Source organism: Streptomyces sp. NPDC001700, from assembly GCF_053596435.1.
This window is the reverse complement of the sequence record NZ_JBSFGE010000006.1, coordinates 285,071-342,741: the sequence shown is the minus strand read 5'-3', so window position 1 is coordinate 342,741 and position 57,671 is coordinate 285,071. Positions and strand designations below refer to the sequence as shown.

Sequence of the window (57,671 nt, the reverse complement as noted above, 5' to 3'; positions counted from 1 at the left end):
GTTCCCTGGTGGCGCTGGTCAAGGCGTGCCGCGATGTGCGCGCCGGGGTGTGCGACGCGGCGGTGGTGGGCGGGGTGAACCTCATCCTCGACGCCCAGATCAACGAGGGGCTGCAGGCGGCGCGGTTCCTGTCGCCCGACCACCGGTGCGCGGCCTTCGACGCCTCGGCCAATGGGTACGTACGCGGTGAGGGGTACGGAACCCTCCTGGTCAAGAGGCTGGACGACGCCCTCGCCGACGGCGACGCCATCCGCGCTGTGGTCGAGAGCGTGGCGGAGAACCACGGCGGCCGCGCCAACTCGCTCACCGCCCCCAACCCCAACGCCCAATACCACCTGCTGCTGGACGCCTACACCCCCGAACTCGCCGCCCGCACCGGCTACATCGAGACGCACGGAACCGGGACGGTGCTGGGCGACGCCATCGAGATCGACGCCCTCAAACGGGCGTGGGCGCACCTGGTGCCGCAGCCCGCCGGGCGCCGCGTACGGCTCGGCGCGGTCAAATCCCACATCGGCCATCTGGAGCCCGCCGCCGGAGTCGCCTCCGTGACCAAGGTGATCAAGGCCTTCGAGCACCGGACCCTGCCGGGCAACCTCCATGTGCAGGAACTCAACCCGGGCATCGCCCTGGAGGACACCCCCTTCGAGGTGCTGCAGAAGACGGTCCCCTGGGAAGACGGTGACCGGCTCACGGCCGGGATCAGCAGCTTCGGCTTCGGCGGCACCAACGCCCACGTCGTCCTCTCCTCGCCACCGAGCCGTCCTGCCCGGCCTACCCGTCCTGCCCGGCGCGGCACCCGCGCGCAGACCCTGCTGGTGCCGCTGTCGGCACGTACCCCACAGGCGCTGCGCAGGCTCACGGCCACGCTGCTGGACCACATCGAGCGAGCCGGGCGGCTGTCGGACGAGGACCTGCTCGACGTGGCGTACACCCTGTGCCGCCGTGAGCCCCTGGCGTACCGCCAGGCCTGGTGTGTCTCCTCCGGCGAGGAGCTGGTCCGCGCGCTGCGCACGGCGGGTGAGCCGGTCCACGCGCCACCGGCGGAGCGGGAACATACCGCGCACCCGGCGACTCCCGAGTCGGCCCGCGAGCGCTATCTGTCCGGTCAGCCCGTCGAGTGGCAGGCACTCTTCGCGAACGACGAGCCGCGCAGGCTGCGGCTCCCCGCCTATCCGTTCGACGAAACGGACCTCTGGTTCACGGACGGGGGACGCACACCATGACGACCGTGGACGACACGGTGGAGCCGGTGCCCCTCCTGCTAGCGGCCGGTGAACCGGGCGGCTTCCGGGCGCGGATCGGCCCCGACCACACGTACCTCCGGGAGCACCTGGTACGCGGGCGGCGCGTCCTGCCCGGTGTCGTCAGCCTGGAGATGGCGCTGCACGGCGCCGCCCGACTCCACCCCGACAGGCAGACGTTCGCCATCAGGGATGCCGCCTGGTTGCGGCCGATTCCCGGCGATGAGCCGCTGGATGACCTCTCCCTGGCCTTTCGCTCCGCACCCGACGGTATGTCGGTGGAATACACCGTCAGCAATGGCGGCGCGCATTGCGGTTTGGGCACGCTCCTGCTGGAAAGGCAGGACCGAGCGCCTGCGGTGGGCCTGGACGTACGGGACACGATCTGCGCGAACACCCGGTCCCATCTCACCCGGCGGGAAATCTACGCGGAGTTCTCGCACATGGGCATCGACTACGGCCCCTACTTCCGCCGCATCACCTATGTGCAGCGGCACGGGCAGTCGTCACTGGCCTGGCTGTCCCACAACGACGGCACCCGGATGGGCCTGGTCAACCTCCTCGACTGCTCCTTCCAGTCGGGCATGGCGATCTCCATCGGAGAGCATCGCGACAGCTTGATGCCATTCTCCATGGGGCATATGGTCTTTCACGCCCCTCTCCGCTTTCCTGCCGCTTCGGCTTTCGTCCTGACGAAAAAGCTCTCTCCCTTCAGAACGCATTTCACGGTATTCGATGAGGATTACGAACCGCTTCTCTCGGTCTTCGACCTCGGTGTGAAACCCGCCCTCTGACATCCCGCTGTGAATCCTAGGCATAGGGGACTTCGTTGAGTCACGATGAACGGCAAGGTGGAAATGCCGTGTCCGGCAGCGCGCTCCCCGATGTCTCGCTGGTCCATGGTGCTTCCGTGGACCGGATGGTGTTCGCCCCGCGGTGGACACACGGCCGACTGGACCGGTCACGCCCCGCCGCACGCCGAGCCGCCGACGATGGCCCGAAGACGTTTCTGACGCCGCCCGGACAGCACGGTCTCCACCGGGAACTGACGGAGGAGTTCCCGCGCGGCAGGGTCCTGCGGCTCGACGGCGCGGGGCTGGCCGAGCTGGCCGCCGCTCCGGTCCCCGCCGATGAACACGCCGCTGAACACGCTGCTGAACACCTAGTGTTCGTCAGCCGCACCTCATGGGCCGAAGGGGTGGCGGACGACGAGGTCACGGCCTTCCTCCGGCTCGTCCGCGTCCTCGACCGGCGGCCCCGGGTCCGGCTCGACGTGTTCACCGACAAGGCCGTGCCCAGCCCGCTGTTCACCGCCGCCACGCACCCCGTGGACGGGGTGTACGTCGGCCTGTCCCAGACCCTCGCCAAGGAGCGGCCCGAGTGGGCGGTGCGCACCTTCTGCCTCGCCGACCTCACCGCGTCATCGCTGTCCCGGGCCCTGGACCGGCCCCTGCCGACCGTGCCGGGCAAGCCCGTCTGCGTACGCGGCGACGAGTACGCCGTAGCGTCGATGGGACCGGCGTCCCTCGGCGGAACACCGCCCCGCACGGCGCTCCGGACGCACGGCACCTACGTCATCCTGGGCGGCACCGGCGGGCTCGGTGGCCTGCTCGCCGAGTACCTGGCCGCCACCTACCAGGCCGAGGTGGTCGTCGTCGGCCGCCGCCCGGCCGAACACTTCGCCGCGACCCGGGAGCGCCTGCGCGAGCTGGGCGCCCGCGATGTCCACTACCACCGGGCCGACCTGTCCGACGGCCCGGCCCTCCGGCGCGCCCTCGACGCCCACGAGGTCATTCACGGCGTCGTGCACTCCGCACTCGTCCTCCAGGACTCCACCCTCGCCACGATGAGCGAGGAGGTGCTGTGCGATGTACTGCGTCCGAAGCTGCACGGCACCCGCCACCTGGTGGACGCGCTGCGCGGCAGGGACCTCGACTTCTGCCTCTTCTTCTCCTCCGTACAGGCATATATCGCCAGCGCGGGGCAGGCCAACTACGCCGCCGCCTGCGTGGCCAAGGACGCCTACGCGGACCTTCTCCACCAGGCGCTGCTGATCGACGCCAAGGTCGTCAACTGGGGTTACTGGGGCGGGATCGGCGTCGTCGCGAAGCCGGAGTACCGGGAACGGATGGAGCGGCTGGGGATCGGCTCGATCGAACCGGCCGAGGGGCTGGCGGTCATCGAGCGGCTCCTCGCCGCCGACCACCGACAGATCACCTGTGTGAAAGGGACGGACGAGGCGTTGGAGCGCATGGGCATCACTCCGCATGACTGTGTAGAGGTGACGGAAGTCCTCGACGACGTGGTCCCGGCCTTCGCCGGAGACGACGCGGATGTGGCGCGCAACCGGGACCTCTCCGAGCGGCTGGAGGCGTACGCGCGGTGGCGGCTGCACCAGGTGCCACTGCCGACGACGACGATCGCCAAGTACGCGAAGCTGCGGCAAGCCATCGGCGCGATGCCCCCGGCGCCCTCCCTGCCCCGGTCCGAAATCCTGCGTGTGTACCCGGAGTTGGAAGGACACCTCGCGCTGCTCGACCGGTGTGTGGAGCACCTGCCCGACGTACTGAGCGGTGCCACCGACGCGCTCGACGTGCTCTTCCCCGACGGCGCCTTCGACCTCGTCGCGCCCGTGTACCAGAGCAACCCCATCGCCGACTACTTCAACCGGATCTGCGCGCGGGTGGTCGCCGCGTACCAGCGCCGCTCTCCGGGGCGCCCGCTGCGCGTCCTGGAAGTGGGCGCCGGGACCGGCAGCACCACCCGGTTCGTCCTGCCGGAGCTGGACCCGCGCGGGGTGAGCTACCACTTCACCGACCTGTCGTACGCGTTCCTGAACAAGGCCCGGGACGCCTTCGGCGACTACCCGTTCCTCACCTACGAGATCTGCGACATCGAGAACCCGCCCGCGCAGTACACCGGCTCCTTCGACGTGGTCGTGGCCACCAATGTCCTCCACGCGACGTCGAACGTGCCCGGCACGCTCCGGAACGTGCGCAGGGTGCTGCGGGAGGGCGGCATCCTCGTCCTCAACGAGATCACGGCCCGGCAGGACTACGCCACGCTGACCTTCGGGCTCACCGACGGCTGGTGGCTCAGCGACGACCCGTACCGGATCGAGCACAGCCCCCTGCTCGACGGCGACCAGTGGCGCACGCTGATGCACGAGGCGGGCTTCGGCGCCGTGCGGCCCCACGGCGGGGACGGACAGCAGGTCATGGTCGCCCTGGCGGGCGCGGCAGACGAGCCGGAGCCGGAGCCGGAATCGGCGGTGGTGGTCGGTGATGTGCGGGAGGAGGTGGAGAGGTTCGTCCGTGGAGTGATCGCGGAGACGATGCGCTTCGAGTTGGATGAGGTGGAGCGTGAGCGCCCGTTCCGGGACATGGGGATCGACTCGCTGATCTCCATGGAGTTGTTGAAGCCGTTGCGTGAGCGGGTGGGGTATGTGCCCGCCACGGTGTGGTTCGAGTTTCCGACGGTGGCGCGGCTGGTGGAGTATCTGGTCACCGAAAACGCGGACGCGGTACACACGGCGTTCCCCACCACAGAGCCGCATCCGCAGCCGCAGACACAGCCCGAGCCGCAATCACACGACGAGTCCCCGGCCGCACCCAGGCGCCACGTCGAGCCACGGCCCGGGGACATCGCCATCGTCGGCATCGCCGCACGGCTGCCGAAGGCACGCGACGCCACGGAGTTCTGGGACCACCTCTTCGAAGGCGTGGACTGCACCTCACCCATCCCCCCGGAGCGTTTCCACGAGCGCCTGGTGGACGGCCCCGAGCCTGTCTCGTACACCGAACGCGGCGCCTTCATCGACGACATCGACGCGTTCGACCACACCTTCTTCTCCATCACACCCCGCGACGCCGCGCGGATGGACCCGCAGGAACGCCTCGTGCTGGAGCAGACCTACCTGGCGATCCTGGACGCCGGATACAGCCAGGCCAGGCTCGCGGGCAGCGATACGGGTGTGTTCGTCGGGGTCATGAACGGCGGGTACGCCTGGCACACGGCCACCGAACGCGGCGCTGAACCGCCCACCTCGACGTTCTGGTCGATGGCCAACCGGGCCTCGTACCACTTCGACTGGCACGGGCCCAGCATGGCCGTCGACACCGCCTGCTCGGCATCGCTGACCGCGCTGCACCTCGCCTGCCAGTCCCTGCGCACGGGGGAGTGCGACCGTGCCGTCGTCAGCGGCGTCAACCTCATCACCCACCCACGCCAGTACCGGCTGCTGTGCGGCCTGGAGATGCTTTCGCGCACCGGGGAGTGCAGGCCGTTCGGCGCCGGGGCCGATGGTTTCGTGGACGGCGAGGGCGTCATCAGCCTGGTGCTCAGGCCCGCCGAGGAGGCCGTACGCGACGGGGACCGCGTCTACGCGCTCATCAGCGGCTCCGCGGTCAACGCGGGCGGCCGCGCTAACGGCTACACCGCGCCGAACCCCGAGGCGCAGCACGCACTCGTCACCAAGGCCCTCGCGGCGGCGGACACTTCCCCCGAGGAGGTCGGCTACGTCGAGGCCCACGGCACCGGCACCGCACTCGGTGACCCCATCGAGCTGCGGGCCCTCACCAAGGCCTACGCGGCGGCGGGGACGCGGCGCATCCGGCTGGGCTCGGTGAAGTCCAACGTCGGCCACCTCGAATCGGCGGCCGGTCTGAGCGGAGTGCTCAAGGCGGTGCTCCAGATGCGCCACGGCACCCTGGTGGCCTCGTTGCACGCGGAGCGCACCAACCCGCACCTGGACTTCGCGGACACCCCGTTCACGCTCAGCACGGAGCGCGAGAGCTGGCCCGAGGCGCTTCCGCTGGTGTCCGCCGTCAGCTCGTTCGGCGCGGGCGGCGCCAACGCCCATGTGGTGCTGCGCGGGGTGCCCGAGCAGGCCGCCACCACGGGCCCGGGAGGTGACACTTACGTCATCCCGCTGTCCCACCACACCAGCGCCGGGCTGCAGTTGGCCATGGACGAACTGCGGCAGTGGCTGGACGGGCGCCGGGTCGACATGGACGCCCTCGCCTACACCCTCGCCTGCTGCCGCGACACCTTCCCGCACCGCGTGGCCATCGTCTGCCGCACCCAGGACGAACTCGTCCGTGGCCTGGCGCAGGACCTGCGGCAGCGGCCGAAGCCCGTGGCCACCACGGCGGTACGGGTGGTGGAGGAGCTGTCGGCCCGTACCGCCCCGGACGTCGCGGCCCTGTACGAGTCGGGCGGCTCCCCGGCCTGGGACACCTACTACCCCCGGCGCACCCCCGTCGAGCTGCCCGCGTATCCGTTCCTGCGCCACCGCCACTGGATCGACTCCGTGGAGTCCGGCTTCCACGGTCTCTCCTCGCTGGTGTCCGCCCACCGGATCGACGGCGTGACCATGGCACCGGCGGCTTGGACGCTCGCGGTCCTCGCCGGGCAGGCGGCGGGCAGCGCCCTCGGAAACGTGCTGTGGCAGAAGCGGATCACCGACCCCGAGGCCGTCGAGGTCCGGGAGCACGGCCGCGAGCTGTCGCTCGTCGACCGCGCCACCGGCGCGGTGCACTGCACGGCCGAGGTGATGGCACCGGCGGCGGTGGGCGGCCCGCCCGACCTGCCCTCCGGCGCCCCCAGGCAGGACGGTCAGGAGGTCTACGCCACCTTCCGGCGACTCGGCTACGACTACGGCGAACCGCTGCGCTGCGTGCGCTGGGCCGAGGTCGGGGCGGGCGCGGTACGGGCCTTCCTGCACGCGGACCGCGACTGGGGATACGGCCTGTCGCCCGCGCTGCTGGACAGCGGCATGCAGCTGTCCCTCCTGCTCGCGGCCGAGGAGGCACCGGGCGGGTCCGTGTTCGTCCCGTACCACCTGGGTCGGCTGACCGTCGTACGGGCCCCACGGGACGAGGCGGTGTACTGCGTCTGCGTGGCCCGGCCGGGCGGCCACTCCCAGCGGTCCCGCGTCCATGACATCTTCTTCACCGACCGGCACGGCGATGTTCTGGTGGCCTTGGAGGAGGCGGTGTCCGTGGCCGTCGGGCGGCCGGAGCCCGGTCCGGCGCCTGGTCCGGCGCCCGCCTCCGCCCCCTTCACCGTCTTCGAGCTGAACTGACGGGCGGGGGCGGCCGTGGCCAGCGATGTCGTGATGTTCCCCGGGCAGGGCTCCCAGCACCTGGGCATGGGCAGGGAGGTGTTCGACGCGTATCCCCGGCTGTGCGAGAGGGCCGACGAGATCGTCGGATACTCCCTGCGCGAACTGTGCCTGGAGGATTCGCACGGGCGGCTCAACCAGACCGCCCACACCCAGCAGGCGGTCTACTTCGTCAGCTGTCTGATGTACCTGGCGTACACCGAACGCCACGGGGACGACCAGGTGCGGTGCGTGACGGGCCACAGCCTGGGGCTGTATCCGGCGCTCTTCGCGGCGAAGGTCTTCGACCTCTTCGAGGGGCTGGAGATCGTCTCCGCGCGCGGCGCGCTCATGCGGGAGGCGCGCGACGGGGCCATGGTGGCGGTCATCGGACCCCGGGCGAACGAGATCGACGAACACCTCGTCCAACTGGAGTTCTTCGACGTGGACGTGGCCAACTACAACAGCCCGGAGCAGGTCGTGCTGAGCGCGGCGAAGCCACGGCTGGACGAACTGGTGCCGCGCCTGCGCGAGGCGGGCCACCGGTGTGTGCCGCTGCCGGTCGGCGGCGCCTTCCACTCCCGCCACATGGAGCCGTCCCGGCGCGCGTTCGCCCGCTTCCTGCGGGACCGGGAGTTCGCCCCGCCCGCCAAGACCGTGATCTCCACGACCAGTGGCCGGGTCCTGGGGGCCGACCACCTGCTGGAGGAGCTGGTCTTCCAGCTGGTGAAGCCGGTGCGGTGGTGGCAGACCGTGGCGCATCTGGCCCGTACCGGACACAAGACGTTCGAGGAAGTCGGCCCCGGCACGGTGCTGACCACATTGAGCACGGAAATCCTCGGCGACGAACCCTCGCCGCAGCCCGAGCCCTGGAAGTGAGGACCGTGGACACCGTGGACACAGCAATCAGCAGGATCGCCGTCATCGGTGGCGGCGGCTCCGGCGCCGTCGCGGCCTGGCAGCTGGACCGGAAGCACGACGTCACGCTGTTCGAGGCGGGGGAGTACCTGGGCGGGCACGCGTACAGCCATCCGGTCGAGACGGAACAGGGCAGGTTCCACGTCGACATGGGCGTGGAACACTTCAACGAGAAGCTCTCACCCAACCTGTTCCGGCTGCTGACCGACTTCGGCATCGCCACGTACGTCGCCCCGTCCTCCGTCCACGTGGACTTCCCCGGCGAGCGGCGGATGTGGAGCAACCTCAACTTCCTCGGCGGGCTGCGCGAGGAGCTGCACGAGGAGTTCGACCGCTTCCACCGGGAGATGAACCACGTCGCCACCTCGGGCGACGACCGGTACAAGAGCATGAGCATCGGCGAGTACCTGGACGAGAACGGGTACTCCAAGAGCTTCAAGTACCAGGCGATGAACCCCATCCTGAGCATCTACTCGGGCTGCCACGCGCCCTCCCTGGACTACACTCTGATGTACGTGGCGCTGTCGTTCAGCACACATCTGCTCTCCTTCTTCTCCGCCGGGTACTGGCGCAAGGCGGACGGCGGCATCCACGGCTATCTGCGCCGGATCGGGGACGAGCTGGGCGACCGCGTCCGGCTGAACACCCCCGTCGAGGCCGTCGTTCCGGCGGACACCGGGGTGACGGTGGTGGCCGGGGGACAGGAGCACCGCTTCGACCAGGTCGTGTTCGCCACGCACGCGGACGTGACGCTGGGGCTGCTGCGGACCTCCGACGCCCGGTACGGGGAACTCCTCGGCGACTTCGCCTACGTACCGGTCGAAAGCGTGCTCCACCAGGACGAAAGCTGGCTCAGCCCGGTAGGCGGCGACGCCTACTGCCAGTTCCGGATGCCACCGGGGTTCGAGCTGGACCGCGCCGAGGAACTGATGGGGAGCCTCACCCGGAACTGCAACGCGCTCCACCCCTACCGGAAGGTCAAGTCGCCCATCCTGATCACCTTCGACCCTCAGGAGGAGATCGCCCCCGACCGCGTCATCGTCCGCCGCCAGTGGAAACTTCCCCAGCTCCGGCCGGTGGACGTACGCCGCAAGAAGCGGCTGAGCGAGATCCAGGGCCGGAACAACCTCTGGTTCTGCGGCACCGACACCAGCATCACCGGGCATGAGGGGGCCATCGTCTCCGGCATGGTGATCGCGGACCGGCTGGGCGTTCCGCACCCCTTCCCGGACGACACGCCTGCCGTGGGGCAGTTCCGGGGCGTCAAGGAATTCATGGGCGTATGAGCGAGCTTCACCTTCTCGGCTTCTCGGACGGGGACGATCTGTGACGACATCACTAGCACCTCGGTACCAGGACCTCGCCCCACTGGACGCGCCCGGCGGCCCGGTCGGCGACCCGCTCGTCATCACCGACCTGGAGGACATCGCGGCGGCGGCCGCTTCCCTCGGCACCGAGTGCTGGTACGCGGGGCCCGCCACGGAGGACGAGGCCGGGCTCGGGCAGGAGCTGCGGCGGCGCGTCGGCCGCCACGACACCGTGGTGGTGGCGTGGGGCGACGGGCCGTCCGGCGGCACGCCGGAGTACGGGCGGGCGACGCGGTTCGCGCGGGCGTGTCTTGCTCTGCTGCACGCCCTGCGGGAGTCGGGGCGCCGGATCCATCTCGTCACGCTGTCCCGTGCGGCGGATGTGCTCCCGTCGCTGCTCGACGGCATGGCCCTGTCGGCCGCGCTGGAATGTCCGCTCACCCACACGGCCGTCGAGTACGCCGACCCCGCGACGGCGGACCGGCTGCGCGCCTGGATCGCGGCCGGTGCCCGGTATCCGGGGGCGTGGCTTCGGGCCGCCGATGACCGCATAGCGCGCCTGGACCACGCACCGCTGCCACAGGAGGACCAGCGCCCACGTGAGGTGTTCGGCCGTGGCGACCGAGTGGTGCTCATCGGCGGGGCCGGGGGCATCGGACGGCATCTGTGCCGGTACCTGACCGAGCGCTGCGGCGCCCAGGTGTTCGTCCTCGGGCGCGGCACTCCCGGCCGAGAGGCGCTGGAGGCGCTGAAGGAGGCGGGCGCCAGAAGCTACGTCAGTGTCGCGGCGCACGAACCCGACGCGCTCGACGGGGCACTACGCTACCTCCACGAGCAGTCCGGCCCGCTCGCGGCGGTGTTCAACCTCGCCGGTGTGCTGGACGACTGTCTGCTGTACCACCTGACCCCGGACCGCCTGGAGAACGTCCTGCGGCCGAAGGCGGCCATCGGCCTCAACCTGGCGGCCCTCTCCGGCCCGCACCGGCCCGGCATGGTCGTGCACTTCAGCTCGCTGACGAGCGTCACGGGCAACGTCGGCCAGGTGGCGTACGGAGCGGCCAACGCGTTCCTCGACCGGCTCTCCGCACACCGGCCCGACTGGTACAGCATCAACTGGGGCCTGTGGGACACCGATGGCATGCGGATGCCGACGCCGGACGACGGGTCCGGGCTGCGGGCGATGCCCCCGAAGCAGGCGTGCGACGCGCTGATGTCGGCCCTCGGCGCCGGGGCGCGGCGCCTGGCCATCTACGACGGACACCTGCGCCTGGCCCCCGAGCCCCGTTCCCCCATCCCAGATCTCCTCACCGACACCACGCGCTGGCTGAGGGAACTCATCGCCCGCCACAGCGGCCTGCGACACCTGCGCGACGACGACAACCTGCTGGACCAGGGCGTGGACAGCGTCGGCAGCATCCGCATCAGCAGGGACATCGAAGCCCGGCTGGGCATAGCCGGGACATCCCGACTCAGCCGCGCGGTCCTCTTCGAGTACCCGACGGTGGCGGCCCTCGGCGAGCACTTGGCCGAGAACTTCCCGGCCGAGCTGGAATCCTCCCTCACCCGAGAGCCCCCGGAGGCGCGAGAGCCCACGCCGAAGGCAGCGGCACCCCACGTGGCACCCATCCCTACGGCACCAGCAGCGCCCGGGCCCGAGGCCCCTGCGGCCTCGGTGTCTGCGGCGCCCGAGGCCCCCGCGCCAGCGGGGCCTGCCGAATCCGCGGCATCCTCGGCCCCCGCCGCGCCCGAGGACCCCTCGGCCCCCGTCGAATCCGCCGCGCCCGCGACCCCCGTGGCGGCCCCGGCCGACGAAGGCAGCGTCCCCGACGGCGCCTATCGGCCCGGGGACATCGCCATCGTCGGCATGGCCGGGGAGTTTCCCGGGGGTGCCGACACCGGGGCGTTCTGGCGGGCGCTGTTGGACGGCGACGACGCGGTGCGGGTCATTCCCGGTGATCGTTGGGACTGGCGTGGCCAGCATTCCTTCTCGCCCGACGAAGCGGGCACCTCGTACGGCCGCCACGGCGGATTCCTCGACCACGCCCTGGACTTCGACCCCGTCTTCTTCAACATTACGCCCATCGAGGCGCAGTACATGGACCCGCAGGAGCGCCGCTTTCTGCAGTGTGTCCACCACGCCCTGGAGGACTCGGGGTACTTCGCCCGGCCCACCGACGACGTGGGCGTGTTCGTGGCCGCCATGTTCGGCCACTACCAGGACCTCACCGCCCCCGACCGGGTGATCGGCAGTTCGTTCGCCGCCATCGCCAACCGCGTCTCCTACGCCTTCGATCTGCACGGCCCCAGCGTCGCCCTGGACACCATGTGCTCCGGCGGGCTCACGGCCCTGCACCTCGCCGTGCGCAGCATCCGCGCCGGGGACTGCGCGCTGGCCGTGGCGGGCGGTGTGAACCTCATGACGCACCCGGGTAAGTACCGCCTGCTGTCCGAGGGCACGTTCCTCAGCCCCACCGGCCACTGCCAGGCCTTCGGCGTGGAGGCGGACGGCTACGTGCCCGGTGAGGGAACCGTGGCCGTGGTCCTCAAGCCGCTGTCCGAGGCGCTGCGGGACGGGGACCGGGTGCACGCCGTCATCCGGGCGACGGCGGTGAACGCGGGCGGCAGGACGGCCGGGTTCACCGTGCCGTCCGAGCGCGCCCAGCACCGCGTGATCGCCTCGGCGCTGGCCGCCGCCGACATCGAACCGTCCGCCGTGACCTACGTCGAGGCGCACGGCACAGGCACGCGCCTCGGCGATCCGATCGAGGTACGCGCGCTGAACCGCGCATACGGCGGGCCCGAGCAGGGCCGCGCCTACCTGGGCTCGGTGAAGAGCAACATCGGGCACCTGGAGTCCGCCGCCGCCATGGCCGGGCTCGTCAAGGTCGTCAAGCAGCTCACCCACCGCACCCTGGCGCCCACGCTCCACTGCGAACTCGAGAACCCCGACCTGCACCTCGACGACTCGCGTTTCGCCCTGGTCAAGGAGGCTCGGCCCTGGCCCAGGGGCAGTGCTCCCACGCGCTTCGCCGGACTCAGCTCGTTCGGCGCGGGCGGCGCCAACGGCCACGCGATCATCCAGGAGTTCGTGGCACCGCGCGAGAGCCGCCCCACCCCCGCGTTCCCGCGCTACTTCATCCCGCTCTCCGGGCGGGACGAGGCCGCCGTACGACGCCGCGCGGACGACCTGCTCACCGCGCTGCGGAACGCGCCCGACACGTCCCTGTACGGACTGAGCTACACCCTGTGCTGCGCCAGGCAGCACTTCCGCGTCCGGCGCGGCTACTGGGCCGAGAGCGTCGAGCAGCTGACCACTCTGCTCCAGTCCACCGCCGGAACCTCCCCGGCCGCGCCACCGGACGACGACGCCTGGGCCCGTACGGCATCGGCGTACCTCGACGGCGAGAACCCCGGCTTCACGGAGCTGTTCCCGGTCCGCATGCTGGTGGACGCCCCGCTCTACCCCTTCGCCACCGACCGGTACGTGGCCGCCACGCTCGACCACACCAACCGGCCGACCGCACCGGCCACGGCCGACGACGCCCCCGCCGAACTGCTGCTCACCCCGGTGTGGCGGCAGCACACGGTGGACGGACCAGCGGCGGATTCCCCGGTGCGCCGCGTCTTCGTCCTCACCGACCACGGCCAGGAACACTCGCTTCCCCGCCCGCCCGAGCCGACCCGGCTGATCCGGGTGGTGCCCGGCGACACGCTGGCCATCGAGGCGGACCGTATCGAGCTGCCCGAAGACGACGACGCGGCCGCCGCGCACGTCCTGCGGCATCTGACGGATGAGCTGGGCCTTGACCACCTGTACTGGGTGGACCTCCGGCGTAAGACGACGGTGGCCTCGGCACTCTCCTTCGCCAGGGCTCTCCAGGCTTGCCGCACTCCGTCCACGATCCTCGGCGTGACCCGTGAGGCGGACACGGCCGAGGTACGCGCCCTGGCCGGATTCCTCCACGGACTCGCGGAGGAGAACCCCCACATCCGCACCATCCTCGCGCGCCGGACCGGCATCGACGCCGCGCTCGCCGATGGCTGGCTGCCCCTGCTGGACGAACTGAGCGCCGCACGGCAGCCGTTCACCGAGCTCAGGTGGTCGAACGGCACACGCGAGACACGGGAGCTGACGGAGATCCAGCGGGGCGACAGTGCCCGGCTGCGCACCGGGGGGACGTATCTCCTCACGGGCGGTCTGGGCGCGGTGGGCCGCGCCATCGCCGAGCGCTTGATCGAACGGTACGGCGCCACCGTGATCGCCGTCGGCCGCTCCGCGCCGGACGCCGGGCGGCAACGGTGGATCGCCGCGTCGCCGGGGCTGCACTACGAGCAGGCGGATATCACCTCGCCCGACCAAACCCGGGACCTGATCGCGGGCATCCGCGAGCGCTTCGGCGGGCTCGACGGAGTCATCCACTCCGCCGGTGTCATCCGCGATGCCCTGGTGCAGAACAAGTCCGCCGAGGACGCGGAAGCGGTGCTCGCCCCGAAGGTGCGGGGCACCCAGAACCTGGACCGGTACACCGCCGACCTGCGCCTGGACTTCTTCTGTGCCTTCTCCTCCATCTCCAGCGTGATGGGCAACACCGGGCAGAGCGACTACATCGCCGCCAACCGCTTCCTCGATGAGTTCGCCGCCGAGCGCGCCCGGCGCGTGACGGACGGCGAACGCAGCGGCCTCACCCTCTCGGTCAACTGGCCGCTGTGGCTGGACGCCGAGGACGAACGTCGCGAGCGGTACGAGCCGCTCGCTCAGTACCTGCGCGGCCAGTTCGGGATGGAACCGCTGTCCTCGCGGCGCGGCGCGGATCTCTTCGTCGACCTGCTGAACGGCCTACCGGAGGCATGCCACCAGGTCATCCCCTGCGTCGGCGATGTGGAGCGGATGCGGGAACGGCTACTCCCCGGCACGGCGCCGAAAGCAGACGGCGCGGACCCGGCACGCCCGGCCCCCGCCACAGCGGCGCTGGAGGACATCGGCGACCGGCTCGTGGAGCTGGTACGTACGCAGACCGGCCTGCGGCCCGCCGACATCGCCTTCGACAGCACCTGGGGCGACCTCGGCTACAGCTCGGTCATGCTCCAGGGACTGGCCCGGGAGCTTGGGCCGGAATTCGGCGTGGAGACACCGCCCAACGCCCTCTTCAAGTACAGCAGCATCACATCGCTGAGCGCCTATCTGAGGGACCAGGGCGTACCGGAGAAGGTCACGTCGACCGCAGCCGCGATCCCCGAGGCAAGGCATGATCGTGGCAAGTACGCCATCGTCGGCATGAGCGGCATCATGCCCGGAGGCGTCGACCTGACGGACTTCTGGCGGCTGCTGGTCGAGAACCGCAGCGCCATCCGCGCGGTCGACCGCTGGAAGGACCAAGCGAAGGACCCATCAAAGGACCAGGCGAACGAGTACTTCGCGGGCACCATCGACGGCTACGACACCTTCGACCACGGCTTCTTCGGGCTCTCCGCCCGGGAAGCGATGCTCATGGACCCGCAGCACCGGCTCTTCCTCCAGTGCGCCTACAACGCCCTGCTCGACTCCGGCCACGCGCCCGCGACCCTGCGGGACGTGGGTGTCTTCGCCGGGGTGCAGTTCAGCGAGTACCAGGCGGCGCTGCACAACGGCGTGGACTGGGCGCACCCGTACACCGTCACGGGCAACGCGCACACCATGCTCGCCAACCGCGTCTCCCATCTGCTCGACTTCACCGGGCCGAGCCAGACGGTCGACACCGCCTGTTCAAGCGGGCTGGTGGCGCTGAACCGGGGTGTGCTCTCGCTCGCGGCGGGGGAGTGCGACGTGGCCCTCGTGGGCGCCGTCAGCGTGCTCGTGGACCCGGCCGCCACCGACGCGGCGAGCGGGCTGGGGGTGCTCTCCCCCGACTTCCGCTGCGCCACCTTCGACCAGGAGGCCAACGGCTACGTGCGGGCCGAGGGCGTGGGCTGTGTGGTGGTCAAACGGCTCGACGACGCCCAGCGGGACGGCGACGCCGTCCTCGCGGTGGTCGAGGCGGTGGCCGAGAACCACGACGGCCGCTCCAACTCGCTGACCGCCCCCAACCCCGAGGCCCAGACCGCGCTGCTGCGAAAGGCCTACACACCGGAACTGGCCGCCCGGGTCACCCACATCGAGACCCACGGCACCGGGACGAACCTGGGCGACCCCATCGAGATCAGCGCCCTGCGGGCCGCGTTCGGCACACTGGCCCCGCACCGCGAGCCGGGCAGCATCACCCTGGGCGCGGTGAAGACGAACGTGGGCCATCTGGAACCGGCGGCGGGGATGGCCGGGCTGCTGAAGCTGCTGCTGTGCCTGCGCCACCGCCACCTTCCGGCGAACATCAACTTCAAGGAGCTGAATCCGCTGGTCGAGCTGGACGGTTCGCCCTTCCGGCTGCTGCTGGAGAACGAGCGGTGGGAGCGGGGCACACCGCTGGTGACCGGCGTCAGTTCCTTCGGCTTCGGCGGCTCGAACGCACACGTGGTCCTCTCCGAGGCGCCCGCCGCGCCACCACCCCGCAGGGCGTCGCGTCCGTACTGGCTCATCACGCTCAGCGCCCGCTCCACCGGATCGCTCTCGACGATGCGGGACACCCTCCTGGACTGGCTGCGCGGCCCCGAGGTGGAGAGGGAGGACCTCGCGGACATCGCCCACACCCTGACGGCCGGTCGCGACCACTTCGAGTACCGGATGGCCTGGATCGCCTCCAGCACCTCCGATCTGCTTCGGCAGCTGGAGGAGGCCCGACCGGAGGAGGTGGCGAAGTGCGGGCGGAATCGGCCGACCGCGCACCCGCTGGCCCTGCCGGACGCGGCGGATCCCGGTCACCGCGCCGCGCTGGAGGCCGTACGGGCCCGCTACCTGGAGGGGGAGGAGTTCGCATGGCCAACGATGTTCGACGGCGGGCAGTACCGGCGGCTGCGGCTGCCGGGCTACGCGTTCGCACAGAACCGGTTCTGGTTCGAATGACCGGGACCGGGACCACCACACCACGGCAGGGCAAGGAGGGTGGGCATGGACGAGCTGCTTGAGGACGACACCCCGGTCGTGGTCGGCATGGCCTGCCGGTTCGCGGGCAGCGACGGTCTGGAGGCGTACTGGGAGCGGCTGCGGCAGGGCCGCACCGCCCTGGGCACCACCGACCGCTGGCCGGGGGAGGCGGACGCCGCCACTTTCACCGGTGGCTTCCTGGACGGACACCAGGACTTCGACGCCCGGTTCTTCCGCATCTCGCCGAACGAGGCGCAGTGCATGGACCCGCAGCAGCGGGTCCTGTTGCAGACGGTGCAGCACGCGGTGGACGACGCGTACCTGACCCCCACCGACCTGCGCGCCCTGGACTGCGGGGTGTTCGTCGCCGGGCTGCCCGGCGACTACCGCAACCTGGTGGCGCGGCGCGGCGACGTCGTCTACGGAACCCACAGCTTCCTGGGCAACGCGCCCTCGACCCTGTCGGGCCGTATCTCCTACTTCTACGACATCAACGGCCCCTCCCTCACCCTGGACAGCGCGTGCTCCTCCTCGCTGGCCGCGCTGCATCAGGCGGTCCTCAACGTCCGTGCCGGACAGGGTCGTTGCGCGGTCGTCGGCGGTGTCTCGGTCTTCAGTACCCCGGAGGTGCTGCGGTTCGCGCGCAGTTCCCGGATGAGTTCCCCGAACGGCGGGTCGCTGCCCTTCACCGATGCCGCCGACGGGTTCGTACCGGCCGAAGGCGCCGCGTGCCTCGTGCTCATGCGCCATGACGAGGCCAGGGCCCGGGGGCTGCGGATCCATGGAGCGATCCAGGCCACCGGCACCAACCACAACGGCACCACCAACGGTCTGATGGCGCCGAGTTCCCAGGCGCAGTCACGGCTGATCGCGGACCTGTACGAGCGCGAGAGGATCGACCCCTCGCGGATCGCCTACCTGGAGACCCACGGCACCGGGACGCCACTGGGCGATCCCATCGAGCTGGAGGGGCTGAAGTCCGCCTTCCGACGGGCCGGTGGCGACGGCTGCCACCTCGGCGCGGTGAAGCCGCTCATCGGGCACACCCTGGTGTGCTCGGGCCTGGCCGGTGTCATCAAGGCGCTGCTCGGCTTCCACCACGGGACCATCCCGCCGGTGGCCGCCACCGACGAGGCGGTGTCCTACCTCGACGTCGCGCCGTTCCGGGTCAACCGGGAACCGCTGCCGTGGCCGGAGGACAAACCGCTGTGCGCCGTCAGCGCCTTCGGCTTCACCGGCTCCAACGGCCATGTGGTCCTGCGCAAGGTGGCGGGCGGTGGCGCGGGCGTGGACGCGGTGGACCGCCGTCCCGGGCGGGCGCTGCCGTTCTGCCTGTCGGCGGAGTCGCGGGAGAGCCTGACGGCGCTGGCGGAGCGCTGCCGGGCGCTGGTGGCCGATCTGCCCGAGGACCGGCTCTGGGACCTCTCCCAACTGCTGCTGCGGCGCCCGTGCTACGCCCATGAGCGGGTGGTCGTGGCACGCACCCGCGACGAACTCCTCACCGGTCTCGACAAGGTGGGAGAGGACACGGACACCCACCGCCTCGACGGCGACCTGCACGACCTCGTCGCACACTGGCGGGCCCACGACACCCCCGCACTGCTCCGGCGGCTCGACGCACCGGCCGACCTGGCGCGGATCACACTGCCCGGCTACCCCTTCGAGAAGCGGCGGCACTGGCTGACCGAGGACGCCGAGCAGGCCCCGCAGCCTCCCGTGGACGACGGGCTCGCCCGCCAACTGTGCGCGGAACTGGCGGCTCTGCTGGGCTTCGACAGGGCGACGGACCACATCACCCCCGGCACCCGCATCGCCTCGCTCGGGCTCGACTCCCTCTCGGCCGTCCAACTGCTCAGCCCCCACCAGCAGGCCGGAAGCCCCATCAAGTCGCACGACCTGTTCCGCCACGAGACGGTGGCCGACCTCGCGGCCGCCATCGCGGGACGGCCCCCCGAGCCGGAGGAGCGCCAGAAGCCCCGGGCACCCGGTACGCACGACGCCGTACCGCTGACCCGGTGGCTGGAGTACGGCCGTGGCGGGCGGCCCACCCTGCTGCTGCCCCCGCTCAACTGCGACCAGCGGGCGTGGACCCAGCAGATCCCGGCCCTGCTCCGGCAGGGGCGCACCGTATACGTTCCGGAGTACCCGGGACACGGGAACGCCCCCTTCGACCAGCGGCGCTTCTCCTTCGAGACGCTCGCGGACGAGGTGGCGGCCTTTCTGCGGGAGGCCGCCGACGGCCCGGCCGACCTGGTCGGCTGGTCCCTGGGAGGCTGTGTCTCGACCCTGACCGCCCTGCGGCACCCGGAGCGGGTCGGCTCGCTGACGCTCATCAGCTGCGCGCCCCGCTACGGCGACGACGCCTTCGACCGCACCCTGGAGCTGCGGGAGGAACTGCGCGCGCACGGCAGCCTGCTGGACGTGGTGTTCGAAGGGGGAGGCAACCCGGCCGAGCGGTTCACCGCAGCCGCCCCCATGGACACGCTGCGCTGCTACTACGCGGCCCTGACCGGCTTCGACATCGTCGACCGGCTCCCCGACGTCACCGCCCCCTGCCTGGTGGTGCGCGGCCGCGACGACCGCGTCATCGAAGCGGAAGCCACCGCGCTCTATTCCAGGATCCCCGGGGCGCGGGTGCGGGAGTTCGACGGCCACGGACACTACATGCCGCTCACCGCGGGCCGGGCCTTCAACCGGACGCTGACGGAGTTCTGGTCCGAGCGGCATCACCTCATGGGAAGGGAACGGTGACACGACATGCTGGTAGACGTGGACAGGGCGGCGGTCGTCCTCTTCGACATGCAGCTGGAACTCATCCCGCTGCTGCTGGACGGCACACAACTGCTGCACAACACCTGCTGGGTGGCGGAGGTGGCACGGGAATTCGACCTCCCGGTGCTGCTGACCGAGCACAAGAAGCTGGGCGGGCTCTCCCTCTCCCTGCATGAGGCGGCCGAGGGCGCGCCCCGGCTGGAGAAGGAGCACTTCGACTTCCTCCGCGAAGATCCCATCGAGAACCACGTGGTGTCATCGGACCGGGACCAGTACGTGCTGGCCGGTGCCGAGACCCACGTGGTCCTCTTCCAGTCGGCGATGAGCCTGATCGAGCGGGGCAAGACGGTGTTCGTACTGGCCGACACCTGCTCCGCCCGCAACCAGGCGGACCACGAGCTGGGGCTCGCCCGGCTGCGGCAGAACGGGGTGCACCTGATCACACGGGAGATGTTCTTCTTCGAGCTGATCAGGAACTCGGAAGACCCCCGCTACCTGGAACTGGCCAAGAAGTACCTCGACGGGCGCTACATCCGCTAGCGCAGCGGCCTCAGCCAGGCCGGACCAGCCGCCCGCCGGACAGCTCCAGCAGCCTGTCCCGGTGGCGCTCGCGCAGCGCGCGGTCATGGGTGACCATGACCACCGGCCCGGTGAAGCCCTCCACCGCCTCCAGCAGCTGCTCGACCAGCACCAGGCTGAGGTGGTTGGTGGGCTCGTCGAGCAGCAGCAGATGCGGTTGCCGGGCGAAGAGCAGCGCGAGTTCGAGACGGCGCCACTGGCCCACGGACAGCCGGTTCGCCGGGGTGTCGAAGTCGGCGGGTCCGAACAGTCCGAACCTGGTCAGCTCGGCCGCCGCGTCCTCGACATGGGCCGCGCGGCGAGCGGCGAAGGTGTCCAGCAGATTGCCGCGCTCCGCGCCGAAGTCGCTGTCCTGCGGCAGATATCCGATGTGCAGCCCCGGCGCGCGCTCCAGCACCCCGGCGTCGGGGGCCCGCTCGCCCGCCAGCACCGACAGGAGCGTCGACTTGCCCGCGCCGTTCGGGCCGGTGATCACATACCGGGCGCCGGGCGCCAACTCCAGGTCGGCGTCCCGCAGCACCTCACCGGCGGTCAGGCCCTCGGCCCGCAACAGCACCCCGTCGGCCGGTTCCGGGACCCCGTCCGCCGGGTCCGCCTCCGGCGGGGGAGTGAAGGTCAACGGCTCCGGCGGACGCGGCACTTTGTCGTCCAGCAGCCGCCGCAGCTGCTGCTGGGCGGAGCGGGCCGTACGGGCTACGGCCGCCTGGGCGGCGCTCCCGGCGGCGTTGTAGGACAGCTTGTCGTTGTCGCCCCGGCCCCCGAAGACACGGCCGCTCGTATGGGCCCGGTGCAGCCGCCGCCGCGCCTCGGCCAGCTCCTGGCTCCAGTCGCGGTACCGCTGCCGCCAGCGCTCCTGGGCCGCGGCGCGTTCGTCCAGGTAGTCCCGGTAGCCGCCGCCGTAGCGCACGGTGGAGCCGCGGGGGCCGTCCAGGTCGACGATGGCGGTGACGGCCGTGTCCAGCAGCACCCGGTCGTGCGAGGCGATCAGGCACGGGCCCTGGTACCGCGCGAGCCACTGGACGAGCCAGTCCACCGCCCGGTCGTCCAGGTGGTTGGTCGGCTCGTCCAGCAGGAGACCGGCCGGTTCGGTGAGCACCAGCGAGGCCAGCGCCAGCCGGGCCCGCTCGCCGCCCGAGAGGGTCCGGGTGTGGCGCCCTCGGTCCAGCCCGGCCAGGCCGAAGACGTCCAGCACCTCACCGACGCGGGCGCCGAGCTCCCAGCCGCCCCGGCGGCTGAACTCCTCCTGCAGACGGCCGTACTCCTCCAGTACGGCGTCGAGGTCGCCCTCGGCGGAGGCCATCCGCTCCTCGGCGGCCGTCATCCGCGCGGACAGCTCCCCGAACTCCGCGGTCGCCCGGCTGAGCACGTCCTCGATGGTGGCGTCGGCGGGGAAGTCCGGCCGCTGCGGAAGAAACCCCACCTGGCCGGTCACGGCGCGCACGACCTGGCCGCGCTGCGGTGTCAGCTCTCCGGCGAGCGCGCGCAGCAGGGTGGACTTTCCCCGGCCGTTCTCCCCGATCAGGCCCACCCGCTCGCCGTGGGACACCTTGAGGGAGACGTCGCGCAGCACCATGCGGTCCCCCAGCGCGCAGTGGAGGTTCTCGCCGAGGAGGTGCGCGGAGCGGTGGTCGGCGGAGAGGACGTCCTGCCCTCCGGTCTGTGGTGTGGATGCGTCAGTCACCGGCGGGCGCCCCGGTCTCGCGCAGACGGCCATCCGACATCCGCAGCCAGCGGTTCACCCCGATCTCCTTGAGGAACCGCTCATCGTGGCTGACCACGATGAACGCGCCCTCGTACGAGTTGAGCGCCCCCTCCAGCTGCTCGACGCTGTCGAGGTCGAGGTTGTTGGTCGGCTCGTCGAGCAGCAGGAGCTGTGGCGCGGGCTCGGCGCCCAGGACACAGGCCAGGGTGGCGCGCAGCCGCTCACCGCCCGACAGCGCCCCGACCGGGAGATGCGCCGCGGGACCCCGGAAGAGGAAGCGGGCCAGCAGATTCATCCGATCCGCCTCGGGCTTCTGCGGCGCGTAGGAGGCCAGACACTCCGCGACGCTGCGGTCCAGCGGCAGCGTGTCGAGGCGCTGGGAGAGGTAGGCGACCCGGCCGTCCGCCCGCTTGAACTCCCTCGCCCGCGCGTCGAGTTCACCGTTGATCACGCGCAGCAGCGTGGACTTGCCGACGCCGTTGGGGCCGGTCAGCGCGATGCGCTCGGGTCCCCGGATCGAGAGGTCGACGCCCTCGCCCGAGAACAGCTCCCGTTCGCCGTACCGGACGTGGATCCCCTCGCCGAGGAAGACGGTGCGCCCCGAGGGCACGTTGGTGTCGGGCAGCTCCAGGGTGATCCTGCGGTCATCCCGCAGCGCCCGGCTCGCCTCGTCCAGCTTGGCCTTCGCGTCGGCGAGGCGCTGGCCGTGCGTGTCGTTCGCCTTGCCCGCCGACTCCTGGGCGCGGCGCTTGAGCGTACCGGCGGCCATCTTGGGGATGCTGCCCTTCTTGGCGGCCTTGGCGCCGACTCCGGCCCGGCGCGCGGCCCGCTCACGGGCCTGCTGCATCTCCCGCTTCTCCCGCTTGACCTGCTGTTCGGCGGTGCGGATGTTCTTCTCGGCGGTTTCCTGCTCGGCCCGCACGGCCTCTTCGTAGTCGGTGTAGTTGCCGCCGTACAACCGCATGTCGCCCGTGTCGAGTTCGGCGATCCGGTCCATGCGGTCGAGCAGCTCCCGGTCGTGGCTGACCACCAGCAGAGCGCCGGGCCAGTTCTCCAGCACACCGTAGAGCTTGCGGCGGGCGTCGAGGTCGAGGTTGTTGGTCGGCTCGTCCAGGAGCAGCACATCGGGCTGCTTGATCAGCTGGGTCGCGAGACCGAGGGAGATGACCTGGCCGCCGCTGAGGGCGTGCAGCCGCTGGGTCAGCGGGATGTCGCCGAGGCCTAAGCGGTCGAGCTGGATACGGCTGCGCTCCTCGATGTCCCAGTCGTTGCCGACCGTCGTGAAGTGCTCCTCGCCCACATCCCCGGAGGCGATGGCGTCCAGCGCCTGGATGATGGGGGCGATGCCCAGCACCTCGGCCACGGTGAGGTCGAGGGTGAGGGGGAGGCTCTGGGGGAGATAGCCGAGCAGGCCCTTGACGGTCACGCCGCCGCGGTTCGGGCTGAGTTCGCCCGCGATCAGCCGGAGCAGGGTGGACTTCCCGGCGCCGTTCGGCGCGACCAGGCCGGTGCGGCCGTCACCCACGGACCAGGACAGATCCTGGAACACCGGAGTGCCGTCGGGCCAGGAGAAGGAGAGATTCGAGCAGACGATAGCGGCTTCGGACATGAAGGGAGGCCTCGCAGATGACGCGGGCGCACAAAAGCGGCCCGGAGGGTGCGGTGGTCAAGGCATGGGGATACGACCACAGACGGCTGACGCGCATCTGTGTCCGCTGACATCCGGATCATCCGGAGATGTCGTCGTCACCCGCCACAACCACGGTTGCCTCTCCTTTGTCGCACATCACTCGCACTTCACCCTACCAGAGGCGGTCGTTGCCGCCCCGCGTTGAACACCGGGCCGGATATTGCCGCCGTCTCGCGGGTGTCGTTAGCCTCACTCTCGCAACTCTCGCACATTCGACAAACACCGTTCTGTGAAAGGGAGTAGTCGTATGCGGACAGCCGACAAGGAACGCCGAGTCAAAAAGGCCTGGCACCGTCCCGATTTCGTTTCCTTCGACACCGCGCTGGAAGTCACCGCGTACTTCGCCCGCGACTGACGCACGGTCGCTGATAAGGGCGCAGTCATTTCGATGTCCGTGACGCATGAGGTCGGCGCCCCGTGGAGCGAGGCCGAATTCCGGAAGGCGCTCGTCGGACTCCTCCTCGGGCGGTGCGGAGAAATGGCTCAGGCTGGCCGAAGCGGTCGGGCTCGGTCAGGACGAGGTGCTCTCCGAGCGCCTCGTCCTGCCGGGTGTGCGCTTCGCGGTGGACATCGAGGTGGTGGGCCCCGGCTGAGCGCCGTCCTCGACGCGCTCGACTACCACTCGGGAAACGGAGGTACGCGCACATGACCGGCCTGCCAGAAACCACGGTGCCGCGGCTGCGGACCGGAGTCCGGCTGACCAGCGATCCGGTACGCGGCGAGCTGGCCCTGCTGCCCGAACGCGTCGTGGTGCTCAACGACACCGCGGCGGCGGTGCTCGCCCTCTGCGACGGCGCGTCCGACGTCGGCCGCATCGTGGAGCGCCTCGGCGAGGAGTACGAGGGCGTGAGCGCGGACGACGTCTTTGAGCTGCTGCGGCGGCTGGCGGAACGCCGGGTGGTGGATCTCGATGGCTGACGCCACCGCCCGTGACGCGACCGCCCATGACGCCACCGCCCGGCCCCCGCTGGGCATGCTGATCGAGCTGACCCACCGCTGCCCGCTGCACTGCCCCTACTGCTCCAACCCCCTGGAGCTGGTCCGCCGCTCCGAGGAGCTGACCCGTGAGCAGTGGTCGGACATCCTGGCCCAGGCCCGCGCGCTCGGCGTCGTACAGACGCACTTCTCCGGCGGTGAGCCGCTGGCCCGCCCGGATCTGCCGGAGCTGGTCGGCCGGGCGCGCCAGCTCGGCGCCTACGTCAACCTCGTCACCAGCGGCGTCGGCCTGACCGCCGAGCGCGCGCGGGAACTGGCGGAGCGCGGAGTCGACCATGTGCAGCTCTCCCTCCAGGACGCCGACCCCGGCGCCGGAGACCTGATCGCCGGGGCCCGGGTGCACGCCGCCAAGCTGAAGGCTGCGGAGGCGATCACGGCCACCGGGCTGCCGCTCACCGTCAACGTCGTCCTCCACCGCGCCAACATCGACCGGGCCGAACAGATCGTGGACCTCGCCGTCGGTATGGGCGCCGACCGGATCGAGCTGGCCAACACCCAGTACTACGGCTGGGGGCTGCGCAACCGCGCCGCGCTGCTGCCCACCCCGGACCAGCTCGCCGCCGCGCGCCAGGCCGTACGGCGCGCCCGGGACAAGCACGCGGGCGGTCCCGAAATCGTCTACGTGACCGCCGACTACTACGCGGACCGGCCCAAGCCGTGCATGGACGGCTGGGGCAGCACCCAGCTGACCGTCACCCCCACCGGGGACGTGCTGCCGTGCCCGGCGGCGTACGCCATCACCACGCTGCCGAGGGAGAACGCGCTGCGCCGCCCGCTGTCCGAGATCTGGTACGAGTCGCAGGCGTTCAACGCCTTTCGCGGCACCGGCTGGATGCGCGAACCGTGCCGTACCTGCCCCGAGCGCCACACCGACCACGGCGGCTGCCGCTGCCAGGCGTTCCAGCTCACGGGCGACGCGGCGGCCACGGATCCGGTCTGCGGCCTCTCCCCGCACCGGCCGCTGGTCGACGCGGCGCTGGAAGAAGGCCTGGAAGAAGGCATGGAAGCGGGCCTGGCGGCGGCCGACCTGGCGTTCGTCCCCCGGAAGCCGGTGGCCCCATGAGGGTGATCCTGCTCGGCACCGCCGCGGGCGGCGGGTTCCCGCAGTGGAACTGCGCCTGCGCGCTGTGCGCCCGCTGCCACCGGGGCGAACTGCCCGCCCGCTCCCAGGAGTGCGCGGCCGTCAGCGGCAACGGACGCGACTGGTGGCTGCTCAACGCCTCCCCGGACATCCGCACCCAGCTCCTCGCCACGCCCGCCCTGGCACCCGGCCCCGGGCCACGGGACACCCCCGTGCGCGGCGTGCTGCTCACCGACGCCGAGGTCGATCACGCCCTGGGGCTGACCATCATGCGCGGCGGCGCGGACCTGACTGTGCACGCCGCGCCCCCGGTCATCGGCGCGCTCACCGCCGACCTGCCGCTGCGCGGCCTGCTGGACCGCTATGCGCCATGGGAGTGGCGGGACGGCACCGGCTTCGACCTGGCGGGCGGGCTCACCGTCACCGCGCACCCCGTCAGCGCCAAGGCCCCCAAGTACGTCGACGGCCCGGACCCCGGCGCCCCCTGGGTGAGCGCCTACCGTGTCGAGGACCCGGCGACCGGCGGCGCCCTGGTCTACGCCCCCTGCCTGGCCACCTGGCCGGACGGGTTCGACGACCTGCTGGCCTCGGCGTCCTGCGCCCTGCTGGACGGGACCTTCTTCAGCGCCGACGAACTGGGCACGGCCGTCCGCTCCGGCGACGCCGGTCAGTCCCTGATGGGCCATGTGCCCGTGGCCGGACCCGGCGGCAGCCTGGCGGCCCTCGCCCGCCACCCGGGGCTGCGCCGGATCTACACCCACCTCAACAACACCAACCCCCTTCTCGACCCCTCCTCTTCCGCCAGTGCGGCGGTGCGGCGAGCGGGCGCGGAGGTCCTGGCGGACGGCAGCGAACTCATCCTGTGAACCATGTACCCCATCGTGCGGGCATTCGCCCGGCGCGCCACAATGGGGTACTACTTCGCCGGTTATCGGTAATTGTCCGCCGCGGCTTCGACCCCATGTTTCCGGAACGCAGTTCCGTGCAATTCTCCTACGCCGTTGAACGCCCGGTTCTGTGTACAGTGCAGCGGTGCGCCGAGGGTGTTCGAAATGTGGGGGAGATGAGTCGGTGAACCTCTTTCATCCTGAACAGCGCGGGTAGTGCTAGGGGAGTTCGCGGTGTCCCATCGGTGCCCCGCCAGGGCGCCGCCCCAGGGACGCCTCCCCGACCAGGCCATTTCACCCAGGCGACTCAGGATGAAAGAGGTTCAGTCACATGGCCGACCGCAGCGCACATCCCCTGGAATCCGAGCAAGAGGATTCCGACGTCCCGTCCAGGGCGCGGACTTTGACCCGGGCGTTCCCCCAAGAGGCCGAGCCCGTGCCGATCTCGTCGCTCGTGCCCGGTCTCTCTCCGCGGCTGCGAGGAGAAGACGCCGCGCATGTCGCCCGGCTGGCGGAAGTTGACGGTCCGCTTCCGCCGATCGTCGTGGAGCGGTCCACGATGCGGGTGATCGACGGCATGCACCGCCTCATGGCCGCCTGGACGAAGGGCCAGGAGACCATCGAGGTGCGCTTCTTCGACGGCACGGCCGAGGAGGCGTTCCTCCTCGCGGTCCGGTCCAACATGGCGCACGGCCTTCCGCTGTCCCGGGAGGACCGCCGGGCGGCGGCGGCGCGCATCCTCGTCTCGTCTCCGCATCTCTCGGACCGGACGGTCGCGCGCACCGCCGGTCTCGGTGCCAAGACCGTGGCCGGGCTGCGGTCCACCCTGACCGATGTGACACCGCATCCGAAGGCCCGTATTGGCAGGGACGGCAAGGTCCGGCCGTCGGACAGCGCGGAAGGCCGCAGGAGGGCCGCCGAACTGCTGACGGAGCGCCCGCACGCCTCCCTGCGCGAGGTGGCGCGGACCGTCGGCATCTCACCGGCGACGGTCAGCGATGTCCGGAAGCGACTCGCCTCCGGCCGGCTCCCCGTGCCGGACCGGAATGGGCACCCGAAGCAGTCGGCCACCGGCACGAAGAGCTGCGCCACCTCGCTGGGCAGGACCGCCGGGGCCACCGTGAGCGCCATCAGGCCGATGCGGCCGACCGACTTGTCGCCCATGGTCAAGCTGTTACGCGATCCGTCCCTGCGGCACAAGGAGAGCGGCCGCCGGTTGCTTCGTCTGCTGCAGCGCAGCGCCATGCAGCGGCAGGAGCTGCTGAAGCTGGCCGAGGCGGTGCCCTCGCACTGTACGGATCTGGTGGCCGACCTGGCGAGGGAATACGCGGGCATGTGGGCGGAGTTCGCGCAGGAAGTCGGCGAAACCGGCTGAAGAGTCACAGATCGCTGGACGCGGCCCGGCGGCAGGCCGCAGGATGCGTATTCACATTCTCAGCGGTCCTCCAGCCATGCCCGGCGGGTGTTCAACTGACGCGACAGCGCAGTTGAACACATGGTGAGACCGCCGACGGGGGAAGGAGAGGGCCCATCATGGGTGTTCGATGGCTGGCGGGGTTCAGGAGCGCGGTGATCAGCCCCTACGAGAAGCTCCGGTTCGACGAGCCCCGGGTGTTCCGCGATCAGACGGTGCGTCAGATACTGCGTCTGGCCGGTGGCGGTGAGCAGGTGCGGGTGTGGCTCTCCAATCGGTACGGCCACGCCCCCCTGACCGTGGCCGACGCCAGGGTGGCCGTGCGCGGTGGCGGCGACCGGATCGAGACGGCCACCGATGCCGCGCTGCGTTTCGGCGGTTCGCGGCGGGTGACGGTGCCCGCGGGCGGCGAGGTCGTCAGCGATCCGGTCGCGCTGCCCGTGAGGGCGGGCACCGACCTGGTGCTCAGCCTCTATCTCCCGGAGGACACCGGACCGGCCACCTACTCCCACACCAGCGTCGAGACGGCCTATGTCGCGGCCGGGGACCGCGCCGGTGCGGCGGGCCTGCCCGGTGCCGAACAGGTCCAGGCCGGGTTCTATGTGACCGGGGTCGATGTGCTCGCGGAGCGGGACACGCCGGTCACCGTCGCGTTCGGGGACTCCTGGTTCGAGGGCGTCGGCACCACCCTCGGCGCCAACCGGCGCTCCGTCGACGCCCTCAACCGCAGGCTGCGGCACGGCTGGGTGGTCAACCAGGGCATAGGGGGGAACCGGCTGTTAGCCGACGAGATAGGCGAACACGCCTTGGCGCGCTTCGAGCGCGACGTGCTGTCGTGCGGGAACGCCCGGCACGTCCTGGTGCACTTCGGCATGAACGACCTCGGACTGCCCGGCATGCTCGGCCTGCCACCGGTCACGGCCGATGAACTGATAGCCGGATTCACCGAGTTGGCCGCGCGGGCGCACGACGCCGGACTCGCGATCCACGCCGCGACCCTGGGCCCCTTCGCCGGGGCCGTCCCCCCGAACAACATCACGCCCGAGGGCATCACCGTACGGCGTGAGGTGAACGACTGGATCCGCGACAGCGGCACCTTCGACACGGTCTTCGATGTCGCCCGGGCCGTGGCGGACCCCGCCCGCCCGGACCATCTCCACCCCGCCTTCGACAGCGGCGACGGCATGCACCTCAACGACGACGGGGCGCGGGCCATGGCCGCGACGGTCGATCTCGGCGCGCTCGGATCCTGACCCCCGCGACCCGCCCGGTCATCCCCCGCGAAGATCCGCCGGACAGGGCCTGGCGCTCATCTCGGCATCTCGGTGGCCGTCCCGTTCAGTGCCCCCGGGCCGTGCGCGGTCCCGTTCACCGGGCCCGTGGCCCGGGCGGGGCGCTCCAGGATGCCGCGGTCGGCGGGAGCGTCCGCGGCGGTGGCGCCGGGCGGCGGGCCGGAGGTCTCGGTGGTGCTGTGGGAGCCGCCCTGACCGGCGCCGCCGGGGGCCGCCCCGGCGTGGCCGCCGTTGGTGGAAGGGGCGGAACCGTTGATCTTGTCGATCGCCTGCCGGGCCTGCTCGCCCGGGGACCGGGTCGTGGGCTGCGCCGAGGGCGACGGCGGGGGCGCGGGCTGGTTCCGCTCCAGCTGGGGCTTGGCGTGGGCGGCGCTGCTCATGGCCTGGGTGCGCAGCCGGTGGCTGACCGCCTCGTCCAGGCTCACCGGCCGGTGCATCTGGGCGGCCAGCCGCCCGGCCTCCTGACCCAGCGCGGAGACCACGTCCCACGGCAGGTGGAGCACCAGACGGACTTCCGCGTCCCCGTCCGGGAGGGCTTGGATGGGAGGCGTGAACCGTTCAGTCATGAGCTGGTTCCTCCGTAGGGTTCGATCCGCGCCCCGCATGCCAGGGCACGTACAGAGCCATACGGAGAACCGCCGCGCCCCGTTCACCGTCAGCCGGACGGATCGGGGCGTGCCACGTCACGCGCGCAGCAGGATGAGGATCGTCGCCAGGATCGCCGCGAGGACGAGCGCTGCCACACCATAGCCGAGCCGCTGCGACCGCAACCCCGGAATGAGCCCGTCGATGGCGATACGCCCCGACCCGCTCAGCGCGAGACCGGCCGCGCATACGCCGATGAGCAGCGGAAACTCAAAACCGCCGAACAGGCCGAGCTTCCAGGTGGCGGCCACCGCGTTGGCCATGGTGCCCGCCACGGCGGCCCCGGCCAGTGGAGTGAGCAGGCCCACGGCGAGCCCCAGCCCGCCCAGGGTCTCGGTGAGCCCCGCGCAGACGGCCATCGCCCGGGGCGCCGGGTAGCCGAGGTGGGCGAATTCCACGGCGGTCCGGGAGATCCCGAGCCCGCCCCACCAGCCGAACAGATGCTGCGCCCCCCGCGCGGCGACGATCAGCCCGACCCCGAGCCGCACCACCAGCAGGCCGACGTCATGGGCGCGCAGCACGCCCGGTGCGCTCCTGGGCGAGGCATGGGCGGGCGTGCCCATCGGAGGAGTGCTGTCTTCGCCGTAGTACGCCATGGCGCCCTCGTCGGGTCGGGGTTCGGTGTGCGGCCACCGAGCCGGAGAAGGATATGTTCCTTATGTTCACTTTGTCGCAACCGGGCCGCGGGTTCAATCCGTGCGCCCATCGAGGGCACCGAGGCCTGCCGCGGCCGTGATCGCCGTCTTGGCCACGCCGGAGCCCCGACGCCGATCGCCCACCCCAGGGCCCGGCCCCGAACAGGGCGAGGCCCGCCGTCAGCAGCGCGCGGCGCCCTCAGTGGCGGGGCGGCAGCCGGTGCAGCTCCACGGCGGTCAGCCGTCCGGCCTCGACCGTGGCCGTCAGATACGTACAGTACGGCTGGCGGCGCCGGTCGGTGGGGGAGCCCGGGTTGAGCAGCCGCAGTCGTCCGTCGGCCGATGTGGTGTCCCATGGGATGTGGCTGTGGCCGAACACCAGCACATCCAGCTCCGGGAACCGCTGCGCGCAACGCCGCTCACGCCCCTGCGCCGCGCCCGTCTCGTGTACCACCCCGAAGCGCAGCCCGCCCAGCTCCGCGCGGGCCACCTCCGGCAGCCGCGCCCGCAGCTCGGGCCCGTCGTTGTTGCCGTACACGCCGATCAGCCGGGACGAGCGCGCCTCCAGCAGATCGAGGGTGGCGGTGTCGACCCAGTCGCCCGCGTGGATGACCGCTTCGGCGCGCGCCACCTGGTCCAGCAGCTCGCGCGGCAGCTCCTTGGCCCGTCGCGGCAGATGAGTGTCGGACATCAGCAGAAGACGCACGCGGCGACCGTACCGTGTGAACCGTCAGCCATGGATCACCGCACAGGGAGAGATTGTGACCGAGCGCCCGCCGCTTCCGCCGTTCACCCGGGACACCGCCCTCCAGAAGGTCCGTCAGGCGGAGGACGCCTGGAATTCCCGCGACCCCGAAAAGGTGGCCCTCGCCTACGCCGTCGACTCCCGCTGGCGCAACCGCGTCGAATTCCCGCACGGCCGCCCGGCGATCGTCGACTTTCTGACCCGGAAGTGGGCGAATGAGCTGGACTACCGGCTCATCAAGGAGCTGTGGGCCTTCGAGGGCGACCGCATCGCGGTGCGTTTCGCCTACGAATGCCATGACGCCTCCGGCAACTGGTTCCGGTCCTTCGGCAATGAGAACTGGCAGTTCGGCGCCGACGGTCTGATGACGCGGCGCCACGCGTCCATCAACGATCTGCCCATCGCGGAGGCCGACCGCAAGTACCACTGGCCGCTCGGCCGCCGCCCGGACGACCACCCGGGCCTGAGCGATCTGGGGTTGTGACCCGCCACTCGGCAGAAATAATGTGCCAAGCGGATAATCGGAGGAGAAAGGTGGCGGCGTGACGGCGAAGGCGGGGGAGACGGAGCGGGACCGGTATCCACGGCCGGTGGTGTCGGCCGCGGAGGCGGAGTGGATCTGGCGGCTGCTGTCGGTGCAGGCCCTGGAGAACGGCGCGAAGCCGGAGACGGTACGGCTCGCGGTGATCGTCGGGCTGGCCCGGGCCAGCGGCGCCCGCTACGGCGGACTGCTGCGCTGCACCATGGCCTCACTCGACCTGGACGCGGGATGGGTGACCATCGAACACGGCAAGCACCGGATCCCGCGCCGACACGGTCTGGACGCCGGGACGATCCTGGTCCTGCGCCGCTGGCTGCTGGTGCGCGAGCAGCTGTGCACCGAGCTGGAGGGCTCCATCCCGGACGCGCTGCTGCTCACCGTGCACCACACCCATGACCACGGGGTGACCGTCGCCGCCGGGCTGCCCATCACCCGGCAGGGGCTGGTGCTCTCGTGGCGCCGCTTCGTCCACCGTACGAACGCCCGGTACGCCGCGCGCCGCCCTCCGCTGCCGACCCGCTTCGAACAGGTCCGCCGGGTCTGGGACACCTGATGCCGGTGACCGGTGGGGGCGGAACCCCGCCCCCACCGGTCGCGCTTCACGCCGCGGGCGCCCCGGCCGCCGTCACGGAGAAGCGCGCCTGCGCCGTCGCGCCGCTCACGGCCACCGTGAGGGTCGCCGTACCCGGGCGCAGCGCGATGAGCCTCCCGGTCGCCGGGTCGAACGCGGCGACATAGCGGCCCGGGTGCGCCCGGGCGCGGGACACATCGCCGACGTAGACGTCTCGCGAACCGGTCCAGTCCGCGCTGAGCGGCCCGCCGACCGGCACCGTGCGGGCACCGGCCCCCTCGCCCTGGATCACCGCCGCCGTGACATCCGCGTCCTGCCCGGCGCGCAGCTCGGCCGGTGCGGTGACCGTCAGCCCGTCCACATGGGCCCGGGTCTGCACCGACACCCAGTCGGGCCCGCCGGTCCACGGCGCGTGGCGCGCCTCGGCCCGCTGCCGTGGCGGGACATCGTCGACGCCCACCATCGACCAGCCGGTGAAGCCGCCCTGACCGGGCGGGGTGGCCGGGTTCTTGCCCGCGTTGCCGTTGATCAGATACGGGACGCCGTCCACCCGCGAGGCGTGGAAGGTGCCCACATGGCTGCCGATGAACGCCGCGCCCTTGCCCGTCGTACGGCGGAAGTCGGCCAGCCAGTTCTCCAGCAGCGCGGCCTCCTTGCGGTCGCTCAGCTGGCTGCCCTGCTGCGGGGTGGGGTCGCGCGGCGGGACGTGTTCGATCACCATGACCGAGCCGATGCCCGGGGCGGAGGCGGCCGCGTCCAACTGCTCGCGCAGCGCCTTGATCTGGTCGAAGCCGCCGCCCCTGAGTCTCAGGCTGGAGGTGTCGAGCGTGAGGAACCGGGTGCCCCGGTGGTCGAACGTGCGGTGCGCGGGGCCGAATTCGGCGGTGAAGTTCCCGATCGAGCCGCCCATCACCTCATGGTTGCCCGGCACGTAATACCAGGGCAGGGCGTCGCCCAGCTCCTCGGTGAGCACGCGGCGGGCGAACGCGAGATCGGCGGGGGAGCCCTCGTCCACCAAGTCGCCGTTGATGACCAGGAAGTCGGGCTTCGCCGCCCTGATCTCCCGCAGGGTGCGGCGGGCCTGGGCCACGATCGGGCTGTCCGGGGCGCGGGCCACGAACTGGGCGTCCGACATCACCGCGAACCGCCAGTCCCGGCCCTCGGTGCGGGCGGCCGTGGTGATGAGCGGATCGGGGCGTACGTCCTCCTTCGGCAGCTCGACGCCCGGCGGGACCCGGGCGGTGAGGTCGTCCAGGACGACCTGACCCGTGTACTGGCGGGCGGCGCCCGTCTCCGCGAGGTAGAAGCGGCTCACCTTCAGCGGATACGCGACCCCCGCCGGAACCGTGAAGTCGACATGTCGCCAGCCGGTCCAGGTGACGTACGGGCCGCGCAGCAACTGGTCCGAGCCCGCGCCGTCCTTGAGCTGGAGTGTCGGCCACGCCCCCTTGCCGTCGCCCTTGATCCACAGCCCGAACGACTGCGGCTGGCCGTCCACCGCGATCGGCTCCGGCGGGGTGACATAGGCCGCGCGGGTGGCGGTGGACTGGCTGAAGTCGTACGTCAGCTCCAGCCCGGTGCCGCTGTGGCCATCGGGCGTGGCCTTCGCCGAACCGGAGGCGCGGGCCTGGCTGAACACCCACCGCCCGGCGTCGTCGAAGGACGCCTCCGGCTGATCGGTGAGGCCGACCGTGACGGCGAGTACGGTGACGGCGCCGCCGACCGCGACCCTGACCTGGCCCGCGGCCCGGTCGCCGCGCGCCTTGACGGTGAAGTCGCCCGTGGCCGGATCCGGGGCGATGTCGAACAGCGCGTGGTCGTAGCTCAGCCGGACGTCGGACGGCTCGATGGGCGCGCTGGTGCCGTGCGCGTCCAGGCCGACGATCCCGAAGCGGCCGGTGGCCCCGGCGTCGGCGAGGCCGAGCAGCCGGGTGGTGGGCCGGATCCGGTCCAGCTCGTCCAGCACGCTCAAGCGGAGCGAGCCCCGGGCGGCGCCGCGCCGCGCGACGACCGCCGTGTCGCCGCCGTGGCGCGCGGTGAACGTACCGTCGGCGCCGACCCGTCCGACCCGGGGGTCGGCCGCCTGCCAGTGCGGTGCGCCCTCGGCCGGGCCGTACGTCTCGTCGTAGCCCGCCGCGGTGAGACGGCGGGTCAGCCCCGGGAACACCCGCTCCGGGTGGCCGCCCCGGACCGGATCGACGGTGGGTGCCTCGCTCGCGCCGGTCGCCGTCTCCACCCAGAAGCCCCGGAGGCGGCCGCTGCCGTCGGGGGCGGTGAAGGCGAGACCGTTGGGCACGGGGCGCTCGCTGCCGTCGGACGGACTGTTCTCCACCTGGCCCGTGTCGCTGCCGGGTTCGCGGGCGAGGAGGGTGGACGAGCCGCCGCCGTCGAGGTTGAGCGCGCTGTAGGAGCCCGCGTCCTTCATCATCCGGCCCAGCTCGGTGAGGGTGACCCCGCCGCTGTCCGCCTGCCGCCCGTCCACGGTGAGAACCTGCATCGTCCGGCCGTCGCGGGAGAAGCCGACGGCCGTGCGGGGCGCCGCGACGTTATTGCCCTCGCCCTCGTGGCCGACCGGTTCGCCGTCCACGACGAGGAGTTCACGGCCGCTGACCGCCGTGCGCGGGGTGTCGCCGCTGTCGGTACGCGGCCGGTACTCCCACGACACCGCGTCACCGACCGCCAGCTTGCCCAGGGCGTCCGCCCCCGCGTCACGCCCCAGCAGCACGGTGGCGCCCGCCGGGACCGTCCCCTTGCCGGGCGCTCCGGGCGCCGTGGTGACCTTGCCGTCCACGACCGTGACCTCGGCGGTGCGCCGCGCCCCGTCTACGGTCTGCGCCCGGTCCGCCTCGCCCCACTGGGCGTTGTACGCGCCGATGCCGCCTCCCGGGACGTTGGCGGCGTTGAGCGCCGCGAGCGGACGGGGGCCGTCCGGGAGGGTCAGTGTGCCGTCGAAGTACAGCTGGAGGACGCGCCCCGCGGCGGCCGGGCCGATGCCGACCGCCCTGCCGGAGCCGGACGCGGCGGAGTTGACGATCCGGCCGTCGCCGATGCCCGTGCCTTCGGGGGCGCCGGTCTGGTTGATGTCGAAGAAGTCGCCGTTGATCGCGGCGACCGTGCGGCGCCCCGGCCCGGCGTCGTGCTCCTGGGCGAGCCGGGAGACGGTCTCGCGCCGGGCGACCGTGCCCGGGCGCAGATAGTCGACCTTCGCGCTGCTGGCGAGGTCCACCGAAAGCGCGTCGGCCCGCAGCCACTTGTCCGACTCCAGCCGGTCGTACGAGGTCAGCTTTACCCCGGGGGCGATCGGCCGCGACGTGCGGGCGGTCTGGATGCCGTCGCCATCGGCGATGGTCCGTTGCCCGGACGGCGGGCCCACGGCCGCCGGAGGGGCGACCGGCCGCAGCATCTCCGCCGAGGACCGGGGGAGGGGTTCGGGCGCGGGGGGACTGTCGGCGGCGGCCTGGTCTACGGCGCCCAGCACAAGGGCACAGGCGGCGGCCAGCGCCGCCACGGGTCTGGTGAACGCGACAGGGGACATGGCAGCTCCATGGGGCCATGGGACGCGCGTGGCTTCCACGCACAGCGCCCCAGCATCGCCATGGAGATGACGGAGCGCCAGAAGGCGTGGGCGACATCATGGAGAACAATCCCCGCACGGCTGCCGCCGGTCAGCCCGACGGGGGGCGCGTCAGGGCAGGCTCACGCCGTCTACGTACACCCACGCGCCCCCTTCGCGCGCGAAGCGGCTGTTCTCGTGTTGCGCGCCCGAGCCCCCGCCGCCCCCGCCCTCGTCGTAATGCGCGCGGAACTCGACCGTGCCCGACGAGTGGAACGCGCTGCCGTCCGTCGTGCCGAGGATCTCCAGCCGCGTCCACCGGAGCCCCGGGTCGAGTTCGAGCCGGGGCGGCCGGGTCGTGGAGTGCCAGCTGCGGAGCAGATACGCCTCGTCGCGCACCGCGAAGGCGCTGTACCGGGACCGCATCAGCTGCTCGGCCGTGGCCGCCCGGGCCTCCCCCCGGTGGAGGCGGCCGCAGCAGTCGGCGTAGGGCGCGGGCAGTCCGCAGGGGCAGGTCACAGGGGTGGTACGGCGCGTGCGTCGGGGCATGCGCCCATTGTGCCGTCCCCCGCTCGCGGCCCCGGCCAGGGGCTCAGGCGGCGGAGATCCGCAGGGGTTCGACGCGCTTGATGACCAGACCGTAGGTGAGGGCGCCGACCACGCACAGCGCGCCGGACAGCATCAGCGGTGCGACGAACGAGTGGTTGAAGAAGCCCAGCAGCAGCCCGGTGGTGGTCGAGCCGAGCACTCCGGCCAGGTTGGACGCGAAGTTCTGGATGCCGCCGAGCGAGGCCACATGGCCCGGGGTAGGCGCGACATCGGCGGGCAGGCTGGCCACCGAGGCTGCGGAGAAGGCCAGGCTCGCGTAGCTGACGGACAGCAGCGTCAGGGCCCACATGGCGCTCGGGACGAGCACGGCGAAGGCGATGACCGAGGAGAACAGCATCCCGCACACCAGACAGGTCTTGCGGGCCCGGGTCACCGACCACCCTCGGCGCAGCAGGGTGTCGCTGGTCCAGCCGCCGAGCAGACTGCCGCCGATGGCGACGAGGCCGGGCAGGGCGCCGTAGAAGCCGAGCTTCAGCAGGTCGAAGCCGCGGGCGTCGACGAGGTAGCTGGGGAACCAGGTGATGAAGAAGTAGATGACGTAGTTGAGGCAGAAGAAGCCGATCATCATGCCCCAGACCGTGCGGTACCGGAACAGATCGCGCCAGCGCACCGCGGGCTCCTCCGGCGCAGCGTTCCCGGACTCCTCGGGGGCGTCCTCCAGCCGGGCGCCGCCCGCCGTGACGTAGGCGCGCTCCTCGGCGCTGATCCCGCCGCCCGCCGAGGGCTCGCGGTACGCCTTCAGCCACAGCGCGACCCACAGCAGGGCGACCCCGCCGGTCACCCAGAACGCCATCCGCCAGCCCTGCCAGGCGATCAGCGCGGTCACCACGGGGGCCGCGACGGCGGTACCGGCGCGGGCGCCGTTGTCCCAGACGCTGTTGGCCAGCGCCCGTTCGCGGACCGGGAACCAGCGGGAGACGGACTTGGCACACGAGGGGTAGGCCGGTGCCTCGCCCGCGCCCAGCGCCAGCCGCGCGACCAGCAGGCTGCCGATGCCCCGGACGAATCCGGTGGCGACGGTGACCACCGACCAGACCAGCCCGCCGAGCGCGAACATCTTCTTCTCGCCGTACCGGTCGATCAGCGCCCCGGCGGGCAGCTGGCCCAGCGCGTACGTCACGAAGAACATGCTGAGGATGACGCCCTGCCACTCGGGGCCGATGTTCAGGTCATCGGTCATATAGGGCAGCGAGATGGAGATGGTGGCGCGGTCGATGTAGTTGACGGTCATGCCGAGGAAGCAGAGGAAGACCATCAGCCAGCGGGTGTTGTGCCGCAGGCCGCGCGGGCGCGGTGGCGCGGAGGCGGAGGTGGCGGAGGTGGCCTCGCCCTGGGGTGGTGTGTCGGTGGCGGTGACGACTCTGGGGGTCTTCACGGCGGCTCTCCTTATGAGCGGTGGTACGTGAGGTCAGCGCGTCCGGGCGCCGGAGTGCAGCTCCGCCTCCACGGAGGTGACCAGGGAGGTGTCGTCCGCGAGGTCGTCGGCGCCCAGCAGGCTCAGCAGGCGGCGCAGGGCGTCGCGCGCGGGCCGGGCGTCCCAGGCCCGGCGCAGCGCTTCGGCCTCGGGGTCGTCCAGGGGGTGGTCGCGGGTGACGCGGGCCCAGGCGGCGAGGGCCGACGTCAGTTCCGGGGCGTCCCGTCCGGCGGCGCGCAGCTCGCGCAGCGGGGCCAGCCACCGTTCGGGGATCTTCAACGATCCGTCCATGGCGATCTGCCGGATCCGGTGGTGCATCGCGGGGTTCGCGAACCGGACGACGAGGCTGTCGATGTACGCGGCGAGGTCCAGGCCCTCGGCCGGTGGCAGGCTCCGCGCCGCCTCCGCGCAGTACGCGCGCACGGCCGCCTCGCCCCAGGGCGTGGCGAGGACATCGGCCACGGTCTCGCAGCCCTCGGCGAGGCCACGGTAGGCGAGCAGCGAGTGCGCGCCGTTGAGCAGCCGGAGCTTGGCGGACTGGTACGGGGCCACATCGGCGACGAACCGGGCGCCCGCCTCCTCCCAGCGCGGGCGCTCGGCGGCGAAGATGTCCTGGAGCACCCACTGGGTGAACGGCTCGCCGGTCACCGCGCCCTCGTCCGTCACCCCGAGCGCACGGGCCGCGGCCGCGCGGTCGGCGTCCGTGGTGGCGGGCACGATGCGGTCGACGACGGTGGCGGGGAAGGCCACCGAGCCGGTCATCCAGTCGAGGAGGCGGTCGCGCTCGTCCCACGCGCTCGCCGCCACGAAGTCCCGTACCAGACGCCGCAGGACCGCGCCGTTGGCCGCCATGTTGTCGCAGGAGACGACCGACAGCGGCGCGCCGCTCGCCCGCAGCCGGGCGCGCAGCCCGGTGGCGAGCTGACCGACGACGGTCGCCGGGGCGGCGGCGCTCGCGAGATCGGCGCGCACCGACGGGTCCTCCAGCGCCAGACCGCCGCCCGCCGGGTCGCGCCGGTAGCCCTTCTCGGTCACGGTGAGGGTGACCACGGTGACGTCCGCCGAGGCGATCAGCCCGGTCAGCCGGGCGCCGTCGTCGGTCGCGTGCAGCACCTCGGTCACCGCGCCGACCACCTGGGTGGCCGGGCCCTCGGGCCGCCGCTCGGTGAACGAGTACAGCCCGTCCTGCGGGCGCAACGCGTCCACCACCGCCCGGCTGCGCTGGGTGACCCCGGCGATGCCCCAGCCGCCGCCGTGCGCCGCCTCGGCGGTCTGTGTGGCGAGCGCCTGGTGGGCGCGGTGGAAGGCGCCGATCCCCAGGTGAACGATGCGCGGGCGCAGGGCTCGCGGATCGACCGGCGGGCGGGACGCGGCCGGTACGGCGGACAGGGTGGCCAGGGACAGCCGCTGTGGCGTGCTCACCAGTCGTGCACCGACCCGTCGGTACGGCGGCTCACCGGCAGGTACTTCGGGTCGTACGGGAAGCGGGCGGCCGCCTCCTCGTCCAGCTCGATGCCCAGGCCCGGCGCGTCGGAGGGGTGGAGGGCGCCGTCGCGCAGCTCGTACGTCGGCCGGAACACCTCATGGGTGAGCGGGTCGTGCGCCATGTACTCCTGGATGCCGAAGTTGGGCACGGTGACGTCCAGGTGGACGGCGGCGGCCATGCTCACCGGCGACAGATCGGTGGCGCCGTGGGAGCCGGTGCGCACCTGGTACAGCTCGGCGAGGTGGAAGATCCGCCGCAGATGGGTGATGCCGCCCGCGTGCACGACCGAGGCGCGGATGTAGTCGATGAGCCGCTCGGTGATGAGCTGCTGGCAGTCCCAGATGGAGTTGAACACCTCGCCGACCGCGATCGGGGTGGTGGTGGTCTGGCGGATCTGGCGGAAGGAGTCCTGGAGTTCGGCGGGGGTGGGGTCCTCCATCCAGAACAGCCGCAGATCCTCCACGCTGCGGCCGAGCCGCCCCGCCTCGGTGGGGCTCAGCCGGTGGTGTACGTCGTGCAGCAGGTGGAAGCCGAAGCCGAACCGCTCGCGGACCGCCTCCAGATAGCGCGGCGCGAAGTCCAGATACGCCTCCGTCGACCACGGCTGTTCCTCGGGGAGGGCGCCGGTGGCGGGCTCGTAGACGGTCGCGACCGTGCCGTGACGGATGCCGTACGTCCCGGGGGAGCCGGGTACGGCGGCCTGGGCGCGGATCGCGCGGTAGCCCATCTCCTGGAACTGGGCGACGTCGTCGAGGAGTTCGGGGATGTCGCCGCCGCTGGCGTGGCCGTAGACCATGGCACCCTCACGGGCCTTGCCGCCCAGCAGGTCGTACACCGGCATCCCGGCGACCTTGCCCTTGATGTCCCACAGCGCGGTGTCGACCGCCGCGATCGCGGTCATGGTCACCGGGCCCCGGCGCCAGTACGCCCCCTTGTAGAGGTACTGCCAGGTGTCCTCGATACGGGCGGGGTCGCGGCCGATCAGCAGCGGGACGAGGTGGTCCCGCAGATAGGAGGCGACCGCCAGCTCGCGCCCGTTCAGCGTGGCGTCGCCGAGCCCGGTCACCCCGTCGGACGTGGTCACCTTCAGGGTCACGAAATTGCGGCCGGGAGAGGTGACGATGACCGTCGCCTCCGTGATCGTGGCCATGCGTGTGTGCTCCTCACTGCACCGGCTCCGGGGTGGAGCCCGGGCTATTGGTCGGCTACCATACAAGTACGTCAGCAAGGCGGGTCAAGGGTTGGGAAGGGGTCGGATGGCATCGGCGGAGGGACTGCACGCGGCACGCTCCCGGGGGCGCAACACCCGGCAGCTCGTCCATGAGGTGCTGCGCGCGCGCATCGTCGGCCTGGAGCTGGCCCCCGGCTCGGCCGTATCGGAGAACGACCTGGCGGCCGAGCTGGGCGTCAGCCGCACCCCCGTCCGCGAGAGCCTGATCCTCCTCGCCGACGAGGGGCTGGTGGACATCTATCCGCAGATGGGGACGTTCATCTCGCGCATCCGGGAGCGCGATGTGGCCTCAGCGCAGTTCATCCGGGAGGCGCTGGAGTGCGCGGCGCTGCGCGACGCCGTCGGCAAGGCCACCGCGCGCGATGTGGCGGAGCTGCGGGTGCTGCTCACCGCGCAGGAGGAGGCCGACGAGCGGGCCGACATGGCGGGCTTCTTCCAGCTGGACGAGCAGTTCCACCAGCGGCTGATGGCGGTGAGCGGACACGGCTCGGCGTGGCCCGTGGTCAGCCAGGCCAAGGCCCAGCTGGACCGGGCCCGGCGGCTCTCGCTGCCCATGACGCAGCAGATGTCGCTGCTGATCGGCCAGCACCGCGAGGTGGTCGACCTGCTGGAGGAAGGCGATCTGGACCGGGCCGACGGGGCGCTGCGCTCGCACCTTCGGCTGGTCTTCAGCGATGTGGAGAAGATCCGCGCCAAGCACCCGGAGCTGTTCAGCGACCAGGACGCCCCGCTCCGGCCGCGCCGGGAGAGCGCCCGGCGCACCGCCGCCCGCGAGGACTGAACGCGACAGCGGGGCGGGCCCGGTGTGGACCCGCCCCGCAAGCTGCCTGCCTCAGCGCTTGGTCTTGATCCGCAGGAACGTGACCGAGTCCGCCGGGAAGGTGTACGTGAAGGTGTTCGCCACCCCGTCGAACGTGGACTTCACCGGCTTGATGGGCTGCTCGGCAGCGGTGTTGACCGCCTCCGGCGCGCCCTGGAGCGTGGTGGCCCGCGCCGTCCGCGCCACCTTCCGGCCGCCCAGGTCTCCCAGGTCGATACGGGTGCGGGCGGCTGTGCTCTGCGCGTTGACGACCTTGACGATCAGCTCACCGGTGGCCTTGTCCCGCGTCACCACCTGGCGGAACGGCTCGGCCGCCTTGTCGTCCGTGAAGCCGCCCCACTTCTTGCCGTCCAGGTACAGCGTCACCTGACGGCCGCGCACCTCGACCCGGGCGTCGTAGGTACGCCCGGTCTCGATCTTCGTGGCGTCCTCGGCCATCGTCTGCTTGGCGCCGCCCACCGACTTCTCCACGGCGGAGCGGGTGTTGCCCCAGCCGCCGAGGTTCCACCAGTAGTAGTTGCCGGTGTCCTTGACCCCGAACGCGATGAGGAAGCCCTCCTTGCCGGACTTCTTCGTCGCCTTCACCTTCAGGTCGTAGTCGCGCCAGGCCTTGTCGCCCGCCGTGACCAGGGTGTTCTCGGCGGCGGCGTCGGACTGGACGTACGCACCGTCCCGCACCGACCACGACCCCTTGTCCGTGGCCTTGGTCCACTGCGCGTCATCGCCCGAGAAGTCGTCGCTCAGCAGCGCCGAACCGTCCGCGCCGGTCACGCTCACGTCGTCGTACGCCGCGCTGGTGGCCCAGGTCGACAGGCCGACGGCACCGCTGATCGGCTCGCTGGGGGCGGGCGTGGCGGACGATGTGCTCGGCACCACCTCGTCCCCGACGTTGTTCATGAACAGCTTCTGCGTCTCGTAGCTGGTCGAGCCCCAGGAGGCGGAGTTGTTGAACCAGATCATGTCGGGCCGCCACTGCGTCGCGTCCTCGTGGGCGAGCAGCGGGGCGTACGAGGCCAGCTTGACGACATCGGCGTTGCGCTCCAGGCCCGTCATGAACGCCGCCTCGGTCAGCGCGTTGTACCACTTGTTGTCCTGTGAGGCGTATTCACCGAGAAACACCTTCGGGCCCGAGCGGTCGTAGGTGTCGTAGCGCTGGTTGTTCTCCAGGAACCACTGCGGGCTGTTGTAGTAGTGCTCGTCGACCATGTCGACGCCCGCCGCCCGGTTCAGCGCCCAGGCGCGGTCGAAGGTCTGCCCGCTGTCGTCGGGACCGGAGTTGCTGATCACCGTGATGTCGGGGTACTTGGCCTCGATGGCCTTGCGGAACTCGGTGAACCGTACGAAGAACTCGTCCGGCAGGTTCTCCTCGTTCCCGACCTCCAGATGGGTCAGGCCGAAAGGCTTCGGATGGCCCATCTTCGCCCGCAGCTTGCCCCAGGTCGAGGTCACCGGGCCGTTGGCGAACTCGATGAGGTCCAGGGTGTCCTGGATGTGGCGCTTCAGCAGCGCCGGGTCGTCGGTGGCCTTGTTCTGACCGCAGCCGGTGACCAGCGCGGGCACCACGGGAAGCGCCATCGCGCCGGTGTCCTCGGCGAACTGGAAGTACTCGTAGTAGCCGATGCCATAGGACTGGTTGTAGCCCCAGAAGTTGGCGTTGACGGCCCGCTGCTCGACCGGGCCGACGGTGTCCTTCCACTGGTAGGAGCGCTTGCGCGGCCAGTTCGGCGCCTCGTACGCCTCGTGGCTGCCGGTGTTCACCAGACAGCCGCCCGGGAAGCGCAGGAAGCCCGGCTTCAGCGCGGCGATCTTCTGGGCGAGGTCCTTGCGCAGGCCGTTGGGGCGGTGCTTGTAGGTGTCGCGGGGGAAGAGCGAGACCATGTCGAGCCGGAGTGTGCCACTGCCGCCGGCGGCGACGGTGAGCCGTCCGGAGGTGCTGGAGGTGGCGGCGGTGAGGGTGCCGGTGTACTTGGTCCAGCGGTCGCCGCGCACGGTGGCGCGCAGCGGGCGCGCGAGCGTGTCATCGCCTGAGCCGTCGCCGAGGGCGATGGTCAGCGGGGTTCCGGCGGCCTGGTCGGTGCGCGCCCACACCGAGAAGTCATAGCGCTCGCCCGCCTTGACGGCCATTCCGGTGGTGTAACCGGAGTTGGTCACCCCGTACCGGGCGGCCGATCCGCCGGTGCCGCCGAGCGTCAGCCGCAGATAGCGCCGGTTGCGTTCGTTCAGGCGGCCTTCGTCGTCCACGACCTTCGCCTCGCCGGTGCCGCCGCCGGTCGTGGCCTCGGCCCACGCGGTCATGGGGGTGTACGAGGCGTGGTCGGCGGGGTCGTACTCGAAGGACCGGTTCTGGACCAGCTCGGCGTACAGACCGCCGTCGGCCGCGCGGTTGATGTCCTCGTAGAACACCCCGTACATCGAGTCGTCGATGGCCGGGCCCTTGGCGGCCGGGTCGACGGAGAGCGTGTAGTCGGTGGCGTCCGCCGCCGTGTGCGCGGGAGCGCCGGTGGCGGTTGTGGGGACGGCGGTGACGGTACCGGCGAGCAGGGCGCCGATGGTGAGGGTGAGGCCGAGTCTCCAGCGTGTGCGGGGCATGCGTCTCCCGTTCGAATCGTGTCGTTCGAAATCCCGTACGTCGCTCAGAACTTCGAACGAAAGATATGGGGGAGGGCAGGGCACGTCAACGGATTCGGCTACGCGACCCGAAGGTGGGAGAGGTGGTCATCGGCCGTCGCGTAGGGGCGCTCCTCGGGGAGGCGCTCAGCCGCCGCGTCCAGGTTGCCCGCCCGGACGAGGGCGTGGACCTCGTGGGCCAGGGGCGTGACATCGGTGATGGACACCGTCCACTCGTCCGCGTACCGGCGCGCCGCCTCGCCCGCCAGGCCGAGCTGGAGGGAGCGGTACGGCAGGGCCTGTAGCTGGAGGTCGCGCTCCGGGTCCCACTGGACGCGGGTGGGGGAGCGGTGCAGTTGGCGCTTCCAGGCCGCCTGGTCGGGGTGGAGGCCGCGTACGTAGTGGGAGAGGCAGGCGTTGCGCAGCGCCCACGCGAAGCCCTCGTGGGTGATCTCGACGGCCAGGACCGTTTCCTGGCCCTCCTTCAGGCCCCAGCCGCAGCGGTACATCATCCAGAGGAACGACGGTTTGATCCAGGTCATCCGGTCCCGCTTCCAGGCGGCGGGGAACCGGCCGTCGCGGGCCGCGGGACGGCCGATGTGCGGGGGATACGCCTGATAGACGGTGACCGTGGCCGGGGTGTGCCGTGCACGGATCTGATGGGTCTGGTGTTCCATGGTCAACAACCGTGGCGGGGCGGGCGGTATCCGGCCACTGAATTTTCCGGGAAAGCCATCGCGGTGGCGTGTGTACGGTGATCATCCTGCCTGATGTGCCTCCCCGCCCCGAGCCGTTCCTCCAGCAGACCGACCCCGCAGCGCTCAACGACCTCCGTGTGCGGCTGCGCGCGACGCGCTGGCCGGACGCGCCCGAGGACGCCGGGTGGTCGCACGGGACCGACCTCGGCTACCTCCGCGCAGGAGGCGGTGCTCGCCCGGCTGCCCCGCTTCCGTGTCCGGCTCGGCGGCCTCGGCATCCTCCCCCAACTACCGCTGGGAGGTGCCCCCTTCGTGCACGCGCGGGCGGCCGCCACACCGGCCGGCACACCGGCCGGGACCGGCCTGCCGCTGATCCTCGGCCACGGCTGGCCGGACTCGTTCTGGCGGTACGCGAAGGTCATCCCGCACCTCACCGATCCCGGCGCCCACGGCGCCGACCCCGCCGACGCGTTCCGCTCGACATCATCGCCGTCGCCCGTCTGTGGGCCGAGCTGATGGATGTCCTCGGCTACGAGCGGTTCGGCGCGGCGGGCGGGGACATCGGCAGCCATGTGAGCCGCTACCTCGGACTCGACCACCCCGACCGGGTCGTGGGCGTCCACCGCATGGACGGGGGCCCGCCCGTGTTCACCGGCGACCCGGCGGACCTCACCCCCGAGGAGCGGGCCTGGTTCGAGGACGTCATGGCCTGGGGCGCGACCGAGGGCGCCTATGCCGCCCTGCACCGTACAGCCCCAGACCGCCGCCTTCGGGCTCACCGACTCACCGGTCGGGCTCGCCGCGTGGATCGTCGAGAAGCTGCGGGCGTGGAGCGACTGCGACGGCGACATCGAGCGGAGCTTCACCAAGGACGAGATCCTGACGAACGTCACGCTCTACCGGCTCACCGGGACGGATCGGCTCGTCCCTGCGCATGTACGGCGCGAACTCCGCGATCCCGCCCGCGCAGCACGCCCGCCGGGTCGACGTCCCGTCCGGCTTCTCGCTCTTCCCCGGGGACATCGTCCGCCCGCCGAGGGCGTGGCTCGACCGCACGGCCAACGTGGCGCGGGTGACCGAGCCGGTGCGCGGCGGCGGGCTGAGCCCAAGGGCGTTGGCCATGGCTGTACGGGAACGGGGCCGTGTGGTCGGATACGGCGCATGGCTTCCCGTAGCGACGCTCTCCCCAGTTCCCCGGTCGTCGTCGGGGTGGACGCCTGCCGCTCCGGCTGGGTCGCGGTGATCCTGCGCGGTGGTGTGTTCGCCGGTGCCGCGACGGCCGGTGGGCTGAGCGATCTGCTGGCCGGGATGGAGGACGCGGCCGTGATCGCGGTCGACATGCCGCTGGGGCTGCTGGAGAAGGGGAACCGCCGTGCGGACCGGCTGGCCGCCGAAGCGCTGGGGGCACACCGGTCGCGGGTCTTCACGGTGCCGCCCCGGCAGGTCTGGGAGCAGCCGGACTACGCCGCGGCCAACGAGTGCCGCCGTCAACTGACCGGCTTGGGGCTGCCCCGCCAGACCTGGGGGCTGGCGGCGAAGCTCCGCGAGGCCAACGCCCTCCGCGACGGTGGCGACCACCGGCTCCACGAGGTCCATCCCGAGGTCTCCTTCGCGAACATGCGGGGCGGCGAGCCGGTCGCCTGGAGCAAGAAGGGCTGGAGCGGCCAGGCCGTGCGTCGCCGTCTGCTCCAGGAGCAGGGCATCGTCCTGCCCGACGACCTGGGTCCGGCCGGGCGGGTGCCGTCCGACGACGTCCTGGACGCCGCGGCGGCGGCCTGGAGCGCCCACCGCATCGCGCTCGGCACGGCCGTGAGCCTGCCCGCCCCACCGGAGAAGACGGACACGGGGCTGGACATCGCCATCTGGTACTGAAGGGTGGCGGACGACGGCGGGAGGCCGCCCGAGCCGTGCCTCGGGCGACCTCCCTTTTCCCCCACCCCTGGAAATGGTCTTCAGTGACGCCCGGCCGGAGCCGTCAGGCGCCGATGCCGTACGGGCGCAGATAGGTCAGCGGGTCGACGTCCGACCCGTAGCTCGAGGTGGTCCGTACCTCGAAGTGCAGATGCGGTCCGGTGGTGTTGCCGGTGTTGCCGGACCGGGCGATCCGGCGCCCCGCGTCGACGGTCTGCCCGGTGCGCACCGTCAGCGCCGACAGATGCGCGTAGTGGGTGTAGAGCCCTTCGGCGTGGCGGACGACCACCTGGTAGCCGAACGCACCGGCCCAGCCCGCGGCCACCACAGTGCCCGGTGCGACCGCGTGCACCGAGGTGCCGATGGGCACCGCGTAGTCCACGCCGGTGTGGTGGCCGCTCGCCCAGCGCGGGCCGCGTACCCCGTACGCCGCGGAGATCGGGCCGTTGACCGGGGCCGCCAGCCGATGCTTGGTGGACTGCCCCGCCGCGGACTGCCGGGCGGCCGTGCGCTTGGGGGCGGCCTGGTGGGACTGGCGCTTGACCGCGCGGGCCTTGCCCGAGGGCAGGGTGAGCCGCTGCCCCGGGCGGATCAGATGCGGATTGACGCCGATGGTGCGGCGGTTGGCGTGGTACAGCGCCTTCCAGCCACCGCTGACGGAGGCGCGGGTCGCGATGCGGGATAACGTGTCGCCGCCGCGCACCGCGTACGACCCGGAACCGGTCCCGGCGGCCCGCCCGGGACTGTGTTTACCGGATGGCTTGGCGGCGCGCTTCGGGGGGTGTTGCTTGGCGGGCGGCTTGGCACCGCGCGCGGCGTCGCGGTTCGCCGCCTCGGCGGCGGGCGGGCCGGACCGGGACAGCCGGCCGCGCACCGAGCAGACCGGCCAGGCGCCCGGGCCCTGGCCACGGAGCACGGCTTCGGCCACCGCGATCTGCTGGCCCTTGGTGGCGAGGTCGGCCCGCGCGGCGTACCGGGTGCCGCCGTACGCGGCCCAGGTGTGCTGCGAGAACTGCAGTCCGCCGTAGTAGCCGTTGCCCGTGTTGATGCGCCAGTTGCCGCCGCTCTCGCACGCGGCGACCTTGTCCCAGGTGTCGACCGGGGCCGCCTGGGCGGCGCCGGTGTTGAGGAACGGCAGGACGATGCCGACGCTGCCCGCGGTCAGGACCGCGCACAGCGGGGAAACCCGGCTGGGCGATGCGGGGCGGCGGTGACTTCCTCGAACGGCCATGAGGCTGGTTCCTCTCCACAACGGCTCTCGACGTCGCCTCCGGAGGTCCCGGCGGCTGTACGAGTACCGCAGCCGGGGGCCGCCGGTCACAAGGCGCAGGGGTGGTCACGGGGCGCCGCGCGCTCCCGGAACCCGCCCCCTGATCGGGTGACGCTCCATCAGCTGTGCGAGGGAAGGCGCGTGGAGGACCGGGGGGCGCACGGACAGACCCGGGGCTGACGGGACGGCCGGGGCGCCGGGCCCGAGATCGCTTTCCGCCGCCCGCCGTACGCGGCCCCCGGCGGCGGAAAATGATTCGTGGACCGGCCGCGCGCGGTTCCCCGCTGGGATGTCGCTTTTCCGGCGGATTGGTTTCCCGAGGGCCATCGGCCGATCATGTGGAGCGCTTTTGCGGCCGCCGCCCGGCCAAGATCGGCCGCTTGGCAGTGCCGGGGCCGGGCGGGGAACAGGATGTACCGGCCCGGCCCCCGCGCCGGTCGAAAGCCGTGGCGCGGTGCGAGCGCGAAGTCGAAGAGCGGAGCGGGAGAAGTTGAATAGAGGAAGGACCGGTGGAGAGGGCGCGGCAATACGAGCGGAGAACGGCGGTCGCGGGGCGGGCCAGGGCCCAGCCGCCGCCACGGGCTGCGAGGAGCGGTCGCAGGGGAGGGGGTCATCGGCGGCGGACCCGGCGCTGGCCTCGATACCGGTCTCGACGGCGGCCTGGCGGCACGGGCATGGGGCAACCCCCGGCAACTCGGAGGTTCACAAGCGAACTTGACGTGCCGTTTGCTCTCATCTCCCGCCTTCCACCGCCGCCCGGACCGCCCGCGTACCGCGCCAGTTCTCCGAAAAGAGGCCGCCTCCGCGGCGGCCGGGAACTGGCGGAGAATCACGCGGTCCCCGTATAGCGGGGAGCGTGCCGACGCGCATATCATTGCCTCACATCGACTTCATCCCGGTAGATCGCTCGCAGGAGCGGTTCCGGATAATTACCTCCTGATCCCGGATCGCCGGGACCCTCCGCGACGTCGGTGCCGTCAATTCCGTACGGCATCCCCCGCCGCATCGAGGGAATCCTCGCACGGTGGTCCGTACACCAGGATGTGCAGCGCGCCTACGGTGCGTGCCGGTCGTCACCGGCCGTGCGCCGTCGGCCTTCTGGCGTACCCGGCGCTCCGTCGCGCCGCTGGACGCCGGACCGGGGGCGCACGCCGCTCCGGGCCGTGCCCTCGGCCGCCGGTCGGCCCCCTCGGTCCCCGGCCGCTCCCGTGCCCTCCAGCGTTCCTGGAGCGTCAGCCCGCGGTGACGAGCCGTCCGTCCGCGCGCCCGATCCAGTAGCGGCGCAGCACATCGAGCATCACGGACACCTCGCAGGCGGTGATGCCGGGGAGGGCGGCCAGGTCGTGGGTGAGGAAGACGGCCAGCCCCTCCTCGTCCCGGAACACCCCGTGGTGGATCACCGACGAAGTGCCCGCGACGATCGACACATAGCGCGCGGACGGGTGCCGGGCGAGGGCATCGGCCACCTGCTGGATGGCTCCGGGCGCCACGTGCAGTTCGACCACCACCTCCAGCGCGTACCCCAGCAGCGCGGGCTCGATCTCCACCCGGGGCCGTACCAGCCCGCGCCGCAGGAGCGACTGGGTGAGCCGGTAGGCGGTCGAGCGGCTGATGCCGAGCGCGCGGGCCACTTCGGCGGCGCTGGCCCGCCCGTCGTGGCGCAGCAGTTCGACCGCGCCCAGCTCCTCGTCGCTGAAACCGGCGACGGTGGCGGGCTCGGCGGCTTCGGCGGCTTCGTCCAGGGGATCCGCCACCTCCCGCAGCGCGCGCAACTGGTCGTCGCCGAGCCTCCGCAGCCGCCAGGAGTCGGACTTGGCCGAGGCCCGCAGCACCAGTTCGGTATGGGCCGACCGCACGCCGGGGACGGACGGGATCCGGTTCATCAGCAGCTCCCGCGCCCCGGCGCGGCGCGTGGCGTGCAGGGAGCAGTACACGTCGGTGCGTCCCGTGGTCGTCGCCACGAACGGGATCTCGGGCAGCTCGGCGAGCCGCCCGGCCACCTGCCGCGCCTGCCCCGGGACGGTGGCCACCCAGAGGTGCATGGGGTTGCCCTCGGCCAGCATCGGCCATTCCACCTGCCCGATCACCCGCAGCAGCCGCTCGTCCGCGAGCCGGGCCAGCCTGCGGCCGACCGTGCTGGCCGAGCTGCCGAGCACATCGGCGAGCGCGCTGAGCGGGGCGCGCGGGGCCACCTGGAGGGCGGCCACCAGATCGAGGTCGGCGTCGTCCAGCGCGTCCAGCAGCGAGGTCTCCGGCATGGATCGAACCTATCGTGCGATTGGTGTGCTATCGGTGAATCATTCTTGCGTTACAAGGCTTTTACTTGCCTCATTCCATCAGTGCCTTCTCTAATGGACGACCACGCCCCGTCATCCGGACGAAGGAAGTGCGGCCGGTGAGCTCGAACGACACCACCACCACGCCCGACAACACCCCACCCGGGACGCCGCCCAAGGACCCCGCGGAAACGTCCGCGGCGCTGTCCGGTCTGCTGCGGGTGCTCGGCGCCATCGAACGCGCGGGCAACAAACTGCCCCATCCCTTCTGGCTGTTCGCCATCCTGAGCGCGCTGCTCGCGGTGGTGAGCTGGGGGCTGGCCGCCGCGGACGTGTCCGCGGACAATCCGGCCGACGGCAAGACCGTGGCCGTCCGCAGCCTGATCTCGGTCGAGGGCGTCCGGTCGATGATCACCGACGCGATCACCAACTACGCCACCTTCCCGCCGCTCGGCACCATCCTCGTGGTGATGCTCGGCGTCGCCGTCGCCGACAAGTCGGGGATGCTCACGGCGATGCTGCGGGCCGGGGTCTCCCGCGTCCCGGCGCGCTGGATGACGTTCGCGCTGGCCTTCACCTCGATGGTCGCCCACATCGCCTCCGACGCCGCCTATGTGGTGCTGGTCCCACTCGGCGGCCTGGCCTTCCGCGCGGTCGGACGCAGCCCGGTGCTCGGCATCGTGGTGGCCTTCGTGGGCGTGTCCGCCGGATACGACGCGAGCCCGCTGATCACACCGATGGACGCGGTGCTCTCCGGGTTGACCACGGCCGCCGCGCACACGGTCGACCCCGGATACACCGTCACCCCGCTGGCCAACTACTTCTTCTCGCTCGCCTCCTCCGTGGTCCTGGCCGCCGTCATCACGCTGGTCACCGAGAAGGTGTCGGCCCGGCAGGTGGCGGCGCTGCCGCCCGAGGCGGAAGAGGGCGAAGCCGACGCGGGGGCCGACCCGGTCGCGCTCGACCTGCGCCCCGAGGAGCGCCGCGGACTGCGCCGCAGCGGGCTGGTCTTCCTGCTCTTCCTGGCGGCGATCGTGGTGGCCATGATCCCGACCGGCTCGCCCCTGCGCGGCGAGGGCGGCAGCATCGTCGAGTCGCCCGTGCTCTCCGGCATCGCCGTGGTGCTCGGCCTGCTCTTCGCGCTCCTCGGCACGGTGTACGGACGGGCCGCAGGCACCGTGCGCGGCGGCCGGGACATCCCCGACTTCATGGCGCAGGGCATGCGGGAGATGGCGCCGATCCTGGTGCTGTTCTTCGCCATCTCCCAGTTCCTCGCCTACTTCAAGTGGACGGGCGTGGGCCAGGTGCTCGCCATCCGGGGCGCCGACCTCCTCAAGGACCTCGGGGTGACCGGGCCGGTCGCGTTCCTGGGCATCGTGGTGGTGTGCACGGTCATCAACCTGGCGATGACCAGCGGATCGGCCATGTGGGCTCTGGTCTCCCCGGTGTTCGTCCCCATGCTGATGCTGCTGGACGTCCCGCCCGAGGCCACCCAGGCGATCTACCGCATCGCCGACTCCTGCACCAACGCCATCACCCCGATGAGCGCCTACTTCGTGATGGCGCTCGGTTTCCTCCAGCGCTACCGGCGCTCCGCGGGCATCGGCACCCTCGCCTCGCTCACCCTGCCGCTGTCCCTGGCCATGCTGGTGACCTGGACCCTGCTGTTCTACGCCTGGTGGGCGCTGGGCATCCCGCTCGGCCCCGGCGCACCCGTCCGCTGACCGTTCGCTGAGTCACCGAAACCCCCTCCCGGAAGGACCCTTGATGACGCTCTCCGACATCGCCGCCGCGACGGAGCGGGCACTGCCCGAGATGACCGACGACCTGCGGACGCTGGTGGAGCTGGAGACGCCGAGCGACGACAAGCACCTGCTGAACGCCGGGCTCGCCGCCATCCACGGCTGGCTGGTGGCACGCCTCGGCGAGCCGGACGAGACGGAGCGCCAGGACTGCGGCCCGCACGGCGATGTGCTGGCGCTCACCTTCCGCGGCACCGCGCCCGGCACCGCGCTGCTGCTGTGCCACTACGACACGGTCTGGCCCGCCGGAACCCTCGCCGAGTGGCCCTTCGAGGTGGCCGGTGGCAAGGCGAGCGGCCCCGGCGTCTTCGACATGAAGACCGGTCTGGTGCAGGCCGTATGGGCGCTGCGGCTGCTGCGTGAGCTGAAGCTGCCGCATCCGACCGTCCGGCTGCTGCTCAACGGGGACGAGGAGATCGGCAGCCCGGCCTCCCGGCCGCACATCGAGCGGCTGAGCGAAGGCGTCCTCGCCACCCTGGTGTTCGAGGCGGCGCAGAACGGGGCGCTCAAGACCTCGCGCAAGGGCGTCGGCCTGTTCGACGTGACCGCGCACGGCGTCGAGTCGCACGCCGGGCTCGACCCGCTGGCCGGAGCCAGCGCGATCCACGCCCTCGCCGAGGCCGTCCCGCACATCACCGCGCTCGGCGCCCCGGAGCGGGGCACCACCGTGAACGTCGGGCTCATCAGCGGCGGCACCGGCCGCAACGTGGTCGCCGCCCAGGCGCGCTGCGGCATCGACATCCGGGTCACCGAACCGGCCGAGATGGCGCGCATCGACGCCGCGTTCGACGCCCTCGCCCCCTCCGACGCGCGGGTGCGGCTGACCGTCAGCGGCGGATGGAACCGCCCGCCGATGGTCCCGAACGAGCCGTCCCGGCAGCTGTTCAAGCAGGCCCACACCATCGCGGCCGAACTGGGCTGGGAACTGGAGGAGACCGCGGTCGGCGGGGCGAGCGACGGCAACTTCGTCTCCGCGCTCGGCCGTCCGGTCCTCGACGGGCTCGGCGCCCTCGGCTCGGGCGCCCACGCCCGCCATGAACACACCCTGCTCGACGCCGTCCCGGCCCGCACCGCCCTGGCGGTCGGGCTCCTGCGGGCGCTGGCGTCGGACGCCTCGTAAAGCCTCGTAAAGCACAGAACGCCGCCGCCCGCCGCCGTGACGGTCACTCACGGCGGCGGGCGGACGGGGGCATCAGGAGACCGGGGGCGTCAGGAGACCAGGAAGTCGGCCTTGCCCTCCTTGGCGCCCTGGATGAAGGCGGTTATCTCGTTGCGGGTGTAGATGAGCGCCGGACCGTCCGGATCCTTGGACTGACGGATCGCGACCCGGCCGTCGTCCAGCTTCATGACCTCGACGCAGTTGCCGCCGTTGCCACCGCTCCACGGCTTGCGCCAGCCTTCGGTGCCGAGGTCGGTGGCGCGCATGCCGTTGTAGATGCGATCCATGCAGATCAGAGCTCCTTGCGGAAATCACAGAGGATTTCCTTTGTGCGTCGTGCGGTTGCCGCCTGGGCCGCCATGCGGTCCATGGCCTCCAGATGCGAGGCCACCTCGATGCGTTCATCGAGGTAGACGGCGCCGGTGAGGTACTCGACGTAGACCATGTCCGGCAGTTCGGGAACAGCGAAGCGGAAGAGGACGAAGGGCCCGTAGGTGCCCGGATGGTGACCGGAGGCGAACTCCGAGATCTGCAGCGTCACATGCGGCATCTCGGTGCTCTCCAACAGCCGGTCCACCTGTCTGCGCAGCACCGCGGGCTCGCCGACGGGTCTGCGCAGCACGGTCTCGTCCATCACCACCCACAGCCGGGGCGCGTCCGGGCGGTTCAGCAGCGACTGGCGCTCCATCCGCAGTGCCACATGCCGCTCGGCCTCCCTGGACCCGGCCTTGCCGATGGCGCCGGTCTGCATGACGGCGCGGGCGTACTCCTCGGTCTGCAGCAGGCCGGGGACGAAGTGCGGCTCATACGCCCGGATCATCTCGGCCGCGCCCTCCAGGCTGACGTGCACGCTGAACCAGTCCGGCAGGATGTCGTGGAACCGCTGCCACCAGCCGGGGCGGTTGGCCTCCTCGGTGAGGGCGATGAACCCTTCCAGCTCCGTGCCGATGACCCCGTAGGCGTCCAGCAGCATCCGCACGTAGGGCACCTTGAGGGCGACCTCGGCGGTCTCCATCCGGCGGACGGTGGCCGGGGCGACTCGTAACACCTGCGCGGCCTGTTCGCGCTTGAACCCCGCCTTCTCGCGCAGCTCCTGCAGGCGTTTCCCGAGGACGACCTGGCCCACGGTCGGAGCCGACCGCGGTTCGCTCACCTTGCTACCTCCCCTGCCCCCGTGGCTGATGCCCGCAGTCTGCCATGTCCAGTACGGCCCGGACACACTGCACAAGCAACTCTGCACAATTCAGAGTGTTACTTGCCATGTGTGCGCGGCCATCGCGATAGTTGCGTCATGATCCCGTTACGGAGGCCGCCGTCAGCGCGGCCGTTTCGGCGGCACGACGCGGTGGGAGTGGCCGAGCGGTACGGGCCCGAGGTCATGGCACGGCTGCCCCGGGTGGGCTGCGTCCTGGCCGCCGGAGGGCGCTGGTGGTGGATCGTGCCGTCTCAGTCCGACGTCGGCGTCAACTGGCCCTCGGCGGCCGTCTACGCGGTGGGCGCGGTGCCGGACGGTCCGCCGCCCGGGCGGCGGACCGAGCGGGCTGCCGGGGAACCGCGGGTGGTGCACTCGCCGGACGACGGAGTGCCGTACACCCACCCGCTGCTGCTGCACATCGCGGTCTGCGCGGTGGCCGGGGTCTCTCCGGCCTGGCCGCGCGAGGACCGGCGTTCCGGATCATGAGGTGCCGTCGTCCGTCTGCAGGTACGCGGCCGGGCGCGGGTAGCGCATCAGCGCGGGCCCGGAACCGTCCGGGTCCTTGTCGGCGTCGGCCGGGCGGCTGGGCCGGGCCGGGGCGGAGGCCCTCAGCTCGGCCGGGTCGTAGTCGATGACCTGGGTCTGCTCCGCCGGGGACGGCTCCGGCACGGCGGCGGGCTCGGGCCGGTAGAGCGGGATCTGGTCGAGCGCGGTCTGCTCGGCGGGCGAGGGCCCCTGGGCGTACCCGGCCATCGCGCCCTGCGCCGGGGCCTGCGGCTGGACGACCGGGTTCTGTCCGGTATCGGCCTGCGCCATCTGCATCTGCGGGGTCTGCTGCTGCACCTGCGGGAACTGCGTCTGCGGGGTCTGAGCCATCTGCAGGTACGGAGCCTGGCCCTGCGCCGCCTGGGGCTGCGGCGCGGGTGCCTGCTGCATCTGCTGCATCTGGGGCTGCTGCATCGCCGCCTGCTGCATCTGCTGTTGCAGCTGCTGCTGAGCCATCTGCTCGGCCATCTGCTCGGCCATCTGGGGTGCCTGCTGCATCTGCGGCATCTGAGCCATCTGCGGCATGGACTGCATCTGTGGCATTTGCTGCATCTGAGGCATCGACTGCATCTGCTGCATCGGCTGCTGTTGCATCTGCTGCTGCGCCGGTACCTGGTACAGCGGCGTCTGGACCGGGGGAGTGGCGACGTACGCGGGTGCCAGCTCGGCGGGCGGCTGCGAGGCCGACTGCGACTGCGCGGTCGACACCGACTGCCCGTACGGGTCGGACTGCCCGTACGCGTCCGAGCCCACGCCCTGCGGCGCGGGCAGGGCGTTCGCCGAGTACAGCTGCTGCTGCTGCGGCGCCGCCTGCTGCATCTGCAGGATCTGCTGCATCTGCTGCGGTGTCTGCTGGATCGGCGGCTGGGGTTCGGGAGCGGCGGGGGCCGCGGGCAGCTGCGGCATCTGCTGGTACTGGTAGTCCAGCTGCTGGGCCGGGGGGGAGTAGAGCTGCGACTGAAGGTCCCAGCCGCGCTGCTGCTCGTAGGAGACCTGGGGGGCGTAGAAGGAGGTCCCGTAGAGCACATTGCTCAGCCCGGTCAGCAGCCGCTGCACATCCGGCTGGGAGCGCACCACCAGCCGCATGAACTGGCTGCTGCTGCCCAGCTTGTTGCCGCATTCGCGGACCAGGACCCCGTGCTGGGAGAGCAGTTGGTCCCGGACCCAGGAGCCGTCGGTGCCACCCGGCAGCTTGACGAAGACGAAGTTGCCCTGGGAGGGGAAGACCGTCATCCCGGGCAGCCCGGCCAGCTGGGACGTCATCTCCTGCCGGTCGCGGCTGAGCATGCGCAGGCTCTGCACGTACTCCTGCCGGTACCGCTTGAGCATGAAGACGATGACCTCGGCGAAGGAGTTCAGGTTCCACTTCGGCAGCCGGGAGCGGATCTGCACGGCGAGCGCCGGATTGGCGACGAGGTAGCCGAAGCGGACGCCGTGCAGTCCGAAGCTCTTGCCGAGGCTGCGCAGCACGATGACGTTGGGGCGCAGGATCGCCTCGTCCACGACGCTCGGATACGCCTCGGCGTCGGCGAACTCCAGGAAGGACTCGTCGATCACCACGAGGTCGAGATCGGACAGCGCGTCCATGAGGCCGATCACGGCCTGGCGGGACAGCAGCCCGCCGTCGGGGTTGTTGGGATTGCAGATGACGGCGACCCGCGAGCCCCGGGACCGGACGAACTGGACGAAGGCCTGCGGGTCGAGCTGGAATCCGCTCATCTCCGGGAGCTGGAACATGTCGACCCGCTTGCCGGTCTCCATCGGCTGGTCCGTCCACCGGCCGAAGGTGGGAATCGGCACCGCCAGGCTTTCCTTCACCAGCAGATGGTCGATCCAGGTGATCAGCTCGGTCGAACCGTTGCCCATGGCCATGGTCTGCGGCTGCAGGCCCAGCACATTGGCCAGTTCGGCGGTGATGGTGTCCGCGGAACTCGGGTAGTACGTGAGGATCTCCCGCAGCCTGACCGCCATCACAGCGAACATGGCGGGGGTGGGGAAGTACGGATTGCAGGGGATGCAGAAGTCCACAAGCTCCTGTCCGCCACCCGTGATCCCGGCGCGGTTGAGCGCGAAGAAAGACGGGCTGTGGGCGGTGCCACGGAAGAGTTCCATGGCATCACCGGAATTGCCGACTGCGGCAACAGTCACGGCGGGACCTCCTCGGTCGCAAGGGGTCGTGCAATCACGACCGTTGCGGCTCGTCCCTCGAGCCTGACGCATGATCCCAAAAACGTGGGGGACCTGAGGATTTTCGTGGGGTGTGCGCGAAACCGAGGGACAGATGTTCCCTGATCGAATAAAATTCCGCCCCTCGCTCGGCCTGTCGCCCGCTCGTCCGGAGGGGTGGCGGCGGTCGGAGCGTCAGGCGGGGGCGTCCGGCGGACGCTCGCCGTCGGTGAGAGCGGCCCGGTCCTGGTGCGCTACCCAAACAGCTACCTGAGCACGCGAGGTGAAACCAAGTTTGCTCAAAATGTGCTCAATATGGCCCTCGGCGGTTCGCTGTGCTATCACCAGCGCCGCGGCGATCTCCTTGTTGCTGAGCCCCTGCGCCACCAGCTGGGCGATCTCGGTCTCCCGGGGCGTCAGCGGCGACGGCCGCTCGGGCGCCACCGCCTCCCCGGTGGGCAGTTCGTTCTCCAGCGCGTAGACCAGCGCTTGGTCGTAAGCGAGCCGGGCGCCCTGCTTGACGGCCGCGTTGTACGCCGGTCTGCCCAGCGCCCGGGCCACGTCCGCCTCGCACTCGTCGTGGTAGTGGGCCAGGTGCCCGTAGCCGGAGAGCGAGGAGCCGACCGACTGCCAGAGGGTCCGTACGATGCCCAGCAGCCGGGCCGACCGCCGGTGGTCCCGGTCGGTGGCGGCGATCCAGGCCAGCACCTCCAGATTGACCCCCACGCCCAGCGGGTCGTCGAGCGAGCGGTTGAAGGTCAGGCTGTCCCTCTCCAGGGCGGCCGCGCGGGCGGTGTCGCCCTGGCGCCACA

40 protein-coding genes and 1 pseudogene (2 of these 41 running past the window's edge) are annotated in these 57,671 nt (G+C 71.6%); 23 read left to right on the top strand and 18 right to left on the bottom strand.

Annotated elements, in window-relative coordinates; translation table 11 throughout:
- The 8 genes from ACWC5C_RS14915 to ACWC5C_RS14880 form a co-directional block, all read left to right on the top strand.
- A protein-coding gene (locus ACWC5C_RS14915) for a beta-ketoacyl synthase N-terminal-like domain-containing protein (RefSeq protein WP_450875793.1) crosses the window boundary here: on the top strand, positions 1–1,226 show its 3' portion. 3,496 nt of this gene lie to the left of the window's left edge; only the last 1,226 of its 4,722 coding nucleotides appear in the window; its start codon lies off the left edge, out of view; it ends in the stop codon at positions 1,224–1,226.
- A 5-nt stretch (positions 1,227–1,231) separates the two neighbouring features.
- Positions 1,232–2,038 carry a polyketide synthase dehydratase domain-containing protein gene (locus ACWC5C_RS14910; RefSeq protein WP_450875792.1) on the top strand — a complete coding sequence of 269 codons (807 nt, stop codon included), beginning with the start codon at positions 1,232–1,234 and terminating at the stop codon, positions 2,036–2,038.
- A gap of 68 nt (positions 2,039–2,106) precedes the next feature.
- Positions 2,107–7,329, top strand: a complete 5,223-nt coding sequence (locus tag ACWC5C_RS14905) for a beta-ketoacyl synthase N-terminal-like domain-containing protein (RefSeq protein ID WP_450875791.1) — start codon at positions 2,107–2,109, stop codon at positions 7,327–7,329.
- Between the two features lie 15 nt (positions 7,330–7,344).
- On the top strand, positions 7,345–8,226 hold the full coding sequence (locus ACWC5C_RS14900; protein ID WP_450875790.1) for an ACP S-malonyltransferase: 882 nt from the start codon (positions 7,345–7,347) through the stop codon (positions 8,224–8,226).
- A gap of 14 nt (positions 8,227–8,240) precedes the next feature.
- Positions 8,241–9,551 (top strand): FAD-dependent oxidoreductase, encoded by a 1,311-nt coding sequence (locus tag ACWC5C_RS14895; protein ID WP_450875789.1) that lies wholly within the window; start codon positions 8,241–8,243, stop codon positions 9,549–9,551.
- Positions 9,552–9,591: 40 nt separating this feature from the next.
- A complete protein-coding gene (locus tag ACWC5C_RS14890) occupies positions 9,592–16,545 on the top strand; it encodes an SDR family NAD(P)-dependent oxidoreductase (RefSeq protein WP_450875788.1) in 6,954 nt (2,317 codons plus the stop codon).
- Between the two features lie 45 nt (positions 16,546–16,590).
- Positions 16,591–19,317 carry an alpha/beta fold hydrolase gene (locus ACWC5C_RS14885; RefSeq protein ID WP_450875787.1) on the top strand — a complete coding sequence of 909 codons (2,727 nt, stop codon included), beginning with the start codon at positions 16,591–16,593 and terminating at the stop codon, positions 19,315–19,317.
- 6 nt (positions 19,318–19,323) lie between these two features.
- Positions 19,324–19,878: a hydrolase gene (locus ACWC5C_RS14880; RefSeq protein ID WP_450875786.1), complete on the top strand. Its 555-nt coding sequence runs from the start codon at positions 19,324–19,326 to the stop codon at positions 19,876–19,878.
- Positions 19,879–19,888: 10 nt separating this feature from the next.
- Here ACWC5C_RS14880 and ACWC5C_RS14875 read toward each other — a convergent pair whose 3' ends face one another.
- Together ACWC5C_RS14875 and ACWC5C_RS14870 are read right to left on the bottom strand one after the other, a co-directional pair.
- Complete coding sequence (locus ACWC5C_RS14875; protein ID WP_450875785.1) at positions 19,889–21,598, bottom strand: ABC-F family ATP-binding cassette domain-containing protein; 1,710 nt, start codon at positions 21,596–21,598, stop codon at positions 19,889–19,891.
- Entirely contained in the window at positions 21,591–23,228 is a 1,638-nt protein-coding gene (locus ACWC5C_RS14870; protein WP_450875784.1) for an ABC-F family ATP-binding cassette domain-containing protein, read from the bottom strand. Before ACWC5C_RS14870 ends, ACWC5C_RS14875 begins: the two co-directional genes overlap by 8 nt.
- Before the next feature lie 328 nt (positions 23,229–23,556).
- Between ACWC5C_RS14870 and pqqA the strand changes: the two genes are divergently transcribed.
- From pqqA to ACWC5C_RS14835, 7 genes are all read left to right on the top strand, one after another.
- The gene (gene pqqA, locus ACWC5C_RS14865; RefSeq protein ID WP_450875783.1) at positions 23,557–23,664 is read left to right on the top strand and encodes a pyrroloquinoline quinone precursor peptide PqqA; all 108 of its coding nucleotides are present in this window, start codon (positions 23,557–23,559) and stop codon (positions 23,662–23,664) included.
- 46 nt (positions 23,665–23,710) lie between these two features.
- Positions 23,711–23,902 carry a hypothetical protein gene (locus ACWC5C_RS14860; RefSeq protein ID WP_450875782.1) on the top strand — a complete coding sequence of 64 codons (192 nt, stop codon included), beginning with the start codon at positions 23,711–23,713 and terminating at the stop codon, positions 23,900–23,902.
- A 52-nt stretch (positions 23,903–23,954) separates the two neighbouring features.
- Entirely contained in the window at positions 23,955–24,227 is a 273-nt protein-coding gene (pqqD, locus tag ACWC5C_RS14855; RefSeq protein WP_450875781.1) for a pyrroloquinoline quinone biosynthesis peptide chaperone PqqD, read from the top strand.
- The gene (gene pqqE / locus ACWC5C_RS14850) at positions 24,220–25,368 is read left to right on the top strand and encodes a pyrroloquinoline quinone biosynthesis protein PqqE (protein ID WP_450875780.1); all 1,149 of its coding nucleotides are present in this window, start codon (positions 24,220–24,222) and stop codon (positions 25,366–25,368) included. Before pqqD ends, pqqE begins: the two co-directional genes overlap by 8 nt.
- Positions 25,365–26,252, top strand: a complete 888-nt coding sequence (pqqB, locus tag ACWC5C_RS14845) for a pyrroloquinoline quinone biosynthesis protein PqqB (protein WP_450875779.1) — start codon at positions 25,365–25,367, stop codon at positions 26,250–26,252. Before pqqE ends, pqqB begins: the two co-directional genes overlap by 4 nt.
- Before the next feature lie 457 nt (positions 26,253–26,709).
- Positions 26,710–27,648, top strand: coding sequence for a ParB and winged helix-turn-helix domain-containing protein (locus ACWC5C_RS14840; protein ID WP_450875778.1), 939 nt, complete (start codon positions 26,710–26,712; stop codon positions 27,646–27,648).
- 158 nt (positions 27,649–27,806) lie between these two features.
- Positions 27,807–28,940 carry a GDSL-type esterase/lipase family protein gene (locus ACWC5C_RS14835; protein ID WP_450875777.1) on the top strand — a complete coding sequence of 378 codons (1,134 nt, stop codon included), beginning with the start codon at positions 27,807–27,809 and terminating at the stop codon, positions 28,938–28,940.
- 56 nt (positions 28,941–28,996) lie between these two features.
- Here ACWC5C_RS14835 and ACWC5C_RS14830 read toward each other — a convergent pair whose 3' ends face one another.
- The 3 genes from ACWC5C_RS14830 to ACWC5C_RS14820 all read right to left on the bottom strand — a co-directional run bounded on the left by ACWC5C_RS14830 (position 28,997) and on the right by ACWC5C_RS14820 (position 30,965).
- Positions 28,997–29,545 carry a hypothetical protein gene (locus ACWC5C_RS14830; RefSeq protein ID WP_450875776.1) on the bottom strand — a complete coding sequence of 183 codons (549 nt, stop codon included), beginning with the start codon at positions 29,543–29,545 and terminating at the stop codon, positions 28,997–28,999.
- 117 nt (positions 29,546–29,662) lie between these two features.
- Positions 29,663–30,220, bottom strand: coding sequence for a DoxX family protein (locus ACWC5C_RS14825; RefSeq protein WP_450875775.1), 558 nt, complete (start codon positions 30,218–30,220; stop codon positions 29,663–29,665).
- Positions 30,221–30,458: 238 nt separating this feature from the next.
- Positions 30,459–30,965 carry a metallophosphoesterase family protein gene (locus ACWC5C_RS14820; RefSeq protein WP_450875774.1) on the bottom strand — a complete coding sequence of 169 codons (507 nt, stop codon included), beginning with the start codon at positions 30,963–30,965 and terminating at the stop codon, positions 30,459–30,461.
- Between the two features lie 55 nt (positions 30,966–31,020).
- Here ACWC5C_RS14820 and ACWC5C_RS14815 point away from each other — a divergent pair, with 55 nt between their 5' ends.
- A complete protein-coding gene (locus tag ACWC5C_RS14815) occupies positions 31,021–31,488 on the top strand; it encodes a nuclear transport factor 2 family protein (protein WP_450875773.1) in 468 nt (155 codons plus the stop codon).
- A gap of 58 nt (positions 31,489–31,546) precedes the next feature.
- Entirely contained in the window at positions 31,547–32,098 is a 552-nt protein-coding gene (locus ACWC5C_RS14810; protein ID WP_385439228.1) for a tyrosine-type recombinase/integrase, read from the top strand.
- Between the two features lie 46 nt (positions 32,099–32,144).
- Here ACWC5C_RS14810 and ACWC5C_RS14805 read toward each other — a convergent pair whose 3' ends face one another.
- The 5 genes from ACWC5C_RS14805 to manD all read right to left on the bottom strand — a co-directional run bounded on the left by ACWC5C_RS14805 (position 32,145) and on the right by manD (position 40,328).
- Positions 32,145–35,651 carry a phosphodiester glycosidase family protein gene (locus ACWC5C_RS14805; protein WP_450875772.1) on the bottom strand — a complete coding sequence of 1,169 codons (3,507 nt, stop codon included), beginning with the start codon at positions 35,649–35,651 and terminating at the stop codon, positions 32,145–32,147.
- Positions 35,652–35,801: 150 nt separating this feature from the next.
- The gene (locus ACWC5C_RS14800) at positions 35,802–36,218 is read right to left on the bottom strand and encodes a YchJ family protein (protein WP_450875771.1); all 417 of its coding nucleotides are present in this window, start codon (positions 36,216–36,218) and stop codon (positions 35,802–35,804) included.
- Positions 36,219–36,261: 43 nt separating this feature from the next.
- On the bottom strand, positions 36,262–37,653 hold the full coding sequence (locus tag ACWC5C_RS14795) for an MFS transporter (protein WP_450875770.1): 1,392 nt from the start codon (positions 37,651–37,653) through the stop codon (positions 36,262–36,264).
- A gap of 33 nt (positions 37,654–37,686) precedes the next feature.
- A complete protein-coding gene (locus ACWC5C_RS14790) occupies positions 37,687–39,114 on the bottom strand; it encodes a mannitol dehydrogenase family protein (protein ID WP_450875769.1) in 1,428 nt (475 codons plus the stop codon).
- Positions 39,111–40,328 (bottom strand): D-mannonate dehydratase ManD, encoded by a 1,218-nt coding sequence (gene manD, locus ACWC5C_RS14785; RefSeq protein WP_385439239.1) that lies wholly within the window; start codon positions 40,326–40,328, stop codon positions 39,111–39,113. The genes ACWC5C_RS14790 and manD overlap by 4 nt, the downstream gene beginning before the upstream one ends.
- Positions 40,329–40,434: 106 nt before the next feature.
- Between manD and ACWC5C_RS14780 the strand changes: the two genes are divergently transcribed.
- The gene (locus ACWC5C_RS14780) at positions 40,435–41,190 is read left to right on the top strand and encodes a GntR family transcriptional regulator (protein ID WP_450875768.1); all 756 of its coding nucleotides are present in this window, start codon (positions 40,435–40,437) and stop codon (positions 41,188–41,190) included.
- Positions 41,191–41,241: 51 nt separating this feature from the next.
- Here ACWC5C_RS14780 and ACWC5C_RS14775 read toward each other — a convergent pair whose 3' ends face one another.
- Positions 41,242–43,818 carry an alpha-L-arabinofuranosidase C-terminal domain-containing protein gene (locus tag ACWC5C_RS14775; RefSeq protein ID WP_450875767.1) on the bottom strand — a complete coding sequence of 859 codons (2,577 nt, stop codon included), beginning with the start codon at positions 43,816–43,818 and terminating at the stop codon, positions 41,242–41,244.
- A gap of 98 nt (positions 43,819–43,916) precedes the next feature.
- The gene (locus tag ACWC5C_RS14770) at positions 43,917–44,513 is read right to left on the bottom strand and encodes a DUF4291 domain-containing protein (protein WP_450875766.1); all 597 of its coding nucleotides are present in this window, start codon (positions 44,511–44,513) and stop codon (positions 43,917–43,919) included.
- An 86-nt stretch (positions 44,514–44,599) separates the two neighbouring features.
- Between ACWC5C_RS14770 and ACWC5C_RS14765 the strand changes: the two are divergent.
- Both ACWC5C_RS14765 and ACWC5C_RS14760 read left to right on the top strand, forming a co-directional pair.
- Positions 44,600–45,777: pseudogene (locus ACWC5C_RS14765) on the top strand (epoxide hydrolase family protein).
- The gene (locus ACWC5C_RS14760) at positions 45,696–46,406 is read left to right on the top strand and encodes a DUF429 domain-containing protein (RefSeq protein ID WP_450875765.1); all 711 of its coding nucleotides are present in this window, start codon (positions 45,696–45,698) and stop codon (positions 46,404–46,406) included. The pseudogene ACWC5C_RS14765 and the gene ACWC5C_RS14760 overlap by 82 nt, the downstream one beginning before the upstream one ends.
- Positions 46,407–46,509: 103 nt before the next feature.
- Here the strand turns inward: ACWC5C_RS14760 and ACWC5C_RS14755 are convergent, their stop codons facing one another.
- Both ACWC5C_RS14755 and ACWC5C_RS14750 read right to left on the bottom strand, forming a co-directional pair.
- A complete protein-coding gene (locus ACWC5C_RS14755) occupies positions 46,510–47,676 on the bottom strand; it encodes a transglycosylase family protein (RefSeq protein WP_450875764.1) in 1,167 nt (388 codons plus the stop codon).
- 1,271 nt (positions 47,677–48,947) lie between these two features.
- The gene (locus ACWC5C_RS14750) at positions 48,948–49,973 is read right to left on the bottom strand and encodes an Lrp/AsnC family transcriptional regulator (protein WP_450875763.1); all 1,026 of its coding nucleotides are present in this window, start codon (positions 49,971–49,973) and stop codon (positions 48,948–48,950) included.
- 137 nt (positions 49,974–50,110) lie between these two features.
- On the opposite strand from ACWC5C_RS14750, the gene ACWC5C_RS14745 reads away from it, so the two are divergent.
- Positions 50,111–51,715: an AbgT family transporter gene (locus ACWC5C_RS14745; RefSeq protein WP_450875762.1), complete on the top strand. Its 1,605-nt coding sequence runs from the start codon at positions 50,111–50,113 to the stop codon at positions 51,713–51,715.
- Positions 51,716–51,758: 43 nt separating this feature from the next.
- Positions 51,759–52,913, top strand: coding sequence for a M20 family metallopeptidase (locus tag ACWC5C_RS14740; RefSeq protein ID WP_450875761.1), 1,155 nt, complete (start codon positions 51,759–51,761; stop codon positions 52,911–52,913).
- Positions 52,914–53,002: 89 nt separating this feature from the next.
- On the opposite strand, the gene ACWC5C_RS14735 is transcribed toward ACWC5C_RS14740, so the two are convergent.
- Positions 53,003–53,239: a DUF397 domain-containing protein gene (locus tag ACWC5C_RS14735; RefSeq protein ID WP_385439260.1), complete on the bottom strand. Its 237-nt coding sequence runs from the start codon at positions 53,237–53,239 to the stop codon at positions 53,003–53,005.
- A 5-nt stretch (positions 53,240–53,244) separates the two neighbouring features.
- The gene (locus ACWC5C_RS14730; RefSeq protein ID WP_385439263.1) at positions 53,245–54,105 is read right to left on the bottom strand and encodes a helix-turn-helix domain-containing protein; all 861 of its coding nucleotides are present in this window, start codon (positions 54,103–54,105) and stop codon (positions 53,245–53,247) included.
- 138 nt (positions 54,106–54,243) lie between these two features.
- Here ACWC5C_RS14730 and ACWC5C_RS14725 point away from each other — a divergent pair, with 138 nt between their 5' ends.
- Positions 54,244–54,633: a hypothetical protein gene (locus tag ACWC5C_RS14725; protein ID WP_450875760.1), complete on the top strand. Its 390-nt coding sequence runs from the start codon at positions 54,244–54,246 to the stop codon at positions 54,631–54,633.
- On the opposite strand, the gene ACWC5C_RS14720 is transcribed toward ACWC5C_RS14725, so the two are convergent.
- The gene (locus ACWC5C_RS14720) at positions 54,628–56,841 is read right to left on the bottom strand and encodes an aminotransferase class I/II-fold pyridoxal phosphate-dependent enzyme (RefSeq protein ID WP_450875759.1); all 2,214 of its coding nucleotides are present in this window, start codon (positions 56,839–56,841) and stop codon (positions 54,628–54,630) included. The two genes, ACWC5C_RS14725 and ACWC5C_RS14720, sit on opposite strands and share 6 nt — an antisense overlap.
- A gap of 213 nt (positions 56,842–57,054) precedes the next feature.
- Positions 57,055–57,671, bottom strand: the final stretch of a protein-coding gene (locus tag ACWC5C_RS14715) for an ATP-binding protein (RefSeq protein ID WP_450875758.1). 1,759 nt of this gene lie beyond the right edge of the window; 617 of the gene's 2,376 nt are visible here — the last part of the coding sequence; its start codon lies beyond the right edge, outside the window — the gene reads right to left on this strand; the stop codon is at positions 57,055–57,057.

What these genes read in the sequence shown, in the direction of transcription:
- ACWC5C_RS14740 (WP_450875761.1), top strand. Translation starts at nt 51,759, where the DNA reads ATGACGCTCTCCGACATCGCCGCCGCGACGGAGCGGGCACTGCCCGAG.
- ACWC5C_RS14860 (WP_450875782.1), top strand. Translation starts at nt 23,711, where the DNA reads ATGAGGTCGGCGCCCCGTGGAGCGAGGCCGAATTCCGGAAGGCGCTCG.
- ACWC5C_RS14775 (WP_450875767.1), bottom strand. Translation starts at nt 43,818, where the DNA reads ATGCCCCGCACACGCTGGAGACTCGGCCTCACCCTCACCATCGGCGCC.
- ACWC5C_RS14830 (WP_450875776.1), bottom strand. Translation starts at nt 29,545, where the DNA reads ATGACTGAACGGTTCACGCCTCCCATCCAAGCCCTCCCGGACGGGGAC.
- ACWC5C_RS14835 (WP_450875777.1), top strand. Translation starts at nt 27,807, where the DNA reads ATGGGTGTTCGATGGCTGGCGGGGTTCAGGAGCGCGGTGATCAGCCCC.
- ACWC5C_RS14880 (WP_450875786.1), top strand. Translation starts at nt 19,324, where the DNA reads ATGCTGGTAGACGTGGACAGGGCGGCGGTCGTCCTCTTCGACATGCAG.
- ACWC5C_RS14800 (WP_450875771.1), bottom strand. Translation starts at nt 36,218, where the DNA reads ATGCCCCGACGCACGCGCCGTACCACCCCTGTGACCTGCCCCTGCGGA.
- ACWC5C_RS14755 (WP_450875764.1), bottom strand. Translation starts at nt 47,676, where the DNA reads ATGGCCGTTCGAGGAAGTCACCGCCGCCCCGCATCGCCCAGCCGGGTT.
- pqqE (WP_450875780.1), top strand. Translation starts at nt 24,220, where the DNA reads ATGGCTGACGCCACCGCCCGTGACGCGACCGCCCATGACGCCACCGCC.
- pqqB (WP_450875779.1), top strand. Translation starts at nt 25,365, where the DNA reads ATGAGGGTGATCCTGCTCGGCACCGCCGCGGGCGGCGGGTTCCCGCAG.
- ACWC5C_RS14825 (WP_450875775.1), bottom strand. Translation starts at nt 30,220, where the DNA reads ATGGCGTACTACGGCGAAGACAGCACTCCTCCGATGGGCACGCCCGCC.
- ACWC5C_RS14750 (WP_450875763.1), bottom strand. Translation starts at nt 49,973, where the DNA reads ATGCCGGAGACCTCGCTGCTGGACGCGCTGGACGACGCCGACCTCGAT.
- pqqA (WP_450875783.1), top strand. Translation starts at nt 23,557, where the DNA reads ATGCGGACAGCCGACAAGGAACGCCGAGTCAAAAAGGCCTGGCACCGT.
- manD (WP_385439239.1), bottom strand. Translation starts at nt 40,328, where the DNA reads ATGGCCACGATCACGGAGGCGACGGTCATCGTCACCTCTCCCGGCCGC.
- pqqD (WP_450875781.1), top strand. Translation starts at nt 23,955, where the DNA reads ATGACCGGCCTGCCAGAAACCACGGTGCCGCGGCTGCGGACCGGAGTC.
- ACWC5C_RS14805 (WP_450875772.1), bottom strand. Translation starts at nt 35,651, where the DNA reads ATGTCCCCTGTCGCGTTCACCAGACCCGTGGCGGCGCTGGCCGCCGCC.
- ACWC5C_RS14725 (WP_450875760.1), top strand. Translation starts at nt 54,244, where the DNA reads ATGATCCCGTTACGGAGGCCGCCGTCAGCGCGGCCGTTTCGGCGGCAC.
- ACWC5C_RS14870 (WP_450875784.1), bottom strand. Translation starts at nt 23,228, where the DNA reads ATGTCCGAAGCCGCTATCGTCTGCTCGAATCTCTCCTTCTCCTGGCCC.
- ACWC5C_RS14780 (WP_450875768.1), top strand. Translation starts at nt 40,435, where the DNA reads ATGGCATCGGCGGAGGGACTGCACGCGGCACGCTCCCGGGGGCGCAAC.
- ACWC5C_RS14770 (WP_450875766.1), bottom strand. Translation starts at nt 44,513, where the DNA reads ATGGAACACCAGACCCATCAGATCCGTGCACGGCACACCCCGGCCACG.
- ACWC5C_RS14735 (WP_385439260.1), bottom strand. Translation starts at nt 53,239, where the DNA reads ATGGATCGCATCTACAACGGCATGCGCGCCACCGACCTCGGCACCGAA.
- ACWC5C_RS14760 (WP_450875765.1), top strand. Translation starts at nt 45,696, where the DNA reads ATGGCTTCCCGTAGCGACGCTCTCCCCAGTTCCCCGGTCGTCGTCGGG.
- ACWC5C_RS14885 (WP_450875787.1), top strand. Translation starts at nt 16,591, where the DNA reads ATGGACGAGCTGCTTGAGGACGACACCCCGGTCGTGGTCGGCATGGCC.